Origin of the sequence: Microvirga splendida (assembly GCF_016427565.1) — a bacterium.
Lineage (GTDB): Bacteria > Pseudomonadota > Alphaproteobacteria > Rhizobiales > Beijerinckiaceae > Microvirga > Microvirga splendida.
In genome coordinates this window covers 1-54,697 of sequence record NZ_JAELXT010000028.1, presented here as the reverse complement: position 1 = coordinate 54,697, position 54,697 = coordinate 1, and the positions used below count along the sequence as shown (strand labels likewise).

Sequence of the window (54,697 nt, the reverse complement as noted above, 5' to 3'; positions counted from 1 at the left end):
CGAACATCCCTTCGACCTCGACGCAGGCATCGAGGGGCAGCTCCGCGACGCCGACGGTGGAGCGGGCATGGCGGCCGGCATCGCCCAGCACCTGGACCATCAGGTCCGAGGCGCCGTTCATGACGGGGGCGAGCGCCGCGAAGGTCGGCACCGCATTGATGAAGCCGCCGAGGCGAACGCAGCGGGTGACCTTGTCGAGGTCGCCGACCGCCGCCTTCAGCTGGGCGAGAAGATTGATGGCGCAGAGCCGCGCGGCCTCCTGGCCGACCTCGGGCGAGACCTCGGCGCCGACCTTGCCCTTGTGGGCATCGGCCATCTTGCCGTCGAGCCCGAGGCAGAGCTGCCCGGAGATGATGATGAGGTTGCCGGTTCTGACGAACGGCACGTAATTCGCCACCGGTGCCGCCGGGGTCGGCAGGGTGATCCCAAGTTCCTGAAGTTTCTTGTCGACTGTGCTCATTTCAAGCCTCGATGGGTGTGACATCATCCGGACGGAGTAGTGGCGGATGAGCCGGAAGGACGCAAGCGGGAACATTGCCCTGTGGGCAGGAGCGGCCTATCTTGGCTGCCGTTGCGTCGGGAGAAGATATGCGTTTGTTCGTTGCGGCCTCGGGCCTGTCCATCGCCTTGATGATGCCGGCTCTTGCGGAGACGGTGAAGGCTCCGGTTCAACTCGCGCCCCATCGGGCCGTCTACGACCTCTCGCTCCTGCGGGCCGGCGGCTCCAACGGGGTCGAGAGTGCCCGCGGGCGCATCGCCATGGAGTTCGGCGGCGATGCCTGTGACGGATACACCCTCAAGTACCGGCAGGTGACAATCCTCAACAGCAGCGAGTCCGGCCCCAACACCATGGACGTCCAGACCGCCACCTATGAGACCGGCGACGGTCGCTCCATGCATTTCAAGTCCACGTCGTTCCGCCAGGGCATGATCAAGGACAGCGAGGTCGACGGCGACGCCAAGATCTCCCCGGAGGGCCGGCTCAACGTGGACCTGAAGCAGCCGAAGAAGGCGGCATTCGAGTCCACCGGCGAGACCGTGTTTCCGACCGAGCACCTCAAGCGCCTCATCGAGGCTGGGCGCCGGGGCGACACGACCCTGTCGGTCAGGGTCTATGACGGCTCCAACAAGGGCGACAAGGTTTACGATACCCTCGGGCTGATCGGCCGCAAGATCGAGCCGGGCGCCGCCCTCGCGTCGCTGGAGGAGGCCGTCCGCAAGGACGATCTCGCTTCCCTCGCGCGCTGGCCGGTCACCATCAGCTACTTCGAGGAGGGCAAGGGCGACCGGACGCCGGTCTACACCATTTCCTTCGAGCTGTTCGAGAACGGCATCAGCCGCGACCTCAAGCTTGATTACGGCGACTTCGCCCTCAAGGGCGAGCTGAAGAGCCTCGGCATCCAGAAGCCGAGCGACTGCGGGCGCTAGCCTGCTTTTAAGGCTTTCGCAGCACGATCCCCTTCTGCAGGGCGCCCGCGCCGAACTTGTCGCGGATCTTGTCGATCGCGGCCTCCATATGGGCCTGCCGCACCACGGACTGGTCCGCCAGGTCGCCCTTGTCCGCATCGGCCGCATCGCACAGGTCGGCGGCGCCGATGCCGATGAGGCGGAAAGCCGTGCCGTCGCAGGAGGCCTTGAGAAGCTGCCGCGCCGGGTCGAACAGCCGGGCGGCGAGCTGGGTCGGGGCCAGCCCGGACCGGGTGCGGGTGAGGAGCCGGAAGTCCTTGTCCTTGAGCTTCAGGGTCACGCTGCGCCCGGCCAGGCCCGCCTTCTTGAGGCGGCGCGAGACCTTCTCGGAAAGCCGCCAGAGGATCGGCTCGAGATCGTCGAAGGAGCGCAGATCCGTCTCGAAGGTGGTTTCCGCCGAGATGCTCTTGGTCTCCCGCTCCGGCGTCACGGCCCTGTTGTCCTCGCCCCAGGCGAGCCGGGACAGGCGCTGCGAGTCGCGGCCGAGCGCCTCGAACAGGGTCTTCAGCTCCACGGTCCGCAGGTGCGCGATCTGCGTCACGCCCACTTTCGCGAGCCGGGCTTGGGCCGAGCCGCCGATGCCGGGAATGATTCCCACCGGCTTGTCGGCCAGGAAGTCGGCAGCCTCCTCGCGGCCGATGATCGAGAAGCCCCGCGGCTTGCGCAGGTCGGAGGCGATCTTGGCCAAGAACTTGTTGTAGGACAGCCCGACCGAGATCGAGATCCCGATCTCGTTCTCGACCTTGCGGGCGAAGCGCGCGAGCGTCAGGGCAGGGCTGCCGTGGTGCAGCCGCTCCGTGCCGGTGAGGTCGAGGAAGGCCTCATCGATGGAGACCGGCTCCACCAGCGGCGTCAGCTCCAGCATGAGCTGGCGCACCTCCCGGCCCGCCTTGCTGTACTTCTCGCCGTTCGGCTTGATGACCGTCGCATGCGGGCAGAGCTTCAGGGCCTGGAACATGGGCATGGCGGAGCGCACGCCAAAGGTGCGCGCCACGTAGCAGGCGGTGGAGACGACCCCGCGCTTGCCGCCGCCGATGATCACTGGCTTGTCGGCGAGGCTCGGGTCGTCCCGCTTTTCCACCGCGGCGAAGAAGGCGTCGCAATCCACATGGGCGATGGACAGGGTGTCCCGCTCCTCGTGCCGCAACAGGCGAGGGGACCCGCAGGCCGTGCAGCGTTGCGCCAGGGGAGTGGCGGAAAGCGTCAGGCAGTCACGACAGAAGGGCACCTGGCTCATGGAAGGACAGGGCTACTCGAACTCGGAGGGCGAGAGGGTCCAGTGGGCCCCCATGATGCGCTCAGGCTTGGTGTTCATCTCCTTGGCGAGCGCGATCAGCAGCGGCTCGTCGGAGACCACGTAGTCCAGAATCCCGGCAAAGAAGCCGGGCGACGAGGCGGCGGAGCGGATCGTGTCCGGTCCCAAGCCCGAGACGGCCAGGAAGCGCCCCAGGCGCTCCTCATCGCTCGTGATGAAGCCAAATGCCCCCACTGCGACATTTTCGGCTTCCTCGCGGGTAACTCTTTTTAAGGGAGTGTTCATGTTGTCGGTTTGCATTTCATCAACAGGTTTAGACCTAACTATATCATCAGACGAAAATTTTGGGCCGGTGAAGTGCGTTTTGGGCCCGGGGATAGCGCCAATGAAGAAGACCGTGCTCATCGTTGAGGACAACGAACTCAACATGAAGCTCTTCAACGATCTCCTCGAGGCCCACGGCTATGCGACCCTCAAGACCAGCCACGGCATCGAGGCCATGGAGCTGGCCCGGGCTCACAAGCCGGACCTGATCCTCATGGACATCCAGCTTCCCGAGGTCTCCGGCCTCGAGGTGACCCGCTGGCTCAAGGCCGATGAAGAGCTCAAGTCGATTCCCGTCATCGCCATCACGGCTTTCGCCATGAAAGGCGACGAGGAGAGGATCAGGGAGGGCGGCTGCGAAGCCTATATGTCGAAGCCCATCTCGGTCGCCAAGTTCATCGCCACCGTGAAGACTTACCTTGAGGCAGATGGCAAGCCCGCATGACTTGGGCAATCCCGGGGTTGATCCTTAGCCAGGGTCAATCCGAAGCTTCAGCAAGCCGATTCATCTCCTTGAGAGAACTTGGCTTTAAATATTTTTGGAAAATGCCGCTTTTTGGCCACATGGGCGCTTGCAACGCCCCATGTTTCCTATACGTTCAGCCATAGTTTCCGCCATGAGCGGAAGAAATGCCCTACGGATGAACAGGTCCGCCGCATCTCCTGGGACTTCGTAGGCTCGGCCAGCCTGGGAGCAGATCGTTGCCTCCTCAACGCTGCTCCCAGCTGGCCACCAACTTCTCCATCAAGGCGCCGCAAGGCGCCTTTTGTTTTGGCCAGCGTTCCGTGCAGACGTTTCGGTCGAACCCTCTGTTTCTCCAGACGAATCAGCTGCTTTCCTGTTTAAGCCAAGCTTGGCCGTAAGGAAATATGCCCTTAGGGCAATACTTGGCCGGACAATCCGAGATGCGGTCCCGGTTCAGCCCTGCTACGCTGGGCGGGACACGTTCAAACGGGATGAGGGATCATGGACCATCGCACACCTTCGCTGCCGCCCAAGACCGCGTTGACCCGCTTTTCCGTCGCCCCCCTGTCCACCATGACCCGGCGCCTGGCCGACGTTGCCTCGGGCCGTACCCCGGCCGATCTCGTGATCACCGGCGCCCGGGTGCTGTCGACCTACAGCGAGCGCATCGCCCCGGAGCGGGAGGTCTGGATCGCCGGCGGGCGGATCGCGGCCGTCAAACCGGCGGGGGCGCACCGTCAGGCCCATGGAGCGCCGGGCCGGGTCTACGACGCCAGGGGCGGCATCATCGCGCCTGGGCTGGTGGACCCGCACATCCATATCGAGAGCAGCATGATCACGGCCTGCGCCTATGCGGAGGCGGCTTTGCTCAACGGGACTACGACGATCTTCTGCGACAGCCACGAGATCGGCAATGTGATGGATGCCGCCGGCATCGAGATGATGCTGGAGGATGCGCGCCATGCGCCGCTGTCCATCTTCCTCACCGTCCCGAGCACGGTGCCGGCCACGTCGCCGGATCTCGAAACGGCAGGCGGCGACCTGACGCCCCAGAAGATCGCGGCTCTCTTCGACCGCTGGCCGGAAGCGGCGGCGCTGGGCGAGAAGATGGATTTCGTGCCCGTGACCATGGGCGACGAGCGCAGCCACGCGATCCTCGCGGCCGCCCTGGAGCGCGGTAAGCCGGTCTCGGGCCACATCTACGGCCGCGACTTCGTGGCGGCATACGCGGCAAGCGGCGTCACCGATACGCACGAGGCCATCGACCGGGATATCGCCGACGACCTGCTCGATGCCGGCATCTGGATCTTCCTGCGCGGCGGACCGCCGACAACGCCGTGGCACTCGCTGCCGGAAGCCATCAAGACCATCACGGAGCTCGGCTCCTCGCACAAGCGCATCTGCGTCTGCACCGACGACCGCGACGCGGACGACCTCATGCTGTTCGGCATGGACTGGGTCACACGCGAGGCGCGCCGCGCCGGCATGAGCCGCGAGCAGGCCTGGAGCATGGGTTCGCTCCATCCTGCAACGCGCTTCGCCATGGAGGGCGAGATCGGCGGCCTCGGCGGCGGACGCCGCGCCGATCTCGTGCTGCTCAACGACGACCTCGAGGTGCAGAACACCTGGTATGGCGGCGAACTCGTGGTCGAGGGGAAGAAGATCACGCCCGTGCTCGACCGGGCGCTCTCGAACCGCTACCGCTATCCGGACGAGGCCTACCGCACGGTTCACATCCCGAACGTGCCGAAGCTGATCCCGGACCTGCCGAATGAGGCCTGCACGGCCAACGTGATCCGCGTGGCGCTGCCGGGCATCGTGCTGTTCCACGACAAGGTGCAACTGCAGAAGGAAGAGAGCTGGGACGCTCTGCTCTCCAAGAACGACCTCACCTTCGTCACCGTCATCGAGCGGCACGGCCGCACGGGCGGCAGCGGCGTGGCGCACGGCCTGCTCAAGGATTTCGGCCTGAAGAGCGGCGCGGTCGCAAGCAGTGTCGGGCATGACTCCCACAACGTGATCGTGGCCGGCACCAACGAGGCCGACATGCGCGTGGCGCTCGAGACACTCATCGAGAGCCAAGGCGGCGTCTGCGTGGTCGATCAGGGCAAGGTCGTCGCCATGGTGCCGCTGCCCATCGCAGGCCTTCTCTCCGACAAGCGCGTGACGGAAGTGGCCGAGGAAACGCGTGCGCTGAAAGCTGCCTGGGAGAAGGCCGGCTGCAAAATCGCCTATATGGGATTCAACCTGATCCCGCTCTCGGTGATCCCGGAAATCCGGATCACCGACAAGGGGCTGGTGCTGGTGCCGGAAATGGAGTTGGTGCCGCTCTACGAGGGGTGAGTTCTCAGCGCGAGGCAGTGGCTTCGAAGGCAGCCACTGCCTCGCGCATCGCGACCGCGAAAGCGGGACGTTGATAGAGATCGTTGTGCCCCGCATCCGTGATGGTGCGATCCAGAACGAGATTGGGAACGGCGCTCCGCAAGGGCTCGCTTCGCCGCGCCGGCACGATAGAGTCGCGCCCGGCCGCGATCAGCGCCGTGGGCGTCGGCCGGTCCTTCACCAGATCGATGGTCGGCATATGGTGGCGCAGGAGAAGGCTCGTCGGCGCCCAGGAGAAGTGCTCGCGCGCCAGGGCTTTCAGCGAGTCGAACGGCGTGACCAGGATCAGGCCTGCGACCTCTCGCTGGTGGGCCAGATAGGCCGCGACACCGCTGCCGATGCTGAAGCCGACGGCAACGACGGGGCGTGAGCGATCCTGCTGCAAGTGATCGACGATCGTCAGCGCATCCGCGAACAGCGCTTTCGCGCTGGGCTCTCCGCTGCTCGGCGGATAGCCGCGATAATGGAAGGCGATTACCTCATGATCGGGAAAGAGGCCGTGCAGGGTGAGCGCGACCGCATCCGCATTCCAGGCATTGCCGCCGAAGCCCAGCAGGAGAGGCTTTGTGCCGGACGCGTTCCCAAGCCGCGTTCCGACGAGACGCTCGCCATCGGGCGTCGTCAGCTCAAGCCGCTCGGCGGATAACGGCAGCAGAGGGCGATTGGAGGCTGCCATCCGGGCCGGGAACAGCATTCTGGTCTGAAACAGAGCCGTGACGAGCACCAGGGCCGCATAGAGCAGCGCGGCGCCTAGGACGAGGGTGAGAAACCACATCGGTGCGGACCTGGATTTTCGCGCCACAGGCAAATCAACTCCCCGCAAGCTCTTTGGTGCGATCCAAGTCCTCTTTTCGGTGCGGGCAAGCCGTGACTGGAAAGTCTATTCGCGCGGCAGGACCACGAGGTCCGATCCGCAATCGTCACAGGTGCCCAGGCTGGGGGATGCGATCATCTGTGAGGTGCCGCATTCCGGGCAGCCCTTCAGGGCCATCCTGAGGGATCCCACCATCCGGTGGGCGCTTTCGCGATGGGCCTCACTCGCCTGGACGATGCTCTCGAACATGGCCGCCTCCCTTGTGGCACCGTGATGCTGCGCCTCAAGGGTTGGCCCGTCAACGAAGCTTTCTGGGTATTCAGGCCGGTTCCCGGCGGCCTGTCGCCAGCATCGGTTCGCGATGTGTGACAAGGCACGCGGCAACGGAGAACAGGCCGAAGAGAACGTGCGGCCAGAGCACCCGGTCGGCAAAGCCGAACAGGAACGGGGAGGCCGCCAGCACGATCCCGCCGAGCCCGTCGAGGATCAGGTGCATCGGCATCGGCAGGATCTTCAGGAGGCCGAGCTCATAGGCTGTCACGGCGGAATACAGCATCGCCCCCGCGCCGAACACGATGGCCACCCATGTGGCGGCCGGCACGTCCCCAAAGCCGAAGAGCCACGGGCTCGCTATCAACGCAACGCCCCAGAGGTAGTCGATCACGCCATGGATGCGGGTGGAGAGGAAACGCATCGCGACGCGCTCAAGCCCCGGTCGTACCCTGTGGACCGCCGAGGTTGGTGTCGAGCCACTGGATGATGTCCCGGCTTTCCAGGATCGGTTCTCCGTCGACCACGAGGCATGGCACCTGGGTCTTTCCGGTCAGCTGCGCGAGCCTGTCCTTCGCGCCCTCCGTCTCGTTGATCTCCAGGAATGCGATCCGGTCCTGCAATCCGCGCTCGTCGATGAAGTCGCGGACGCGGGCCGAGTAGGGGCAGGCCCATTTGTGAATGAGTTCGAGCTTCAAGATCGCGTCCTTTCGGGGGCTATCGTTTGAAGGAGCGGCGCCGGCGACGGAGCAGCGTGGCGACACCGACAATAACGGCGGACAGCACGATGATCGTGCCGATCGTGATCAGCCAAATGGCGCCGCCTTCCATCGGATCTCTCCCTCGAGGTCTTCTCGCCAACGTCATTGGCGCGTCCCTGTTCCGCGAGGGGCAGCCTTGTGCGGGGCCCTGCGCGCTCTAGTTCGCCGAGCATCGACGAGAGGAATCGGCGGCCCATGAGCAGGATCGAATGGCGGCAGGATCGGGTGGCCGGCGTGCCGCTCAACCGCCATGTGGGCTTCGTCGGGTCCGTCGAGGTGGGCAGCGTGGCCTATGACGGCAGCAACCGGTTCTGGATCTGGTCGACGCCCCTGCAGGAGGATGCCTGGGGCTACGGGCCGACGGAGCAGGCCGCCAAGACGGCCCTCGAGCTGTGGCTGGCATCCTGGCTGGAGAACTTTCGGCAGTTCCTTCAGGCTGACGGCAAGCCGCCAGCCTGACCCGAGGCCGGCCCGTTCTGCGTCAGACTCGCGTGTTGCGGCCGCGCCCGAGGAAATAGAACAGCAGGGCCGCGACGACGACCACAGCGACGATAATCCAGAGCCAGTCCAAGCCTTCGCCGGCGGGCTCGACGGGAGCGGCGCCTGGCGGAGCGGGCGCGACCCCGCCGGGCGTTACCTGGGCCATGGCGATGGTGCTCCAGGCCGTGAGCGTCATCGTCAGCAAGGATATCCTGAGTGTCTCGATCATCGGATCTCTCCTTGGCCCCGTGACCGGGCCAAGAATCAACGTCCGCCTCGGAGGCGGCGTTCCGCGTGACCGCAGGGGAACAAGCACCGCTTTGCCCCAGTTGTTGCGGCACGGCTTCGATGCCGCCGACAACGAGGGATGTGCCGATGCCTTCGCAGGACCAAGAGCCGGTCATCGTTCTGGTGGATGAGGAGCCGACCATCCGGCAGGCCGCCGCCCGCCATCTGCGGGAGGCCTCCTTCAGGGTCGTGGAAGCGGCGGATGCGGACGAGGCCCTGAAGCATCTCGAAGCCTCGCCTGTCGTACATGGACTCGTGGCTGACGCCCACCTTCCCGGCAGGATCGACGGGCACGAGCTGGCCGGTCTGGCGCGCAGGCGCTGGCCGGACCTCGCGGTGGTGATGATGTCGGGCCACTCCGACGCCACCTCGGGCCCCGTGCCGACGGGGGCTGAGTTCGTCGCCAAGCCGTATCTGACCACCCATCTCGTCCCAACCCTGAACCGGCTCCTCGGGAGAGACCGATGACCCACGTGGTTCTGCTCGGCGACAGCATCTTCGACAACGGCGCCTATGTGCGGCGCGGCGAGCCCGATGTGGTGAAGCAGGTCCAGGCCAAGCTCCCGCAGGGCTGGACGGCCACTCTCCGGGCGGTCGACGGCGCCGTCGCGACCGGGGTCCTGAGCCAGCTCTCCCGGCTGCCTTCGGAGGCGAGCCATCTCGTCGTGAGCGCCGGCGGCAACGACGCCCTGCGCAGCAGCGGCATCCTGCGCGAGGAGGCCCGCTCCGTCGCCGCGGTGATCGGCCGGTTCGCCGCCGTGCAGGACGAGTTCGCCCGCAGCTACCGCGCCATGCTGGACGCGGTGCTCGAGCGCCGCCTGCCGACCGCTGTCTGCACGATCTACGATGCCCGCTTCCCCGATCCCCAGGAGCAGCGCCTCGTGGTGACGGCCTTGTCGATCTTCAACGACGTCATCACCCGCGAAGCCTTTGCCCGCAGGCTCCCGCTGATCGACCTGCGCCTCATCTGCGACGAGCCGGACGACTACGCCAACCCCATCGAGCCCTCGGCGAAGGGCGGGGACAAGATCGCCAGCGTGATCGCCCAGGTGGTGGCCGGAAACACCATCTTCCCGCGCTCGCAGGTCTATGCGCGGTGAGCGGCTCAAACTCGTGGGTGCGCCAGCTGCTGTTGCATTTTCGCGGGAGCAATTCTGAACAAATCTTCAGAAACCCTTGTTTTTACAAGAAAAGATGAGCGTGCGGCAGCCAAGCTGCGAACCATTCTTCAGGTGCTGAATTGATCTTCCATCGAAGAGTATTTGCCACTTCTCACGAGGTTGACCATGAAGAAGTTAGCATTGCTGGCGAGTGTTGCCATCATCGCTGCCGGAAGCGTCGGAACGGCGGAAGCCCGGCATCGTCATAATCGGGGCGGCGCCATTGCCGCCGGCCTGATCGGCGGCGCTCTTCTCGGCGGCCTGCTTACCGCGGCGGCCACTCCGTCCTATGCCTATCCTGCCTACGGCTACGGCTATTCTCCGTACGCCGCTCCGGCCTACGGCTACCGCACCACCTACAGCTACGGCTACGGTTACCCTGCGGCCTATCCGGCCTACAGCTACCCGGCGGCTTATCCGGCCTACGGCTATGGCTATTATTCGGCTCCCGTGACGCGGGTGGTGTACCGGCCGGCGCCGGTCTACCGGACCCGTGTCGTCTACCGCCAGCCGCGCGTGGTTTATCGTCAGCCTCGCGTGGCGACCCGTGTCGTCTACCGCGAGCCGCGCTATCGCACCCGCGTCGTGTACCGGAATCGTGATCGTCCGGCTTACTATCGGACCACTCGCGGGGATGTGGTCGTTACCGGCTCGCTCCGCCGTCATAACCGCGAGATGGATCGGATCCGCCGCTGGGAAGACACCCGCTCGAGCCGCTGATCATAGCGGAGCAGCCCAATTGGTCTGTTTTCGTTTAGAGCACAAAAGAAAAAACCGCCCGAAAGGGCGGTTTTTATCTGAGCAGATCTGCTGAAAGTCATTACTTAATCTTGGCTTCCTTGAACTCGACGTGCTTCTTCGCGACCGGGTCGTACTTCTTGAACGACATCTTCTCGGTCATCGTGCGCGAGTTCTTCTTCGTCACGTAGAAATAGCCCGTGTCGGCGGTGGAGACGAGCTTCACTTTGATCGTTGCGGCTTTGGCCATGGTTCAGGACCTCTTGTTCGGTTCGACGGTTCGGGTGGCCCCAGGGCATCGCCGAAACGCAAAGGCCGGGCGAACCCGGCCGGAAAATCGTGCGGTTCCCATGCCCGATTATCGCCGGCCAGTCAAGGGCGCAGGGCAGGGTGGAGGTGTAATTCCTGCCCCTGAAAGCCCTACAGCAGTTCCCTCACGAAACGGCCGCGCTGCTGGTGGAAGAAGGGGACCGGAAGCTGATGGGCGAACCCGGCGGCGATCCGGGCTTCCAACTCGCCGAGGATCACGGTGGTGATGGGCGGCAGGTCCAGGGTCTTGGCCTGAGCGATGGTGACCCAGGCCAGCTCCACGAGCTCGGCCTCGGGGCTGATGATTCCCTCGACCTCGTCCGCGATGGCTGTGCGGTCCACGGCGAAGAATCGGGTGTCGAAGCGCCTCACGCGCTTCGGCGGCGTGATGGCCCGGCCGATGAAGTGCAGGGATTCGAGGTCGGGATGGACGCCCCGCTCCTGAAACGCCGCCCAGGCGGTGCCGGCGGGGGCACGCTCCGGGCTGCCGTACTCCTTTGTGCCGAGCATCAGGCCCGTCTCCTCGAAGGTCTCGCGGATGGCGGCGAGTGCCAGGGCTCGGCTGCGCTGGGTCGACGGGCGGGTGACGCGGGCCATGAGGGCCTGCTCGGCGCGGGGGTGGAGCGCGCCCGTCACGGTCATGGAGCGGTCGCCCGCCTCGATGCGCCCGCCGGGAAACACGAACTTGCCCGGCATGAACTTGAGGCCCGCATGGCGCTTGCCCATGAGGACCTTCGGGGTTTTCGCCTTGCGGTCGATGATGATGAGGGTCGCGGCGTCGACGGGGCGGAGAGCAGGGGCCTTCGGGTTGGTCTCAGCGGAAACGAGGCGATCCATCTTCGCCAGGGTTTCGATATCCGTCACGTGCAATGTCCTCGTCGGCGTGTGTCTCGGCCCGGGCGGCCCCGAAGCCATGCATACCTAGCGCGTATTGCAGCCCCACGACAGCGCCTTTCACCGGCTGGAGCAACGCGAGGCACAGGACCAGGGTCAGCGCAGGCCAGATTGCCAGATGCACCCACATCGGCACCTCGAGCCTGGTCTCGGCCATGAGGATCCCGTAGCCGATCAGGTGGCCGACGATGAAGATCACCAGATAAGGCGGCAGGTCGTCGGCGCGGTGGTGGTGGAACTCCGTCCCGCAGGATTCGCAATGGTCGGCGACCTTGAGAAAGCGACCGAACAGCCGGCCCCTGTTGCAGGCCGGGCAGCGGTTCAGGAAGCCGCGCCGCATGGCGGGAACGACCTTCACCTCGTCCGCGTCCGCTGCGGTCTTGATCGACAAAGACATGCCTTATCCTTCTTGTCAGGCGCGCCCGCGCCGCTTGACCTTCACCCGGGTCGGGGAACGGGCGGCTTCCGCCGCCTTGGCCCGGCGGGCCGGCCGCTTGCCGCCCTTCCGGCCGCCGCCGGTCCTGGCGGTGACCCGCCCTTTGGTGAGCAACTCGAAGCGAAGCGCCCCCGCCACGGGCGCCGCCTCCACCAGCTTCACCTCCACCTTGTCGCCGAGGCGGTAGGTCTCGCCGGTATCCTCGCCGCGCATCGAGTGGGTCGTCTCGTCGTAGCGGTAGTAGTCGTTGCCGATAGTGGCAGCCGGAACGAATCCGTCCGCGCCTGTCTCGTGCAGCTTGATGAAGAGACCCGCCTTCGACACCCCCGAGATCTGCCCGTCGAATGTGGCCCCGATCCGGTCCGCGAGGAAGTGCGCGATCAGGCGGTCGATTGTCTCACGCTCCGCCGCCATGGCCCGCCTCTCGGCGGCCGAGATCTTGGCGCTGATCTCGATAAGCTCCGCCCGGGTGGTGCCCTCGGGCAGGCCGTCCTTGCCGAGCTTCAGGGCCGAGACGAGCGCCCGGTGGACGATGAGGTCCGCATAGCGCCGGATGGGGGAGGTGAAGTGAGCGTAGCGTCGGAGATTCAGACCGAAATGGCCGTAATTCTCCGCCGAATACTCGGCCTGGGACTGGGAGCGCAGCACCACCTCGTTGATGAAGAGCTGGTGCTCCGAGCCGTCGACGCTGCGCAGGATGCGGTTGAACAGCTCCGGCTTGATCGGCCCCTGTCCGGGGATCTTGAGGCCGATGGAGGCCAGCACTTCGCTCAACGAGCGCATCTTTTCGAGCGACGGTTCGTCATGGACCCGGTAGATCAGCTCGGACTGCGCCTGCTCCAGGGCTTCCGCCGCCGCCACGTTGGCGAGGATCATGAATTCCTCGATCAGCTTGTGGGCCTCCAGCCGCTCGGGCACGAAGACCCGGTCCACGGTGCCGTCGGGTTTCAGCACGATCTTGCGCTCGGGAAGGTCGAGGAAGAGCGGCTCGCGGATGTCGCGGGCCTTCTTGACCAACTCGTAGGCAGCCCAGAGAGGCTTCAGGATCGTGCCGAGGATCGGCGTCGTGACCTCGTCCGGGCGGCCGTCGATGGCAGCCTGCGCTTGGCTGTAGGAGAGCTTCTCGGCCGAGCGCATCATCACCCGGTGGAAGCTGTGGCGGATCTTTCGCCCGTCGGGGCCGATCACCATGCGGACCGCAAGGGCGGGGCGGTCCTCCCGCGGCCTTAAGGAGCAGAGGTCGTTGGAGATCCGCTCCGGCAGCATGGGCACGACCCGGTCGGGGAAGTAGACGGAGTTGCCGCGCTCCTGCGCTTGCCCATCCATGGCGGAGCCGGGGCGCACATAGGCCGACACGTCGGCAATCGCCACGGTAACGATGAAGCCGCCGGCATTGTTCGGGTCCTCGTCCGGCACCGCGTGGACGGCATCGTCGTGGTCCTTGGCGTCCGGCGGGTCGATGGTCACGAGGGGCAGGGCGCGCCAATCCTCGCGGCCGTCCAGGGTGGCGGGCTTCGCGGCCGCGGCCTCGTCCAGCACCGCCTTCGGGAACTCGTTGGGGATGTTGTGGGCGAAGATCGCGATGAGGCTCACGGCCTTCTCGGATTTCACGGAGCCGAGGCGCTCCTTCACCTTCGCGGTCGGCAGGCCGAAGCGGCCGTGCTTGATCACCGAGACCGCAATCAGGTCGCCGTCCTGCGCCTCGCCCTCGTCGCCGGGGCGGATCTGCAGTTCCTGATCGCGCGCCTTCTTGTCGACCGGGATCAGCCGTCCGCCGCCTTCCGGCAGGCTGCGGAAGATGCCGAGCACCTGGGCCTGCTTCTTGGCGATGATCTTGGTGACGCGTCCCGAATAGCGGTGGATATCTCCGGGCTTCAGCGGATCGACCCGAAGCAGCGCCCGGTCGCCGACGCCTGCCACCGGCATGCCGGGGCGCGGCTTGCGCGGCGACACGAGGATGATCGTCGGGATCGCGCCGTGCTCCTCGTCCCACTCGGTCGGCACCGCAATGAGCTCGCCGTCCCGGTCCCGCCTGGTGATGTCGGCGAGCACCACCGGCGGCAGCTGGCCGGCTTTGTGGACGGTCTTGCCCCTGCGGTCGAAGACGCCCTCGATCTCCAGGTCCTTGAGGATCTGCTTGAGCCAGATCCGGTCGCTGCCCTTGATGTTGAAGTGATGGGCGATCTCCCGCTTGCCCACCTTGCCCTGGGCATGGGTGACGAAGGAGACGACCTCCTCGCGGGAGGGGAGATGGGACCTGGGTTCGGCTTTGGAGGGTTTGACCAAGGGAGGAACTCGTTCTGGTGACGGGGTCTTGTCGCACGCGAGCTTGGCCGCGGCTAGTCAGGGCGGCCCGCGTCTAGGATGACGCTCGGGCCGGGCCAAGAGATCCATCGGCCCGAAACCCGTTCAGGCAAAAAATAAGGCTCCGCGAGGGAGCCTTTGAGGGACCGGCCCGTGGGGGCAGAATGAGCCGGTGAGCTTGTTCAACGTGCCTGAGGCGGGATGGTTCCAGCTGGTGCGAAGATTTTTTGAAAAAGTTTTTGGAGTCGCCGAACCCGCTGTCACGGCCGGGCTTGTCCCGGCCATCCCGACCAGGAAAGCCACGCGCTTTGCCGAAGCGGCATCACCGACACGAGGCAGAGTAGGGACAGGTCGCGTGCCCTCCGACTAGATATCCAGGTCCGCCTCGTCGGCGAAGGCGGCGCGTTCCTGGATGAAGGCGAAGCGGGCTTCGGGCTTGTTGCCCATCAGGCGCTCCACCACGTCGCTGGCCTCGGGCCGCTCCTCGTCGGCCACCACCACCTTCAGAAGCAGGCGCTTCTTCGGGTCCATGGTGGTCTCCTTGAGCTGGCCCGGCAGCATTTCGCCGAGGCCCTTGAAGCGGCTGATCTCGACCTTGCCGCTGCCCTTGAACACGGTCTTCATGAGGCGCTCGCGGTCGGCCTCGTCGCGGGCATAGGCCGATTTCGCCCCTTGCGTCAGCCGGTAGAGCGGCGGGACGGCGAGATACAGGTGCCCGTTGTCGATGAGCTTCGGCATCTGCCGGTAGAAGAACGTGATCAGCAGGGTGGCGATGTGGGCGCCGTCCACGTCCGCGTCGGTCATGATGACGACCTTTTCGTAGCGGAGGTCCGCCTCGCGGAACTGGGAGCCCTGGCCGCAGCCGAGCGCCTGGACGAGATCGGAGATCTGCTGGTTCTGGTGCAGCTTGTCCTTTCCGGCCGAGGCCACGTTCAGGATTTTTCCGCGCAGGGGCAGCACGGCCTGAGAGGCGCGGTCGCGGGCCTGCTTGGCGGAGCCGCCGGCCGAGTCGCCCTCGACCAGGAAGAGCTCGGAGCCCTTGGCGCCGGCATTGGAGCAGTCCGCCAGCTTGCCGGGCAGGCGCAGCTTGCGGGTTGCGGTCTTGCGGGCGACCTCCTTCTCCTGGCGGCGGCGCAGGCGCTCCTCGGCCCGGTCGATCACCCAGTCGAGCAGCTTGTTGGCCTGCTGCGGCGAGGCGGCGAGCCAGTGGTCGAAGGTGTCGCGGATCGAGTTCTCGACAATGCGGCCGGCCTCGACGGTGGCGAGCTTGTCCTTGGTCTGGCCCTGGAATTCCGGCTCGCGGATGAACACCGACAGCATGGACGCGCAGGTGGCCATCACGTCGTCGGTGGTCACCGCCGCCATCCGCTTCGACTGGTTCACGCGCTCGGCGTGCTCGCGCAGGCCGCGGAGCAGGGCGATGCGCAGGCCGTTCTCGTGGGTGCCGCCTTCAGGTGTGGGCACCGTGTTGCAGTACGAGGTCGAGAACCCGTCCTCGTTCGTCATCCAGGCGACCGCCCATTCCAGCGAGCCGTGGCTGCCGGGCTTGGTGATCTTGCCGGAGAAGATCTGGTCCGTGACCAGCTCCTTGCCCTCGATGTCGTGGAGCAGGTAGTCCTTCAGCCCGTTCGGGAACTTGAAGGTCGCCTCTGCCGGAACGTTGGTGACGCCCTCGACCAGCGACGGCGCGCATTTCCAGCGGATCTCGACGCCGCCGAACAGGTAGGCCTTGGAGCGGGCCATCTTGAACAGGCGGCGGGGCTGGAAATGGGCCTCCTTGCCGAAGATCTGCCAGTCGGGCTTGAAGCGCACCCTGGTGCCGCGCCGGTTGAGCACGCGGCCCACGGTCTCGATCTTGCCCTGCGGGATGCCGCGGGAGAAGACCTGCCGGTAGAGGGTCTGGCCGCGGGCGACCTCGACCTCGAGGATCTCGGACAGGGCATTCACCACCGAGACGCCGACGCCGTGCAGGCCGCCTGAGGTCTCGTAGACTTTGGAGTCGAACTTGCCGCCCGCGTGCAGGGTGGTCATGATGACCTCGAGCGCCGACTTCTTCGGGAACTTGGGGTGCGGATCGACCGGGATGCCGCGCCCGTTGTCGGTCACGGAGAGCCAGCCGCCTTCCTCCAGCTCCACCTCGATGAAGGTCGCGTGGCCCGCGACCGCCTCGTCCATGGAGTTGTCGATCACCTCGGCGAAGAGGTGGTGCAGGGCCTTCTCGTCCGTGCCGCCGATATACATGCCCGGCCGGCGGCGGACGGGCTCCAGCCCCTCCAGCACCTCGATGGCCGACGCGTCATAGCCGTCCTCGCCTGGCGTGCCCTGGGCAGGCGCCTGGCGGGAGACCTTGACGGCCGCGTTTCGGGCCGTGGCAGGCGCGGCGCGCTTGGCCGCAGCGCCCCCGAAGAGATCGTCGTTGTCTGTCATTGGGACCTTGGTCCGGGATGATGATTCGCGCTTCTTTACACTATTTCTCATCCCGTTTTTATACGAGAACAAAACGGAAACGTGAAGATGATTTTCAGTGACGGACGGTAAAAGTGTGCGGCACGTTACCCTGTAAAGGTTACCAACGAACTCCCCCTAAAGACTGTCTTACGCCTGTCACCCGGAACTGTTTAAATTCTATTCACGTTGAATGGTTAAGCATGAGCTTAACGGGAGATATGGACGTGGCGACGCGGACGACTTTGGCACCGGCAAAGAAGCTTCACCTCGACCGCGCCGCGCGCAATGCGGGCGAGGCCTTCGCGTTCGACGAGCCCGATACGACCCCGGTTGCGCCGCGCTCTTACGGATCGAGCCTGATCTGGCTCGGCATGGCCGCCGTCGCCGTGCTGGGGCTCAGCCTACTCTTCTAACTTATCCTCAGCCTCCGGATTCCCTCCGAAGAAGCGGACAAGCCGATCCTCGAGGCTCTTGCCGTAGGTCAGCAGGAACAGCGTAGCCAGCGTGCCCGCCACGGTAATGAACCAGGCACCCAGCCCCGCCGTCACACCGAGACTGGCGGCGATCCAGACGGTGGCGGCCGTCGTCAGGCCGTGGACCTGCATATGGTTGCGATCCCGCAGGATCACGCCGGCCCCGAGGAACCCTAGGCCCGTCAGGATGCCCTGCACGACGCGGCTGACCGCATCCTGCCCGAAATGCAGACCCTCATAGATCGAGCCGGACAGGATCACGATGGCCGAGCCGAGGGACACGAGGGCCAGGGTCCGCATCCCGATCGGCTTGTTGTGGATGTCCCGGTTGATCCCCACCGCCATGCCGGCAAGGGCCGCTCCCAGGAGCCGCAGCGAGATCTCGATCTGGTCGCTGTACTCCTCCCAGAGCCAGAACGCCCACTGCTCCATGGCGGTCAGCCTGCCTTGGCGGTTTTCTTGGCGGCAGCCTTCTTCGCAGCCGGCTTCTTGGCGGTGCTCTTCTTCGCTGCCGCTTTCTTCGCCGCAGGCGCCTTGGCGGCAGCCTTCTTGGCAGGGGCTTTCTTGGCAGGGGCTTTCTTGGCCGGAGCCTTGCGGCCGCGGGCAGGCTTCTTCGACGGGCCGGCAGCCCGGCGCGCCTTCAGAAGCTCGACCGCGTCGTCCAGCGTGACGGCCTCAGCCGCCATGGCCCGGGGCAGAGTGGCGTTGGTCTCGCCGTCCGTCACGTAGGGGCCGAAGCGGCCGGCCTTCACCACGATGGACATGCCCGATTCCGGATCCTCGCCCAGAGGGCGGCCCGGATCAGCTGCGCCGCGGCGGGCGCCGCCTCCGCCGCTTTCCTTGGTGACGATCAGGTCGATGGCCCGGTTCGCGCCGATCTCCAGCACGTCGTCGCCCGCGCCCAGATTGGCATAGGTCTTGCCGTGCTGCACGTAAGGCCCGTAGCGGCCGATGCTCGCCAGGATCGGCTCACCCGATTCCGGGTGGACCGCCACCTGGCGCGGCAGCGCCAGCAGCTTGAGGGCCTTCTCCAGATCGACCTGGGCCGGGGACAGGCCCTTGGGCAGGGACGACCGCTTGGGCTTCTCGCCCTCGCCGAGCTGCACGAAGGGGCCGAAACGGCCGTCGCGCAGGGTCACCTGGAGCCCGGTCTCCGGGTCCTCCCCCAGCACCTTCACGCCGGGCTGGCCGCCGTTCTCGGACGAGCCGTCGCCATCGCCGTCGATGCCGGTGGCCGCAAGCTGGCGGGTAAACTTGCACTCGGGGTAGTTCGAGCAGCCGATGAAGGAGCCGAACTTGCCGAGCTTGAGCGAGAGCTGGCCGGTGCCGCAGGTCGGGCAGGTGCGCGGGTTGGAGCCGTCGCCCCTGTCCGGGAAGATGTGCGGGCCCAGCAGTTCGTTGAGCGCGTCGAGCACCTCCGTGGTGCGCAGCTCCTTGGTCTCGCCGATGGCGGCCGAGAAGTGTTGCCAGAACTCGCGCATCACCTGCTTCCAGTCGATCTCGTTGTTCGAGACCCGGTCGAGCTGCTCCTCCAGGTCCGCGGTGAAATCGTATTCCACGTAGCGGCGGAAGAAGCTCTCCAGGAAGGCGGTGACGATGCGGCCCTTGTCCTCGGGGACGAGCCGCTTCTTCTCGATCTTGACGTATTCGCGGTCGCGCAGGGTCTGGAGCACGGCGGCATAAGTGGAGGGCCGGCCGATGCCGAGCTCTTCCATGCGCTTGACCAGCGAGGCTTCCGAATAGCGCGGCGGCGGCTCGGTGAAGTGCTGGCTCGCGGCGATGCGGCGGCGCTCCAGGGAATCGCCCGTCTTCATCGGGGGCAGGCGGCCCTCGTCCTCGTCCGCCTCGTCGTCCTTGCTCTCGTTGTAGAGCGTGAGGAAGCCGTCGAACTTGATCACCTGGCCGGTGGCGCGCATGTCGAGCTTGCGCGGACCCACCTGGGCCGTGATGTCGGCTGTGGTGCGCTCCAGCTCGGCTGATTCCATCTGGCTCGCGATGGTGCGGGTCCAGATCAGGTCGTAGAGGCGGGCCTGCTCGGGCTCCAGGTACTTGGCCACATATTTCGGCAGGCGGCTCATGTCCGTCGGGCGCACCGCCTCGTGGGCCTCCTGGGCGTTCTTGGCCTTGGTCGTATACTTGCGCGGCGCGCCCGGCACGTAGCGGTCGCCGTATTCCTTGCCGATCACCCTGCGGGCGTCCTGCACGGCCTCCGGCGCCATGTCGACGCCGTCGGTTCGCATATAGGTGATGATGCCCACCGTCTCGCCGCCGATGTCCACGCCCTCGTAAAGGCGCTGCGCGATGCGCATGGTCTGGGCGGGAGCCAGCCCCAGCTTGCGCGAGGCCTCCTGCTGCAGGGTCGAGGTGGTGAAGGGCGGGTAGGGGTGGCGCTTGGCCGGCTTGGCCTCGATGTTCGCCACCGAGAAGGTCGCGAGCTCCAGGTCCTTCTTGAAGGCTTCCGCATCCTTGCCGTTGCCGATGTCGAGGCGTGTGATCTTCTTGCCGTCGGCGCCCACGAGGCGGGCGTCGAACACGCCGCCGTCCTTGGTGGCGAGCGTGGCGATCAGGGACCAGTATTCCCTGGGCTTGAAGGTCTCGATCTCGAGTTCCCGGTCGCAGACGAGGCGCAACGCCACCGACTGCACGCGACCGGCCGAACGGGCGCCGGGGAGCTTTCTCCACAGCACGGGCGAGAGGGTGAAGCCCACGAGATAGTCCAGCGCCCGGCGGGCGAGGTACGCATCGACCAGCGCCTGATCGATCTGGCGCGGCTGGCGCAGGGCCGCCTGGACGGCATCCTTGGTGATGGCGTTGAAGGTCACGCGCTCGACCGGCAGGTCCTTCAGCACCCTCTTTTCGCGCAGGGCCTCCAGAACGTGCCAGGAGATCGCCTCGCCCTCGCGGTCCGGGTCGGTGGCCAGGATGAGCTTCTCGGCCCCCTTGATCGCCTTGGCGATGTCGGTGACCCGCTTCGAGCCCCGGTCCTCGAGCGTCCAGATCATGCGGAAATCGGCATCCGGGTCGACCGAACCGTCCTTGGCGGGCAGATCGCGGATATGCCCGAAGGAGGCCAGGACCTCGTAATCCTTGCCGAGATACTTGTTGATCGTCTTGGCCTTCGCAGGCGACTCGACGACGAGGACTTTCATGGACGACTTCCTAAAAGCGGGAGCAGGCGAACGCCCTGCTGCCAGGGCGATACACACCGGTCAGCCCCTGACCGGCGCAGGGCGGGAATAAGTGGTTGATGATGGCCGACAAGTCAAATCGGACTTGTCCGTGCCTTCCTCATATGGCCACGAATGCTCTCTCCAGCAAGGGATTCACGGCTGGTCCAAGGTCGTTGGCGCCGATCATCCGGGCCGGGTTGGCGAGGCGGGTGAGGGCATAGGCTTCGGTTATGGCAGGCGGCGCAGAGCGGACCAGGGCCGCTGTCGCCGCGACCAGGAACAGCCTTTCGGCGATGAACCGGGCTCGGGCCTCGGCGTCGGGCGAGTGGAGCGCCATGACGAGATCCCGTGCCGCTTCCGAGGCACCCGGAAGATCCCGGATATCGGCCATCAGGCTCTCCAGCACGGCGGTGGCGACCTCCGGCTCCCGGGTCTCCGCGCGCAGGATGTCGAGGGCGATCACATTGCCCGAGCCCTCCCAGATCGCATTGACCGGCGCCTCCCGGTAAAGGCGGGGCAGGGCGCTCTCCTCCACATAGCCGTTGCCGCCGAGGCACTCCATGGCCTCATAGAGCAGGCGCGGAGCCGCCTTGCAGATGCCGAACTTGGCCGCAGGCGTGACGAGCCGGGCATAGGCCGCCTGCCGGTCGTCCTTCGGCTGCCGGTCGAAGCTGCGGGCGGCCCGCAGGGCTAAAGCCGTCATGGCTTCGGTCTCCAGCGCCAGATCGGCCAGCACCATGCGCATGGCAGGCTGGTCGATCAGCTTCCTCTGGAATACGCTGCGATGCCGGGCATGATGCATGGCAAGCGTCAGACCCATCCGCGCGAGGCCGGCGGACGCCACGGCGCAGTCGAGGCGGGTCAGCTGTACCATCTCGATGATGGTGCGCACCCCGCGGCCCTCCTCGCCGATTCTCCAGGCAAAAGCCTCGTGGAATTCCACCTCCGACGAGGCGTTCGAGCGGTTGCCGAGCTTGTCCTTGAGCCGCTGCAGGCGAAGGGCATTGAGGGTGCCGTCAGGCCGGAAGCGTGGGGCTAGGAAACACGTGAGCCCGCCCGGCGCCTGGGCCAGCACCAGGAATGCGTCGCACATGGGGGCTGAGAGGAACCATTTGTGGCCGGTGAGCACATATTCATCTCCGGCCTTCGACACAGCCTGGGTGGTGTTGGCGCGGACATCCGTACCGCCCTGCTTCTCGGTCATGCCCATGCCCAGGGTCACGGCCGTCTTTTCCCAGAACGGGATGAAGCGGGAATCGTAATCCCGCGAGCGGATCTTCGGCAGCCACTCGGCGAGCCGGTTCGGCGAGGCCGCGAGCGCCGCTACCGACGCATGCGTCATGGTGACCGGGCAGACATGTCCGCTCTCGACGCCGGCCGCGGTGTAGATCTGTGCGGCACGGGTCGCATGGGAGTGGCCCGAACTCGGCTCGTCCCACGTCGAGGCGTGGAGGCCGTCCTCCATGCTGGCGCGCATGAGCACGTGGTAGGCCGGGTGGAACTCGACCACGTCGATTCGGTAGCCCCGAGCATCATGGGTGCGCAGAAGCGGCGGGTTCTCGTTGGCGAGCCGTCCGATGTCGAGCCGCTCCGCCGAACCCCAGGCTGTCCCGAAGGCGATCAGCCCCTCCGCCTGCGGGTCGACGCCGCAGGCCTCGAGGGCATCGAGCAAGGACCGGTTGGTTGCGACGAGGTTCACGTCGCCGAAAGGTGGGGTCTGGTTGAGAACGTCATGGGTCTCGAACGAGGGCATGGCCGGCGATCCCGCAACACAATCCCTTGTATATACTAGCGCGGAGCGGCCGATCGCGTAGGGAGCCTGCTTGCCGCCGTTTCCCGGAGCGCCTATAGCCATCGCTTTAAGATGACAGACGCCCCCCGATCCGTTTTTCCCCACCGGCACCTCCTCGGCATCGAGGGGCTGTCTCCCTTGGACATTCAGGCGCTGCTGGACCTTGCCGACGAACAGGTCGAGGTGAGCCGGCAGATCGAGAAGCGGAAGTCGACCCTCCGGGGCCGGACCCAGATCAACCTCTTCTTCGAGGCCTCGACCCGCACGCAATCGTCGTTCGAGATCGCCGGCAAGCGGCTCGGCGCCGACGTGATGAACATGTCCGTGGCCTCGTCCTCGGTGAAGAAGGGCGAGACCCTGATCGACACGGCCGTGACCCTCAACGCCATGCGGCCGGACATCATTGTCGTGCGCCACCACGCGGCGGGCGCCGTGCATCTGCTGGCCCAGAAGGTGGACTGCTCGGTGGTGAATGCCGGCGACGGCGCGCACGAGCATCCGACCCAGGCGCTCCTCGACGCGCTCACCATCCGCCGCAACAAAGGCCGCATCGAAGGCCTGACCGTCGCGATCTGCGGCGACATCCTGCATTCGCGGGTGGCGCGCTCCAACATGATCCTGCTCGCCGCCATGGGCGCCCGGGTGCGGCTCGTGGCGCCCACGACCCTGCTGCCGCCCGGCATCGCCCGGCTCGGCTTCGAGACCTTCACCAGCATGGAGCAGGGACTGAAGGATGCTGACATCGTCATGATGCTGCGCCTCCAGCGCGAGCGCATGAACGGCTCCTTCGTACCGTCCGTGAAAGAATATTTCCGCTTCTACGGCCTCGACCAGGAGAAGCTCGGCTTCGCCAAGCCCGACGCCCTCGTGATGCATCCCGGCCCCATGAACCGGGGCGTGGAGATTTCCTCCGACGTGGCGGACGGCGCGCAGTCGCTCATCCGCGAACAGGTCGAAATGGGCGTCGCCGTGCGCATGGCGGTGCTGGAGGCTCTGGCGAGCCATCTGCCGAACCGGTGAGAGGCGTCATGAGCAACCAACCCATCCTCTTCAAGAACGCCCGCCTCATCGATCCCGCCAGCGGGCGCGAGGAGCGCGGCGGCGTGCTGGTGCGCGACGGCGTGATCCAGGATCTCGGGCCGCAGCTGAAACAGGCCGCCGACGCGCAGGTGGTCGATTGCGGCGGTCAGGTGCTGGCCCCCGGCCTCATCGACATGCGCGCCTTCATCGGCGAGCCCGGCGGTCCTTATCGCGAGACCCTGAAGAGCGCCGGCGAGGCGGCTGCCGCTGGCGGCGTCACCACCGTCGTGTCCATGCCGGACACGAGCCCGGTTCTCGACGACCCGGCGGTGATCGACTTCATCGTGCGCCGCGCCCGCGACACCTCCATGGTCAACATCCGCCCGGCGGCGGCGCTGACCAAGGGATTGCAGGGCGCCGAGATGGCGGAGATCGGCCGCCTGAAGGAGGCCGGCGCCATCGCGTTCACGGACGGGGCGCGCCCGGTCACCAACGCCCAGGTGATGCGCCGGGCGCTCACCTATGCCCGCGACTTCGACGCGCTCATCATCCACCACGTGGAGGATCCCGATCTCGTCGGCCAGGGTGTGATGAACGAGGGCGAGTTCGCCTCCCGTCTGGGGCTTCCCGGCATTCCGCGCGAGGCCGAGACCGTGATGCTGGAGCGCGACATCCGCCTCGTGCGCCTCACCGGCGGGCGATACCACGCGGCGATGATCTCCTGCGCCGATTCGGCCGAGATCGTGCGGGCTGCCAAGGCGAGGGGGCTGCCCGTCACCTGCGGCGTGTCCATCAACCACCTGGCGCTCAACGAGAACGACATCGGCGACTACCGCACCTTCCTGAAGCTCTCGCCGCCGCTGCGGCACGAGGACGACCGGCAGGCGATGATCGAGGCGCTGGCGGACGGCACCGTCGACGTGATCGTGTCGGACCACAATCCACAGGATGTGGAGACCAAGCGACTGCCGTTTGCCGAGGCTGCCGACGGGGCCGTGGGGCTCGAGACCCTGCTTTCGGCCGCCTTGCGCCTCGTCCATTCGGACCGCATTTCCCTGCCGAAGCTTCTGCGGGCCCTGTCGACGAAGCCTGCGGAAATCTTGGGCTTGCCGGGAGGCCGGCTGGCCGTCGGGGCTCCGGCCGACCTGATCGTGTTTGATCCGGACGCGCCCTACGTGCTCGACAAGCGCCAGCTCAAGTCCCTGTCCAAGAACACGCCCTTCGACGAAGCGCGTCTCGAAGGCCAGGTGACCGTCACGATGGTTGCGGGCCGGGTGGTTTTTCAACGCGAAACGATGTAACGAGAAGTGAATGTCTGACGAGGCCAATCTCCTGTACCTGCTGGCAGCCCTGCTTTTCGGCTATCTCCTGGGCTCGATCCCATTCGGGTTGATCTTCACCCGCATGGCGGGCCTTGGCGACGTGCGGAAGATCGGGTCCGGCAATATCGGCGCCACCAACGTGCTGCGGACCGGACACAAGGGTCTTGCGGCCGCAACGCTCGTTGCCGATGCCCTGAAGGGCACCGCGGCGGTGCTGATCGCTGCGCAATGGGGGCCGCAATTCGCAACCATGGCCGCTCTCGGCGCCTTCCTCGGGCACCTCTTTCCGGTCTGGCTCGGGTTCAAGGGCGGCAAGGGCGTGGCCACCTTCATCGGCGTGCTGATCGGCCTCAAGCCCCTGGCGGCGCTGATCTTCTGCGCGATCTGGCTCGGGGTCGCCTTCGCGTCCAAGTACTCCTCGCTCTCGGCCCTCATCGCCAGCGCCGCGACTCCGATTGTGCTCTGGCTCCTGGGCGAGCCCGGCATGGCCGGCATGGCGGTGATCCTCGTGGCGCTCCTGTGGTGGAAGCACGGCCAGAACATCAGCCGTCTCCTCGACGGGACCGAGGGCAAGATCGGGCAGAAGGGATGATCCCATGATCCTGACGGATGAGCAGCGTCTCGACTGGCTTCGCCTCATCCGCTCGGAAAACGTGGGCCCGCGCACCTTCCGCGCCCTGATCAACCAGTATGGCGGCGCGGCGGCCGCGCTCGACGCCCTGCCGGATCTCGCCCGTCGCGGCGGGCGCCTGCTGCTTAAAGTTTGCAGCCGGGCCGAGGCCGAGAAGGAGATGGCCGCGGCTGCGCGCCTCGGCGTGCGCTTCATCGCCATGGGCGAGCCCGACTACCCCAAGACCCTTCAGGCCATCGACACGGCTCCGCCGCTCATTGCGCTTCGCGGCAATGCTGCGGTGCTGGCCAAGCCCTCCGTCGCCATCGTGGGCTCGCGCAACGCGTCTGCGTCCGGCCTGACCTTCACCGAGCGCCTCTCCCGTCAACTGGGCGATGCGGGCTACGTCATCATATCGGGGCTGGCGCGGGGCATCGACACGAGGGCTCACAAGGCGACGCTCGCGACCGGCACGGTGGCCGTGCTCGCCGGCGGGCACGACCGGATCTACCCGGCCCAGAACGAGCCGCTGCTCCAAGCGATCCTCGACCAGGGCGGGGCTGTGATCTCCGAGATGCCCATGGGCTGGGAGCCGCGCGGGCGCGACTTCCCGCGCCGCAACCGTATCGTCTCCGGCCTGTCCTACGGTGTCGTGGTGGTGGAAGCGGCGCGCCGCTCCGGCTCGCTCATCACCGCGCGGTTCGCCCTGGAGCAGGGGCGCGAGGTCTTTGCCGTTCCCGGCTCGCCTCTCGATCCGCGCGCCGAGGGCACCAACGACCTCATCCGCGATGGGGCGAATCTCTGCGCCGGCGTCGAGCATGTCACCGGCGTGCTGGAGCCTCTCATCGCCTCCGGCCCGCGCCTCGACCGGAGCGCCGAGGAGCCGCATCACGCCCTTGGGTCGGAGGAGCTCTGGGACGAATTGGACCTGCCCGACATCGCCCGCGCCCCGGTGCGGCCCGTCATGCCCGATGCCGGGATCGAGGACGAGGCGGAGGAGGGCCGGGCCGACCTGATCACGTTCCTCGGCCCGTCGCCGGTGGCCATCGACGATCTCGTCCGGCAATCCGGCCTGTCGATCCGCTCGGTCCAGACGGCGCTGCTCGAACTCGAGATCGCCGGGCGGCTCGAGCGTCACGGCGGCAACGTGGTGTCGTTGATCGGGCCCTAGAGCTTCGGACCCAAAAGTGGATCTGCACTTTTGGGTTCCATCCGACGCTCAATCCAAAGCTGCGCATGGTTCGGCCCTTTGGGTCCGAACGATGCGCTAGTCGTCCTTGCTACCGGACTGCACCGTCCGGATGGCTTCCAGCCGGGCCATGTCGAGAAGGTAGGCCAAGAGATCGAGGTTGGCCTTGCGGGCGAGATAGGCCAGCTCCGCCGAGAACTCGGCCACGTACTGGGCCGTTTCCGCCGGGTTCATCCCGCTGGCGGGGCGAGGGCGGTCCTCAGCGCCCGAAACGTCTTTCGCGGCCGGGGCTTCTCCGGAGGGGCGCAGGGCTTTGGTCATGAGGGATGACGCTGTCTCACTGTTGCAATTGTCCTAGTTAGCAGCACAACCGCCAATAAGACAAGCCGGTGCATTATACTTGTGATTGCGGGATTGCTGCCGGGCCTCAACCGAGGAGGGAGATGAGCACCGGCATGGAGAGCAGGGCGAGCAGGGTCTGCAGCGTCAGGATCTCCGCCATGAGCCCGGCATTGCCTCCCATCTGGCGCGCCAGCACGTAGGCCGCGCTGGCGGAGGGCACGGAGGCGGCGATGATGGTCACCGTCATGTCGCTGCCGGTGACGCCCATGAACCCCGCGAGGGTTCCGGCCATCACAGGCAGGAGGACGAGCTTGAGGCCCGCAGACAATGCGTGGGGCAGGCCGGGACGGGCGAGGCGCCGGATATCGAGGCCCGCGCCGACGATCAGGAGGCCGGCTGCCAGCGCCGCCCGGCCCATGACCTCGATATAGGCCGCCATCGGCTTCGGCAGCGGCGGGGCCAGGAGATTGAGGGCAAGCCCCACCGCGCAGGACCAGATGAACGGGTTGGTCACGAAGGAGCGCAGGATGTCGACAGGGCTGCGCCGGGGCTGGCCGGCAAAGCGGATGAACACATAGAAGGCGAGCAGGTTGAGCAGCGGCACCATGGCGGCGATGGCCACCGCGATCAGCGCGATGCCGCGCTGGCCGAACAGGATGCCGGCGACGGCCAGCCCCACGAAGGTGTTCCAGCGCGTCGCGCCCTGGAAGATCGACGTGAAGCTCGGGCCGTCGATGGCGAAATGGCGCTCCAGCAGGGGGCGCAGGGCGAGCACCAGCACCGCCATGGCGAGGATCGCGCCCACGAGAGCGCCCCCGACGCCGAGGACCGGCACGGAGGAGAGGTCGGCCCGCGACAGGGTGTCGATGATCAGCGCCGGAAAGAAGATCACATAGGTGACGCGCTCCATCCCGGCCCATTGCTGCTCGCCGACGAACCCCGTGGCCCGGCACAGCCAGCCGGTCGCAATGATCAGGAAGGTCGGGATCAGGCTGGCGAGGACGGCGGACATGGGAATCCGGAGCGGGAGGAGCGGACAGTCCGGCAAAAGCGGCGTGCATGAAGCGCTTAAGCGGGAACGCCGCCATCGACAAGCGCCGGATAAGCTTGCATTGGATTTCGGTCGCGATACTCCACTTGTCTTTGTTCGCGTTCCGCCAGAGGCCCCATGATCCAGGTCACGAACTCCATTGCGCTCGATGAAGGCGAACTGCAGGAAAGCTTCATCCGCGCCTCAGGCCCTGGCGGGCAGAACGTCAACAAGGTGGAGACGGCCGTCCAGCTGCGCTTCGACGTGCGCAACTCGCCCTCGCTGCCGGACTACGTGAAGGAAAAGCTGGAGCGGCTCGCCGGCAGCCGCCTGACCAATGACGGCGTGCTGATCATCACGGCCCAGCGCTTCCGCTCGCAGGAGCGCAACCGCGAGGATGCGGTGGAGCGCCTCGTGGAATTGGTCCGCCAGGCCACCGAACGGCCCAAGCCCCGCCGGCCGACGCGGCCGACGCTGGCGTCCAAGAAGCGCAGGCTGGAGGCGAAAGGCCGCCGGTCGGACATCAAGAAGGGGCGCAGCGGCAAGCCGGGCTTCGACTAGCCTTCACCCCCTGGCGGGTAGACGTGCTCGCCGCCCCTGAAATCCGACACCGTATGGCAGCCGCCGTTCTCCCGGATGGCGTCCGGGCCGATCACCGCCTTCCCGTGCCCGCCAGGAATGTCGAGGATGTAGGTGGGCTGGCACAGGCCGGAGATCCGCCCGCGTAAGGAGGCCACCAGGGCGCGGCCTTCCTCGATGGAGAGGCGGAAATGGCTCGTGCCCGGCGCAAGATCGGGATGGTGCAGGTAATAGGGCTTGATCCGCGTTTCCACGAAGGCGCGCATGAGGGCGGCGAGCGTGTCGGCATCGTCATTGACGCCCTTGAGCAGCACCGACTGGCTGATCATCACGATGCCTGAATCCACAAGGCGCGCGCAGGCGGCTCGCGCCTCCGGCGTCAGCTCGCGCGGGTGGTTGGCGTGAAGCGCCACATAGGCTGTCTTGCCGCTGCATTTGAGGGCCGCGATCAGCGCCTCGTCCACCCGCTCCGGCTCCACCACGGGCACGCGGGTGTGGAAGCGGACGATCTTCACATGGTCGATGGCAGAGAGCCGCTGCATGATCTCGGCGAGGCGGCGCGGGGACAGCACCAGCGGGTCGCCCCCGGTGAGGATCACTTCCCAGATCTCCGGATGACCGGCGATATAGGCGAAGGCCTTGTCCATGGCCTCGGGCGACAGCGTGCCGAGCCCCTGCGGGCCCACCATCTCGCGGCGGAAGCAGAAGCGGCAATAGACCGGGCAGACATGCACGGCCTTGAGCAGGACCCGGTCGGGATAGCGGTGGACGATGCCCTCGACCGGGCTATGCGCCAGGTCGCCGATGGGGTCGTCCCGCTCCTCGGGGGTGGTTGTCAGTTCGGCTGCATCGGGCACGAACTGGCGGGCGATGGGATCGTTCGGGTCGTTCGGGTCGATGAGTGCGGCCATGGCGGGGCTGATCGCGACGGCGTAGCGTTGCGCCACCGCCTCGATCCGGGCCAGTTCATCGGGTGCCACGAGACCGGCTTCCGCCAGCTCGGCCGGGGTGCGCAGGGGGCGAATTGCGTTCATCGGCCGGTCTCCGGCACGGGCGCCCAGAGCACCTGTTCGATGCGGGAGGCGCCGGTGGCGAGCATCACCAGCCGGTCGAAGCCCAGCGCAATGCCGCTGGCCTCGGGCATATGGCTTAGCGCCGCCAGGAAATCCTCGTCCACAGGGTAGCTTTCTCCATAGACCCGCATCTTCTCGGCCATCTCTCCTTCGAAGCGGCGGCGCTGCTCGGCCGCGTCCGTCAGTTCGCCGAAGGCGTTGGCGAGTTCCACCCCGCAGGCATAGAGCTCGAACCGTTCGGCCACACGCGGGTCGCGGGCGGTCGGGCGGGCGAGGGCCGCTTCCGCGACCGGGTACTCGTCCAGGATCGTGGCGCGGCCGAGGCCGAGATTCGGCTCCACCCGCTCCACGATGACCCGGCTGAAGAGATCGGCCCAGGTGTCGTCTCCGGCCACCCGCAGGCCCGCCGCCTTCAGGCTGGCGGCCAACTGCTCCCGGTCGGTTTCGCCGCTGCGGTCGATGGAGGCGAGGAGGTCGATGGCGGCAAAGCGCTCGAAGGCCTCGGCTACGCTCAGGCGCTCCGGTTCCTTGAAGGGATCAGTCTCGCGGCCACGCCAGGCGAGGGTGCGGGTGCCGGCCGTCTCGGCGGCGAGTCCCAGAATCTCCCCGCAATCCTTCATCAGCGTCTCATAGCTCTCGCCTGCCCGGTACCATTCGAGCATAGTGAATTCCGGGTGGTGCAGGGGGCCGCGCTCCCGGTTGCGGTAGACATGGGCGAAGCACGCAATCCGGGTCTCGCCGGCCGCCAGCAGCTTCTTGCAGGCGAATTCCGGCGAGGTGTGAAGGTAGAGGGGCGCTCTTGTGCCGTCAGGGCCGATGGCCTCCGTGGCGAACGCATGGAGATGAGCCTCGTTGCCCGGCGAGGTCTGGAGCGTGGCCGTGTCGACCTCCACGAAATCCCTGGCCGCGAAGAAGCCGCGCAGGGCCGCCTGGATCCGGTTGCGGCCCACCAGGAAGGGGCGACGATCGGCGTGGACATGGGGCGTCCACCAGGGGGAGGGAGCGGGCACGGGCTGATCCATTCCAAAGGGCTCGGTGAGGTCGGACTGGCGATTTGCGCCAAGATAGGCTACTTGCGGCTCGGAAAACCGTTTCTCGGTGCCACTGGGGGCTGGACGACCCGACCCTCACGACGCGCCCTTATCTGTCACAAGGAAAGCTTCTCGTGAAGGTCATCGCCTCTACGCTCCGCAAAGGCAACGTCGTCGATATGGACGGCAAGCTGTATGTGGTCCTCACCGCTCAGAACATCCACCCCGGCAAGGGCACCCCGGTCACCCAGCTCGACATGCGCCGCATCTCCGACGGCGTGAAGGTCTCCGAGCGCTACCGCACCACCGAGCAGGTCGAGCGCGCCTTCGTCGAGGACCGTGAGCACACCTTCCTCTATCAGGATGGCGAGGGCTACCACTTCATGAACCCGGAGAACTACGATCAGGTCGTGGTCCCGGAGGACATCATCGGCGATCAGAAGGCCTATCTCCAGGAAGGCATGGCCGTGATGCTCTCGATCCATAACGGCATCGCCATCGCCATCGAGCTGCCCGCCCGCGTGACCCTTGAGATCACCGAGACCGAGCCGGTTGTGAAGGGCCAGACGGCCTCCTCGTCCTACAAGCCCGCCATGCTGTCCAACGGCGTGCGCACCCTGGTGCCGCCCCACATCCAGGCCGGCACCCGCGTGGTGATCATGACGGAAGACGGCTCCTACGTGGAGCGCGCGAAGGATTAAGATCCTCTCCCGTCATGCCCGGCCTTGTGCCGGGTATTTACGTCTTTAATCCGCTGTGGTTCCTAAGACGTGGATGGCCGCAACAAGTGCGGCCATGACGGCAGGCGTTATCAGCACCTTGAAGGGCAGGGACTTTCGGTGAAGGCTCACCGGGTTTCCTGCCTTTTCCATATCAAGAGCAGAATCGTTTCATGAGCCGCGGCCTTTTAAATCCCATCAACCCCCTGGTCGCCGATGTGGGCAGCCCGCCGATCCCGGAGGCGCAGGCCTGGGTCGGGCGCTATGACGGGTCGCATGGGCCGCTGATCAACCTCTCCCAGGCCGTGCCGGGCAACGCCCCTCATGCCGAGTTGCTGGAGCGGATGGCTGCCATCGCGGGCTCTCCGGCGGGCTCGCAATATGGCCCGATCAACGGCGATGCGCCCCTGAGGCAGGCCTACGCGGCCGAGCTGTCGCGCCTCTACGAGGGCCGGATCGAGCCGGAAGACACGGCCGTGACGGCCGGCTGCAACATGGCTTTCTTCGCCGCCATGATGCTGCTTGCCCACCGGGGCGAAGCGGTGCTGCTGCCCACCCCCTGGTACTTCAATCACCAGATGAGCCTCGATATGCTCGGCATCGAGCCGCGCCCGCTGCCGTGCCGGGCGGAGAACGGATTCGTGCCGCGCATCGAGGATGCGGAGGCGCTGATCGACGAAAAGGTCAGGGCCATCGTTCTGGTCACGCCCAACAACCCGACAGGCGCCGTCTACCCGGCCCATGTCATCGAGGGCTTCGCGCAGCTCTGCCGCCGGCGCGGCATTTATCTCGTGATCGACGAGACTTACCGGGATTTCCTGCCGGCCGGCATGAATCGCGCCCATGGGCTGTTCACGGATGAGAACTGGCGCGACACGGTGATCCAGCTCTACTCGTTCTCGAAATCCTACGCGATCCCCGGCCACCGCACCGGCGCGATCACGGCGGATGCCGGGCTCATCGAGCAGGCGGCCAAGATTCTCGACTGCATCCAGATCTGCGCCCCGCGCACGTCTCAGGGCGCGCTTCCATGGGCCATCGATTCCCTTCGCGACTGGCGCGAGGACAACCGGGCCGAAATCAACCGGCGTGCACAGGTTTTTCAGGACGCGCTCGCGCCGCTGCCGGAGTGGACAATCGAGTCGGTCGGCGCCTATTTCGCCTATGTCCGCCAGCCGTTTGCCGGGGCCAGGGCGCAGCAGGTCGCGGAAGCGCTGGCGACGCAAAGGGGCGTTCTGTGCCTGCCGGGAAGCTATTTCGGCCCCGGCCAGGAAGGGCACCTGCGGGTGGCCATCGCCAACGTGGGAGCCAATGTCCTGAGCGGTCTCACGGAGCGCTTCCGGGGCTTGTCCTTATAGTACCTCCTTGGAGGCAAAACCATATTCTGCGGGACCTGCCCTTGGCAGGACGGTAGGGCGATGGTTACTCTCTTGATCAAACAGGCACGCGTTGAGAGTGCCGCGGGGAATTGGTTTTGACCGTCAAGATCGACGTGACAGCAGATGCAGGAGACCGGCTTGCCGCCCCGCTCAACGGGTCGGCGAACGGCGCTTCCCTGACTGTCGAGCGTCCTGCGCAGACGGAAAGGCGACGTTTCTCCAGAAGCTATGCGGCGCTCGACCTCGGCACGAACAATTGCCGCCTTCTCATTGCGGAGCCTGCGCATTTCGGCTTCCGGGTCGTGGATGCCTTCTCGCGCATCGTGCGTCTGGGCGAGGGGCTCGGCCTCGGCAACCGGTTGAGCGACGGCGCCATCGAGCGCACCCTTGATGCCCTGCGCGTCTGCCGCGAGAAGATGGCCGCGAAGGACGTGAAGCGGGCACGTCTCGTAGCGACCGAAGCGTGCCGACTCGCCGAGAACGGCCCCGCCTTCATCGAGCGCGTGCGGGATGAACTCGACCTCGACCTCGAGATCGTCGACCGCAAGACGGAGGCCTACCTTGCCGTCACAGGCTGCGCGTCCCTGGTCGATCCCAAGGCGCAGTCGGTCATCGTGTTCGACATCGGCGGCGGCTCCACGGAGATCGCCTGGCTCGACGGTCGGGCACCCCATGCCTTCGCCGATCCGTGCAAGCGCATCCGCGCCTGGGATTCGCTGCCCGTCGGCGTGGTGACCCTGGCCGAGCGCCACGGCGGCATCGACGTCACGCCCGAGATTTTCGAGGGCATGGTCGAGGAGGTGTCCGAGCTTCTCATGGATTTCGCCCTCGTGGCGGCTCAGGCCGGACGCGCACACAACTTCCATCTGCTCGGGACCTCGGGAACCGTCACCACGGTCGGAGGCATTCACCTGGGGCTCGCGCGCTACGACCGGCGCCGGGTCGACGGGATGTGGATGCGCAACGGCGAGATCTCGACAGTGATGGATCGTCTGCTGCATTCGGACTTCAGGCAGCGGGCCGAGAACCCCTGCATCGGCAAGGAACGGGCCGATTTGGTTCTCGCCGGCTGCGCCATTTTGGAAGCGATCCGCCGGGCTTTCCCGTCGGAGCGCCTGCGCATCGCGGATCGCGGACTGCGCGAAGGAATTCTGATGAACATGATGCGAGAGGATTCTGTGTGGCGAGGGGGCAGTCCGCGGTGAGTGCCAAGTCCAGCGCGGGGTCCGGTTCGGGTGTCCGCAATCTCAAGCAGCGCGTGAAGACCGCCAACAAGCGGTCCCTCTCTTCGCAGAAATGGCTGGAGCGCCAGCTCAACGATCCTTACGTCGCCCGTGCCAAGCGCGAGGGCTACCGCTCGCGTGCGGCCTACAAGCTGCTTGAGATCGACGAGAAGTACCGCATCCTGAAGCCGGGCCAGCGGGTGGTCGATCTCGGCGCCGCGCCGGGCGGCTGGTCGCAGATCGCCGCCAAGGTGGTGGGGGCGAAGGGCAAGGTGGTGGGCATCGACCTCCTGCCCATCGATCCCATGCCCGGCGTCGAGTTCATCGAGCTCGACTTCCTGGACGAGAGCGCTCCCGGCCGGCTGATCGAGATGCTGGGCGGCCCCGCCGACGTGGTCATGTCCGACATGGCGGCCAACACCACCGGCCACAAGAAGACCGATCACCTGCGCATCATCGGCCTCGCGGAGGCGGCGATCTACTTCGCCCGCGAGATCCTGGCGCCCGGCGGCGCGTTCATCGCCAAGGTGTTCCAGGGCGGCACGGAAAACCAGCTTCTGGCCGACCTCAAGCGCGACTTCGCCGTGGTGCGCCACGTGAAGCCGGCGGCGAGCCGGGCCGATTCGGCGGAACTCTATGTGATGGCGACCGGTTTCCGGGGACGGGCGGACGAAACGCCTTAAAGCCTCACGGCTTCCACTCAAGCCTCGGATAACAGGGAGCCACGACCATGGCAGTGCACCGCATCGGGATCATCGGCCTGGGCAAGATCGCGCAGGATCAGCATCTGCCCGTGATCAGGGCTAACCCGGATTTCGAGCTTCTCGCCGTGTCGAGCACGCGCGGGCTCTCGCACGAGGACGCGAAATACACGTTCCAGGACTACCGCGAGCTGCTGAAGCTGCCGGACCTGGATGCTGTCTCCATCTGCACGCCGCCGCAGGTCCGGCATCAGATCGCCCGCGAGGCGTTGCTCGCCGGCAAGAGCGTGCTGCTGGAAAAGCCCCCGGCCGCGACCTTGAGCGAGCTTGAGGATCTTCGGGCGCTTGCGGCAAAGATCGGCAAGGTGGTCTTCACCACCTGGCACGCCCAGTACAACAAGGCCGTCGAGGAGGCCAAGAAGGCGCTCGCCGGCTGGTCGATCAAGCGCCTTCAGGTGACCTGGAAGGAGGATGTGCGGCACTGGCATCCGGGCCAGCAATGGATCTGGGAGGCGGGCGGCTTCGGGGTGTTCGATCCCGGCATCAACGCGCTCTCCATCGTGACCCGCATCATGCCGGAGCCGGTCTTCATCAGGTCGTCGAGCCTGGAATTCCCGGCCAACCGGGATGCGCCGATCGCCGCGAACCTCACCTTCTCCATGAGCCACGGGCAGGGCGACCTCCAGGCCGTGTTCGACTGGCGCCAGACCGGCCCGCAGACCTGGGACATCGAGGTCGAGACCGAGGCCGGCCTGACCCTGAAGCTCACCCATGGCGGCAGCTGCCTTGAGCTCAACGGGCGGCTGATGGTGCAGGAGGAGCCGGCGGAATATCAGGGCATCTACCGCCGCTTCGACGCGCTCTTGACCATCGGCCATTCCGAGGTCGACGACGCCCCGTTCCGCCTCGTGGCCGATGCGTTCATGATCGGCAAGCGCGTGCAGGTGGACGCGTTCGAGGATTGATAGACGCCTCCACTGTCGTTCCGGGGCCGCGCAGCGGAGCCCGGAACGACAGTGTTTCACCGGTTTAAGTCAAATTCTTCTTCAAGAACGCCACCGTGCGCTGCCACGCGAGGTCCGCCGCGTCCTTGTCGTAACGGGCTGCGTTGGTGTCGTTGTTGAAGGCGTGGTTGGCGCCTTCGTACATGTGGATCTCGTAGGTCTTGCCCGCCTGCTTCAGGGCCGCCTCGTAGGCCGGGATGCCCGCATTGATGCGCTCGTCGAGCCCGCCGTAATGCATCATCATGGCTGCTTCGATCTTCGGCACGTCCTCAGGTCTAGGCTGGCCGCCGTAATAGGCCACGCCGGCATCGAGCTTCGGTTCGTTGACCGCGAGATTGTTGACCGCGCCGCCGCCCCAGCAGAAGCCGATGGCCCCGACATTGCCGTTGCTGTCCGGCAGGCCCTCCAGATAGGCCAGGGCCGCCTTGCCGTTGGCGATCACGTCGGGCTGCTTCAACTGGCCGATCATCTCGCGGCCCTTGTCCTCGTCGGCGGGCGTGCCGCCCATGGGCGAGAGGTAGTCGACGCCGAGCGCAATGAAGCCTTCCGTGGCCATGCGGCGGGTCACGTCCTTGATGTGCGGGTTGAGGCCCCGGTTCTCGTGAATGACGATCACGGTCGGGAGCTTGGCCGAAGCATCCTTCGGCTTCGCCAGATAACCCTTGAGGCCGGGCTGCCCGCCGGGAATGTCCACAATCTCCGTCGTGATCCGCGGATCGGTTTCCGGCACGGTCTGAGCGTGGGCGTAGTTGTTCTGCAGGATTGGCAGGATGGCCGCCGCGCCGGCCGCGCTGCCGGCGAGCGCCGCGAGCTTGTCGAGGAAGGAGCGGCGGCTCATGCCGCCATGGGTGAAGTCGTCGTAGAGGTCGATGATGCGCTGATCCATGTTGGCCTCCTCAAGCATCGGACCCAAAAGTGGAATCCACTTTTGGGACCAATCCGATGCTTCTCCCTGTGCTAGCGCATCGTTCTTAGCGGAAAACCGGGACCACTTTTCCGCACGATGCGCGGTCTTAAGGCCATGGTAGAGCAACCCTATCGCCGTTCTACCTCCTCACCGAGATTTGTAGTGCCGTCGCCGAGGCCCGTAGCCGGGGGCTTCTTCTCGACAGCTCGGTGCCCCGACATCTCGGCGCCGGCGTTGGGCGAGAGGCGGACGAAGACGAAGCCGGACAGGGCCGAGATGGCCGCGACAGCCCAGAAGGCCGGCCCGAAGTCGACCGCCGTGATCCCAGGCGTTCCGTCGTAGGTGGAGGCCGTCTCCAGCACCAGGGCGCCGAAGGCCACGCCGATGCTGAGCGAGACCTGCTGCAGGGCGCTGCCCAGGCTCGTGGCATAGCTCATCTCGCGGTTGGAAATTTCCGCATAGCCGATGGCGTTCAGGCTGGTGAACTGGAGCGAGCGGAAGCAGCCGCCGACCAGCAGGACGATCATGATGAGCCAGTGCGGGGTCTCCGGCGTGAAGAACCCGTTGGCGGCGACGAAGGCCGCGCCGATGAAGGCGTTGATGGTCAGCAGCCGGCGAAAGCCCGTCGCCTCGAGGATGCGCTTCGCCATGGTCTTCATGAACAGCGCACCCACGGCCGCAATGAAGGTGAGGGAGCCGGAGGCCAGGGGACCCAGGCCGAAGCCCACCTGCAGCATCAGCGGCAGCAGGAACGGAATCGCCCCGATGCCGATGCGAAAGAGCGAGCCGCCGACGACGCTGACACGAAAGGTCGGCACCTTGAGCAGGCTGAGATGCAGGACCGGATAGGGCGTGCGCTTGGCGTGAAAAATGTAGAGAACCAGGCTGACGGCGCCGACCACCATGCATCCGAGCGAGATCTGTGTCGGGACGAGATGCTGCCCGGTGGTGGAGAAACCGAGCATCAGCAGGGAGAAACCCACCCCGGTCAGCAGGAAGCCGATGAGATCCAGAGGCGGCGTGTCGTCTTCCCTGATGTTCGGGACGAACCTCAAAGCACACACGATGCCGATGATCCCGATGGGGATGTTGATGAAGAAGATCCAGCGCCAGTGGAAGTACTCGGTGATGAAGCCCCCGAGCGGCGGCCCGACGATGGGGCCGATCAGCGCCGGGATCGTCAGGGTCGCCAGCGCCTGCACCACCTCGCTGCGGGCCACGCTGCGCAGGAGCACGAGGCGCCCGACCGGCACCATCATGGCCCCGCCGGCGCCCTGGACGAAGCGGGAGAACACGAACCATTCGAGGGAATTGGCCCAGGCACAGGCGAGCGAGCCCGCCATGAACACGCCGATGGCGGCCGTGAAGATCGTCCGCGCCCCGTATTTGTCCGCCATCCATCCGGAGATCGGGATGAAGATGGCAAGGCTCACGAGATAGGAGGTCAGCGCCAGCTTGAGGGCGATCGCCTCCGTTCCCAGGTCCTGCGCGATCATCGGCAGGGAGGTGGAGATCACGGTCGAATCCATGTTCTCCATGAACAGGGCCGTCGCGATGATCAGCGGGAGAAGGCGGGATTGACGCATGCCCGCCGGACATAGCGCTGTGTAACCCCGATGCAAAGGCTCAAACGGCGCAATGCAGATCTTCTGGGGATGCGGCTCTGAACCCTTTGCGAAAACGAAACCCCGTGCTACGGACCCGTGCCAACTCGCCAAAGCGTTATTTTCTCATTCGCGCACCCCCAAAGGAGTTGGTCATGGCCTCAGTTTTCGCCGATAAGATCATCGAGGGACTGACCTTCGATGACGTGCTGCTCCGGCCCGGCCGCTCCGAAGTCCTGCCCGGCGACGTGGACGTCGCCACCAAGCTGACCAAGACCATCCGCCTCAATATGCCGATCATCGCCTCCGCCATGGACACGGTGACGGAAGCCCGCATGGCCATCGCCATGGCCCAGAACGGCGGCTTGGGCGTGATCCACCGCAATCTCGAGCCCGAGGCCCAGGCCGAGCAGGTGCGCCTGGTGAAGCGCTACGAGTCCGGCATGGTGATGAACCCCATCACGATCCACCCGGACGAGACCCTGGCCGATGCCCTGGCCATGATGAAGCATCACGGCATCTCAGGGATTCCGGTGGTCGAGCGCGGCCCCGGCGGGGCCAAGGGCAAGCTCGTGGGCATCCTCACCAACCGCGACGTGCGCTTTGCCAGCAATCCAGGCCAGAAGGTCTCGGAGCTGATGACCAAGGACCGGCTCATCACGGTGCGCGAGGGCGTGAGCCAGGACGAGGCCCGGCATCTCCTGCACCAGTTCCGCATCGAGAAGCTCCTGGTCGTGGACGATCACTTCCGCTGCATCGGCCTGATCACCGTGAAGGACATTGAGAAGCAGGTCGCCTATCCGAACGCCGCCAAGGATTCGCAAGGCCGCCTGCTGGTCGCCGCCGCCACGACCACGGGCGAGCAGGGCTTCGAGCGCGCCGAGCGCCTCATCGATGCGGGCTGCGACGTGGTGGTGGTCGACACCGCCCACGGCCATTCCGTGAAGGTGCTGGAGAGCGTCACCCGGGTGAAGAAGCTCTCCAACGCCGTTCAGGTCATCGCCGGCAACGTGGCGACCAGGGAAGGTGCCCAGGCGCTGATCGATGCGGGCGCGGACGCCATCAAGGTCGGCATCGGTCCCGGCTCCATCTGCACCACCCGCATCGTGGCAGGCGTCGGCGTGCCCCAGCTCACCGCCATCATGGAAGCCGTCGAGGCGGCCGGTCAGGCCGACATTCCGGTGATCGCCGACGGCGGCATCAAGTTCTCGGGCGATCTCGCCAAGGCGCTCGCTGCCGGCGCCTCCTGCGCCATGGTGGGCTCGCTGCTCGCCGGCACGGACGAGACCCCCGGCGAGGTGTTCCTCTACCAGGGTCGCTCCTACAAGTCCTATCGTGGCATGGGCTCGGTGGGCGCCATGGCCCGCGGCTCGGCCGACCGCTACTTCCAGGCGGAGGTGCGCGACACCCTGAAGCTCGTGCCGGAGGGCATAGAGGGTCAGGTCGCCTACAAGGGTCCGGTCTCGGCCGTCCTGCACCAGCTCACCGGCGGCCTTCGCGCCTCCATGGGCTATGTGGGCGCCGCGACCCTGCCGGAATTCCGCGAGAAGGCGCAGTTCATCCGCATCACGTCTGCCGGCCTGCGCGAGAGCCACGTCCACGACGTGACGATCACGCGGGAAAGCCCTAATTATCCGACCCGCAGTTAAGCTTCAGTCGAGTTCCCGCCCATGAGCATCTCCGCCGTCATCCTGCCCGTCCTCGTCCAGGTTGGGCTCACCTTCATCCTGCTGTTCTGGATGGGCCGGACGCGGGTGGGGCACCTGCGATCCGGTGAGGTGAGGGTGAAGGACGTCGCGCTGGGCGAGCGCAACTGGCCTGCCCGGGTGACGCAGATCCAGAACGCGTATCATAACCAGTTCGAGCTGCCGGTGCTGTTCTATGCCCTGGTGGCCCTGGCGCTGATCACCCGGCAGGCCGACATGCTCTTCGTGGCGATGGCGTGGCTGTTCGTGGCAAGCCGCCTCGTCCATGCGGCCATCCACACCACCTCCAACAAGATCTCCCGGCGCTTCATGGCTTTCCTGGTCGGGGTGCTGATCCTGGCGGCCATGTGGGTGATCTTCGGCATCCGCATCTTTGCGGCGGAGGCCGGCGTTTAAGGGCAGGGGAGTTGTAAAAGGCTCTTCAGTCAGCCCTCATCCTGAGGGCCGCCAGCGGCGGCGTCTCGAAGGACGAGGGCGTTTCCAGTGTCTGCTGGATCATCCTTCGAGACGCGGACTTGGTCCGCTCCTCAGGATGAGGCAGGGAGGGGCTCAGAACTTCCGGCCGCTCTCGAGCTGGGTCTTGGCGTCGAGCTGCTTCATGGGAGGCGGGGTCAGGTCGGCGGCCGGGGCCGTGGCGCAGGCGGCGATCGTGAGGGTCAGGCCGACGGCGACGAGGCCGCGGGTCAGTCGGGTCAACATGGAAAGTGGCTCCAGAGAGGAATCGTGCGGAATGCACGCACCTCACCATCCACTTTCGATGGGGGCGGAAAATAGGAAACAATGTGTCGCTTCTGCGGCCAAGCTTCGAGTGTGCTTTTCTCATGACACCTGCCGCCCGCATCTCCGCCGCCATCGAGGTCCTCGCCGATATCGAGGCGCGCCGCCGCCCGGCCACCGACGCCCTCAAGGATTGGGGCCTGTCGCATCGCTTCGCCGGCTCCAAGGACCGGGCCGCCATCGCGAGCCTCGTCTACGACGCCCTGCGGCGGAAGGCATCCGCCGCCTGGATCATGCTCGACAACGCCCCGCGGGCCATTGTGCTCGGCATGCTCAGGCTGCAGCGCGGCCTCGATGTGGGCGCCATTGAGGCGCTCTGCTCGGGCGACCGCTTCGCGCCGGAGCCGCTCTCAGATATCGAGCGTGAGCGGTTGGACAAGGCAGATCTTTCAGGCGCTCCCGCCCATGTGGCCGGCGATTTCCCGGACTGGATCGAGCCGTCGCTCCAGCGCCTCCTCGGCGACGACCTCGTGCCCGAGATGCAGGCGCTTGCCACCCGCGCGCCCCTGGACCTGCGGGTGAACACCCTGAAGGTCTCCACCCGCGACGAGGCCCACGATGCCCTGCCGCATCTTGGCGCCGTCGAGACGCCGCTTTCGCCTTATGGATTGCGCGTCATGCCGGGCGAAGACGGCCGCGGGCCCGCCGTGCAGTCCGAGCCGGAATTCCTCAAGGGCTGGATCGAGATCCAGGACGAGGGCTCGCAACTCGTGGCGCTGCTGTCGGGCATCAAGCCCGGCGAGCAGGTGGTCGATCTCTGCGCGGGCGGCGGCGGCAAGACCCTGGCGCTGGCGGCCCTGATGGAGAACCACGGCCAGATCTACGCCACCGACAACGATGCCCGCCGTCTCGCGCCGATCCATGAGCGCCTGACCCGGGCGGGCGTCCGCAACGTCCAGGTCCGCACGCCGAGGGCCAAGGCCGATGCGGTGACCGATCTCGACGGGCGGATCGACTGCGTGCTCGTGGACGCGCCCTGCACCGGGATCGGCACCTGGCGGCGCAACCCGGATGCGAAATGGCGCCTGCGCCCCGGCAGCCTGGAGGTTCGGCGCAAGGAGCAGGCGACGGTGCTCGACCGGGCGGCGGAGCTGGTGAAGCCGGGCGGCCGCATCGTCTACATCACCTGCTCGATCCTCCCTGAGGAGAACGACGACGCGCTCGCGGGCTTCCTGGAGCGTCACGAAGGCTTCAAGCCGGTCTCCCATGAAGAACTGCTCGGCAAGTCCGAACTCGGCTTCCTCATGAACGCCACCCGCCGGACCGCCTATGGGCTCCAGCTGACTCCGCTGACGACCGGCACGGACGGCTTCTATGTCGCCGTGCTGGTGCGAAAGCCATGAACAAGCGTCATATTCCCATTGTTGACCCGACCCCGAGGCCGTAAAGACCCTGCCATGACCCAGACCCACGACAAGATCCTGATCATCGATTTCGGCTCCCAGGTGACCCAGCTCATCGCCCGGCGCGTGCGCGAGGACGGGGTCTATTCGGAGGTGGTGCCGTTCCAGAAAGCCGCGGAAGCGATCCGCACCATGAAGCCCAAGGGCGTGATCCTCTCCGGCGGGCCGGAATCGGTCACCACGGACGCGTCCCCCAGGGCCCCGAAGGAGGTCTTCGAGGCAGGGCTTCCGGTGTTCGGCATCTGCTACGGCCAGCAGACCATGGCGGCCCAGCTCGGCGGCGATGTCGAGGGCGGGCATCATTCCGAGTTCGGCCGCGCCGAGATCGAGGTTCTGACCGAGAGCCCGATCTTCCAGGGCGTCTGGCAGGTGGGCAAGAAATATCCCGTGTGGATGAGCCACGGCGACCGGGTGACCAAGCTGCCCGAGGGCTTCGAGGTTCTGGCGGCGTCCGAGAACGCCCCCTTCGCGGTGGTGGCTGACGAGGCGCACAAGTTCTACGGCGTCCAGTTCCACCCGGAGGTGGTGCACACCCCGCAGGGCGCGCAGCTGATCCGCAACTTCGTGCGCGACATCGCCGGCTGCCGGGGCGACTGGACCATGAAGGCCTTCCGCGAGGAGGCCATCGAGCGCATCCGCGCCCAGGTGGGCACAGGCCGGGTGATCTGCGGCCTCTCCGGCGGGGTCGATTCTGCTGTCGCCGCGGTCCTCATCCACGAGGCCATCGGCGACCAGCTCACCTGCGTGTTCGTCGACCACGGCCTGCTGCGCGCCTCGGAAGCCGAGCAGGTGGTGACGCTGTTCCGCGACCACTACAACATCCCGCTCGTCCACGTGCAGGCGCAGGACCTGTTCATCGGCGCGTTGGAGGGCGTGTCCGACCCTGAAGTGAAGCGCAAGACCATCGGCCGTCTCTTCATCGACGTGTTCGACGAGGAAGCCAAGAAGATCGGCGGCGCGGATTTCCTGGCGCAGGGCACGCTTTATCCCGACGTGATCGAGAGCGTCTCCTTCACGGGCGGGCCCTCCGTCACCATCAAGAGCCACCACAATGTGGGCGGACTCCCTGAGCGCATGAAGATGAAGCTCGTGGAGCCCCTGCGCGAGCTGTTCAAGGACGAGGTGCGCGTGCTCGGCCGCGAACTCGGCCTGCCCGACGCCTTCGTGGGCCGCCACCCGTTCCCCGGACCCGGCCTCGCCATCCGCGTGCCCGGCGAGATCACCCGCGAAAAGCTCGACATCCTGCGCAAGGCCGATGCGATCTACCTGGAGGAGATCCGCAATGCCGGCCTCTACGACGAGATCTGGCAGGCCTTCGCCGTGCTGCTCCCCGTCAAGACCGTGGGCGTCATGGGCGATGCGCGCACCTACGACCACGTCTGTGCGCTGCGCGCCGTCACCTCCATCGACGGCATGACGGCGGATTTCTACCCCTTCGACATGACCTTCCTCGGCCGCGTCGCCACGCGCATCATCAACGAGGTCAAGGGCATCAACCGCGTCACCTACGACATCACCTCGAAGCCGCCCGGCACCATCGAGTGGGAATAGCCAATGCCGGCGACGCTCTACGGCATCAGGAACTGCGACACGATGAAGAAGGCGCGCGCCTGGCTCGACGCCAGGGGCGTTACTTACGCGTTCCACGACTACAAGGCCGAAGGCATCGACCGGGCGCGGCTGGAGTCATGGGCGCAAAGCGTCGGCTGGGAGACGCTGCTCAACCGGGCCGGCACCACCTTCCGCAAGCTGCCGGAGGCCGACCGTGCGAACCTCGATGAGGGCAGGGCACTGGCGCTCATGCTCGACCAGCCCTCCATGATCAAGCGCCCGGTGCTCGACCTGGGTGGGCGCATTCTTGTCGGATTTAAGCCGGATCAGTATGAGGCAGAGGTTCGCTAGGAACCCTCCTGCTCGTCACAGCTGTTTTCTCCCCGTCATGCCCGGACTTGGTCCGGGCATCTACGTCTTTTCCCTGCAAGTTCCCCTCGGACCTCATCCTGAGGAGGTCGCCTGAGCGACCGTCTCGAAGGATCGTCCAGTGCTCTCTGGAGCCTCCTTCGAGACGCAGACTGCGTCTGCTCCTCAGGATGAGGTCGAATAATTCAAGAGACGTGGGTGGCCGGCACAAGGCCGGCCATGACGACCGGGTGTCATCCCCGGCGGCCGCAGGCCGGGAAGGGGATCCAGCCACACCCTCGGCGCCATGGATTCCCTTCCCCTCCGATGGCTCCGCCATCTCCGGCCGGGAATGACACTTCCCTTGGCGCCATAACGCTGTCGCCCCAAGGCCGCGTGAGCGGAGCCCGCAATCACGGCGGCTCGTGCCGGCAGCGGCAGTAACAATCGCACCTGAAACAAAAAGGCGGGCCGCAAAGCCCGCCTTTTCCGTGTCTTAAACCCGCCGCCCTACTGGATCTTCGGCGGCGCGTCGAAGTTCAGGGCGGGGAGGCCGCCCGGGTCGCCGGGGGCGCCGAGACCCGGGACGATGAGCTGGTCGAGCTTCTGCTGCACGGCTGCCGGATCGACCACGGGGCCGGCCGACTTGTAGTGCGTGACGATGCCCGGGAAGAGAACCACGATGGCCACCATGATGAGCTGGATGATCACGAAGGGAATCGAGCCCCAGTAGATCTGGCCCGTGGTCACCGGCTCCATGCGCTTGCCCGTCACCTTGTCGATATAGGGCACCTTGGGCGCCACCGAGCGCAGGAAGAACAGGGCGAAGCCGAAGGGCGGGTGCATGAACGAGGTCTGCATGTTCACGCCCATCATGACGCCGAACCAGATCAGGTCGATGCCCAGCTTCTCGGCCGCGGGCCCGAGCAGCGGGATCACGATGAAGGCCAGCTCGAAGAAGTCGAGGAAGAAGGCCAGCAGGAACACCATGATGTTGACCACGACCAGGAAGCCCACCTGGCCGCCCGGGAGCGAGGTCAGCAGGTGCTCGACCCAGATGTGCCCGTTCACGCCGTAGAAGGTGAGCGAGAACACGCGGGCGCCGATCAGGATGAAGAGCACGAAGGCCGACAGCTTCGCGGTCGCTTCCGTGGCCTGCTTGACGATCGTGAAGTTGAAGCGGTTCGGGTTGTTGTCGAGCCGGCGCTTGACGGCAGCCAGGATCACCGCGCCGAGGGCGCCCATCGCGCCGCCTTCCGTGGGAGTGGCGAGGCCGATGAAGATGGTGCCGAGCACGAGGAAGATGAGCAGCAGCGGCGGCACCATGACGAAGGTGGTCTGCTGCGCGATGTTGGACATGAGGCGAAGGCCGGTGAAGCGCTCGACGGCGCCGACGACGAGCGCATAGACCGCGCCGGCGATCACCATCTCCAGCGTGAGCGCCAGATCTTCATATCCCTGGTTGTTCAGAACCACGTAGGCGCCCACGAGCAGCACGGTGAGCACGGCGGAGATCGCGATCCGCTTGGCGCCGAGCACCCTGTTCATGAGGGCGCAGATGAGCGCCACCACGGTGGCGACGCAGATCGTCAGGATGACGAAGTCCGCGCCCGCGCGGGTGTCGGTCTGCGACAGGATGTAGTAGCCCACGAGGCCGGAGAAGAGCACGAGCACGCCGAGCTGCCACACGCCGCGCGAGCCGTTGGGCTCGCGGAAGCCGACCGCCTCCAGCGGCAGGCCGGGCGCGGCCTGCGGGCTGATCATCGAAGCCAGGAAGATGTAGCTCGCATAGAGGCCCGACAGGATCAGGCCCGGCAGGAACGCGCCCTCGTACATGTCGCCGACCGAGCGGCCGAGCTGGTCGGCCATGACGATCAGCACGAGCGAGGGCGGGATGATCTGCGCCAGCGTGCCCGAGGCCGCGATGATGCCGGTCGCAAGGCGCCGGTCATAGCCGTAGCGCAGCATGATCGGCAGGGAGATGAGACCCATGGAGATCACGGAGGCCGCGACCACGCCCGTGGTGGCGGCGAGCAGCGCACCCACGAACACCACCGCATAGGCAAGGCCGCCGCGCAGCGGACCGAAGAGCTGGCCGATGGTGTCGAGCAGGTCTTCCGCCATGCCGGAGCGCTCGAGGATCAGCCCCATGAAGGTGAAGAACGGGATTGCCAGCAGCACCTCGTTCGACATGGTGCCGTAGACGCGGTCCGGCAGCGCCTGCAGGAGCGGCCAGGACAGGTTGATGGTCTCGGGCGCGAGCGGAGCGAGCTCCACGGCGATGAAGAAGAACAGCAGGCCGTTGGCCGCGAGCGAGAAGGCGACCGGGTAGCCGAGGAGAAGGAAGATCACCAGCGCGCCGAACATGATCGGCGCGAGGTTCTGGGCGATGAAGACAGCCATGGACGAGAGACTCCGGAATTCAGATCGGGGCGAGGGGCGTCAGCGGATGCCGTCGCCCGGAGGCTCGCCGCCCTTGGTTGTGCTGGTGTCGCCCAGCTCGTCGACCAGCCGGTCGGCTTCGATCGGGGGCGCGTGATGGCCGGCGTGATCGTGCTCGTCGACGAGCTGGCCCCGCATGATCGCCACGCGCTTGATGAGCTCGCTCAGCCATTGGAAGGCGAGCGTGATGAAGCCTAAGAGGATGAGGCCCTTGGCCGGCCAGATCAGCAGGCCGCCCGCATTGGAGGAGACCTCGCCGGAACGGTAGGAATTGAAGAAATAGGGGAAGCACAGGTAGAGCATCAGCGCCAGGAACGGCAGCAGGAAGAACAGGTGACCGATCAGGTCGATCGTGTTGCGTCCCCGCTTGGAGAGCTTGTTCGACAGGATGTCGATGCGGATGTGCTCGTTGACCTTCAGGGTCCAGGCGGCGCAGAGCATGAACACGGCGCCGAACAGGTACCATTGCAGCTCGAGCCAGGCATTGGACGAGACGCCGAAGAGGCGCCGGATGATGGCGTTGATGGCCGAGACCAGGATGGCCACCACAATGGCCCAGGCGGCCACCTTGCCGATGCGTTCATTGATCGAGTCGATGACACGGGATAGCCCGAGAAGTGCCGTCACCTGTCTCCCCCCTTAGAACCTATTGGTTGAAATCTTGCGGCCTAGCTATCGGACTTGAGCCGGCCCCGCTAGAGCCGCTTTCGTCCAATGCAAGGTTTTGACGGGTCCTAGCGGGGAAACTTTGGTGCCGCAAGAGGCCCTTCTGTTAAAAGTTTAGGCAGCATAAGGCTTTGCGGGAGGTTGGAAACTTGCGCGTGGCGGCCTTGAGGAATTTTTGGTTTTCCCGCCGCTCTCCAATAGTCAAGATTGGTTTCCCTGAGGGATCTGGCTATAAGTTCCTAACCTCTGGAGGCACCCCGTGACGCTGCTCGTTCTTGGCCTTGTGCTCTTTCTCGGCACCCACTCCTTCAGCATGGCGCGGGGGAGCCGGGCGGCCCTCATCGGCCGGATCGGGGAGGGGCCTTACAAGGGGCTCTATTCCCTCCTGTCGCTCGCCGGCATCGTCCTGGTCTCCATCGGTTATGGACAGTACCGGGCCGATGGCTACATCCCGGTCTGGGACCCGCCGGTCTGGACGCGCCACCTCGCGCTGCTCCTCGTCCTGATCGCCTTCATCTGCTTCGTGGCGGCCTATCTGCCGGGCCACATCAAGGCGCGGCTCAAGCATCCCATGCTGGCTGGCGTGAAGATATGGGCCTTGGCGCACCTCATCGCCAACGGGGATCTCGGCTCGATCCTGCTCTTCGGCTCGTTCCTCGTATGGGCGGTGCTGGCTCGCATCAGCGCCAAGCGCCGGGACGTGGCGGCCCAGCACGGCGGCACGGCGGCGCCGGCGGGTTGGCGCAACGACATCCTGGCGGTGGCGATCGGCGTCGCCGCGTATCTCGCCTTCGTGTTCTGGCTCCATCCCTGGCTCATCGGCGTGCCGGTTCTCCCCATGAGGGCATGAAGCCTCTCGCCTTGTGTGGTTGTCTATGCGAGCGCATCGAGCGAAAAAGTGGGCCCGGTTTTTCGCCCCAATCGATGCGCTCATTCATAGGAAGCATCGGATGATCCCAAAAGTGGGTTCCACTTTTGGGTCCGATGCTTTACGACCCCCCTTCGTGTTTTTGGAGGCGGCCGCCGTGCCGCGTGAGTGGGACGATGGCTCAGAACGACGAGTTCATTCGCGAAGTCGATGAGGAATACCGCCGCGACCGGATCGCCCAGATCTGGCAGCGCTACAACGGAATCATCATCGGCGTGGTGGTGCTGATCGTGGTGGGCGTCGGCGGCTGGCGCTATTGGCAGCACCGGCAGCAGAATCTCGCCCAGGAAGCGGCCGTTCGCTACGAGGAGGCCCTGCGCCTGTCCTCCGACGACAAGGGACAGGAAGCGCAGGCGGCCTTCGAGAACGTCCTGAAGGAGGATGCCGGCACCGGCTATGCCATGCTGGCCCGCTTCCGCCTCGCCGCCGAACTCGGCCAGCAGAACGCCGAGAACGGCGCCACGGCCTTCGACGCACTCGCCAGCGACGCCTCCGTGCCCCCGCTCTGGCAGGACCTCGCCCGCCTGCGCGCCGCGTGGCTGCGCCTCGACACCGCGGAACCCGCCGCCCTGCGCCAGACCGTCGAGCCGCTGGCGGCACCCGCCAATGCCTGGCGTCATTCCGCAAGGGAACTCTTAGGTTTGTCCGGTCTTAAGGCCGGTGACATGGATTATGCCGGCCGCTGGTTCGACCAGATTGCCGCCGACCGCGAGACGCCTGCCGCCCTGCGCCAGCGCCTTGCCGTCTACACGGCTCTCGTGGCGGGCGGCCCGGTTCAGGTGACGCAGTAGGATAGGACAAGACATGACGCCCACCGTCGCCATTGTCGGGCGGCCGAATGTCGGCAAATCGACTCTGTTCAACCGTCTCGTCGGCAAGAAGCTGGCGCTCGTGGACGACCGCCCCGGCGTGACCCGCGACCGCCGCGAGGGCGAGGCGCGCCTCGGCGATCTCGAGTTCCGCATCATCGACACGGCCGGCCTGGAGGAGGCGACGGAGGAGTCGCTGCTGGGCCGCATGCGCGCCCAGACCGAGGCCGCCATCGTGGACGCCGACGTGATCCTCTTCGTGATCGATGCCCGCGTGGGCATCCTTCCCGCCGACCGGCCCTTCGCCGAGATGGTGCGCCGCTCCGGCAAGCCCGTGATCCTCATCGCCAACAAGGCGGAAGGCTCCAGCGGCATGGCGGGCGCCTACGAGGCCTTCGGGCTGGGTCTGGGCGATCCGGTGCCGCTCTCCGCCGAGCACGGCGAGGGCATGGCCGACCTGTTCGAGGCCCTGATGCCTCACTTCCCCCATCCGGACGAGATGGAGGGCGATGAGGACGACCCGAACAAGCCCCTGCAGGTGGCTATCGTCGGCCGCCCCAATGCGGGCAAGTCCACCCTCATCAACCGCATGGTGGGCGAGGACCGCATGCTCGTTGGTCCCGAGGCCGGCATCACCCGCGATTCCATCTCCCTCGATTGGGAATGGCGCGGACGCGCCATCAAGCTGTTCGACACCGCGGGCATCCGAAAGCGCGCCCGGGTCGAGGACAAGCTCGAAAAGCTCTCCGTGGCCGATGCCCTGCGCGCCGTGCGCTTTGCCGAGGTGGTGGTGATCCTGCTCGACGCCACGATCCCGTTCGAGAAGCAGGACCTGACCATCGTCGATCTGGTGGAGCAGGAGGGCCGCGCCCTCGTGATCGGCCTCAACAAATGGGATCTCGTGGCCGACCAGAAGGGCCTGCTGACCGACCTGAAGGAGAAGGCCACCCGCCTGCTGCCGCAGGTGCGCGGCGCGCCGGTCGTGCCCCTGTCGGGCCTTGCCGGCAGCGGCATCGATCCGCTCATGAAGGCGGTGCTGCATACTTACGAGAAGTGGAACACCCGCATCTCGACCGCGCGGCTCAACCAATGGCTCTCCGAGGCCATCGACGCCAACCCGCCTCCGGCCGTCTCCGGCCGCCGCATCAAGATCCGCTACATGACCCAGGTGAAGTCGCGCCCGCCGCACTTCGCCGTGTTCGGCAACCAGCTCGATGCCCTGCCGAAGAGCTACACCCGCTACCTCGTCAACGGCATCCGCGAAGCCTTCGACCTTCCCGGCACACCCATCCGGGTGTCCCTGCGCATGGGCGCGAACCCGTTCGACAAGGACAAGCGGGGGTAAGAGCGTTCCTCACGCCTTGACTGCGTCATGCCCGGGCTCGTCCCGGGCATTTCCGTTTTCAGGGGCGGCCGCCGGCTTCGCGAAGTGCTTGGCGCCCGCCACGCAGGCGATGACCGCGACGTTGACGGCGACCATGCCCCAGCCGACGGTTTCGTGCAGGAGCGCTGCTGCCAGCATCAGCCCGAAGAACGGCTGGAGCAGCTGCAGCTGCGACACGCCCGCGATGCCGCCGAGCGCCAGGCCGCGATACCAGAACACGAAGCCGATCAGCATGGAGAACAGGGACACGTAGGCGAGCGAAAGCCAGGCGGGCAGGCCGATCCCGCTCCACGAGGCCGGGAGGCTGACCAGCATCAGGCCCCCCGTGAGCGGCAGCGAGAGAACGAGCGCCCAGGAGATCACCTGCCATCCGCCTAAGCGGCGCGAGAGCTTGGCGCCCTCCGCATAGCCGAGGCTGCACGCCACGATGGCGGCGATCATGAGAAGGCTGCCGGTGGAGGAGGCGGAGCCTCCCTGCAGCAGGGCGAAGCCCGCCACCAGGGCGCCGCCGAGCCCGGAGAAGATCCAGAACCCGGCCCTCGGACGCTCGCCGCCGCGCAGGATGCCGAAGAGAGCCGTGGCGAGCGGCAGCAGGCCGACGAAGCAGATGGATTGCGCCGAGGTGATGTGCTGAAGCGCCAACGCCGTCAGCAGCGGAAAGCCCACCACCACGCCGAGCGACACGATGGCGAGCGGCAGGAGGTCGCCGCGCGCGGGCCGCTTCTGGCGTAAGCCGATGAGCAGCGCCGCGCCTAAGAGCCCCGCGATGGTGGCCCGCGCCAGGGTCAGGAACAGCGGGTCGATGTCGAGCACGGCGATGCGGGTCGCCGGCAGCGAGCCGCTGAAGATCAGCACCCCGAGAAAACCGCTGACCCATCCCTCGGTCGTCCTGTCCATGCGCGTCCCTCCATCCTGCCCTGTGTGGCCCGGACCGCATGGCTTTTCCAGGGACGGTGCATTACAGTTGAGCCAAACTGTCATGGAACGATGGCCGGTACAGTGGACGATCTCACCCTTCCCACCCGCGACGGCACCCTCGTGGAGCATGTGATGGCGGCCATCCGCCGCCGGATCGCCAGCCGCGCCCTGGCGCCGGGCGGCAAGCTGCCGTCCATCCGGGCGCTGGCCCAGACCATGCGGGTGTCGAAATCCACCGTGGTGGAGGCCTATGACCGGCTGGCGGCGGAGGGCGTCATCCGCTCCCGGCCCGGCTCCGGCTTCTACAGCGCGGCAAGCCTCGCGCCCCTGTCGCTCGCCGAGCTCGCCCCGCGCCTCGACCGGGCGGTCGATCCGTTCTGGGTCTCGCGGCAATCCCTGGAGGCGCGCCGGGAGGTTCTGAAGCCCGGCTGCGGCTGGCTGCCCGACGCCTGGATGCCCGAGGACGAGATCCGTCGCGCCCTGCGCGGCCTGGCCCGCACGAAGGATGCAACGGGCCTCACCGATTACGGCACGCCTCTCGGCCTTGCTCCCTTGCGCGCCTTCCTCTCGCGCCGTCTCGCGGAGCAGGGCGTCGAGGCAGCATTCGACCGGATCCTGCTGACGGATTCCGGCACCCAGGCCATCGACCTCGTGTGCCGGCTGCTGGTCCAGCCCGGCGACACGGTGCTGGTGGACGACCCCTGCTACTTCAACTTCCTGGCCCTGCTGCGCGCCCATCAGGTCACGGTGATCGGCGTGCCGATGACCCCGGCGGGCCCCGATCTCGGCGCCTTCGAGCAGGCGCTGGGCCACCACAAGCCGCGCCTCTACATCACCAATTCCGGGCTGCACAACCCGACGGGCGCCGCCCTCTCCACGGTCACGGCGCACCGCCTCCTGAAGCTCGCCGAGCGGCACGGCCTCACCGTCGTCGAGGACGACATCTTCGCCGATTTCGAGCACGAGCCCGCGCCGCGTCTCGCGGCTCTCGACGGCCTGGACCGGGTGGTGCGCATCGGCAGCTTCTCGAAGACCCTCTCGGCCTCCTTCCGCTGCGGCTACATCGCCGCGAGACCGGACTGGATCGACAAGCTCACGGACCTCAGGATCGCCACGGGCTTCTCCAGCCACCGCCTCGCCGAAGAACTGGTCCTCGGCGTCCTCGGCTCAAGCGGCTACCGCAGGCACCTGGAATCCTTGCGCACCCGGCTTGGCCGAAGCATGGCGGCCGTCGTCCCGCGCCTGCAGGCGCTCGGCATCACACCCTGGATCGTCCCGAAAGCCGGCATGCTCCTGTGGTGCCGCCTGCCGGACGATCTCGACGCCGCCGTCGTGGCGCGCCACGCGCTGAACGAGGACGTGGTGCTCGCCCCCGGCAACGTCTTCAGCCCGGCGCAATCGGCCAGGAGCTTCATGCGCTTCAACGTGGCCCAATGCACGGATGAGCGGGTGTTCAAGGGGCTGGAGAGGGCGATGACGGCGGCGGGGTGAGGTAAGCGCCTGTTTCATCCTCCATCGTCATGGCCGGACTTGTTCCGGCCATCCACGTCTTTACACCGGCGCAGAATAAAACGTGGATACCCGGGGCAAGCCCGGGCATGACGGTTGCGGGTGAAAGGCAACTCAGTACCATCGCCTGATGCAGAAGGGCGGCTGGGTCTACATCATGACCAACCGGCGCGACGGCACGCTCTATTGCGGCGTGACGAGCGACCTGTCCCGCCGCGCGTGGCAGCACCGCGAAGGGCTGATCGAAGGCTTCACGAAGCAATACGGCCTCAAGCGTCTCGTCTGGTACGAGCATTGTCCCGACATCCGCGACGCGATCCAGCGCGAGAAAACCATGAAGCACTGGCCCCGCGCTTGGAAGGTCCGCCTCATCCACCGCATGAACCCGGAATGGGACGACCTCTACGAGACGCTGAACCGGTAGCGCACTCACGCCCGGTTGCCGCTGCATTCATGGCCTCTCCGCGCGGATCCGGCGATCGGTCCCGGCCATCGTCGGCACGGCCAGGAAGGACACCCTCTCGTCATGGCCGTGCTCGTCACGGTCATCCACGTCTTCAAGAACCACAACGGTCGCAAGACGTGGATGCCCGGAACAAGTCCGGGCATGACTGCTCGATCCGCTGCTTGTCACTGCCCGTCCAGGAGCGCGCGGAGTGAAATGCCGGGAACGCCGAGGCTCCACTCGCAGATCATTCCGTCATTGTACGCATCGAGATTCAGCCAGCATCCTGGCTAATGTTATCTGGCTTTGCCGCCAGACATGGCATTTGTCGAAGAGCAACTTCTAGTTTTACTTCAAAAATATCTATGTTATGTAATTCTATGTCTATATCAGAATAAGAATTGTCTAATGGGCGAGCGCTTCGAACTTTTCAGATTATCCTTGGTGCCAAGGGATCAGAAGCGCTTTTTTGAGGAAGAAATATCGCGTGAAGAGTATCTTCGCAGAGCGTTTAGTCGTGACTGGATTTTCCAGCACTATGGGACTGAATTTCACTATAGATCTGACGCCCAACTGAGCCACAGCGAAGCGCTCCTTGGTCGTCTCGGCAGGCAAGTTACGTTCGACGAGAATCTACCTCCAGAGAAAGGCTTTGCAGAAAACAGCCGAGACGGCTGGAAAGCATGTGTTTTGGCTCTTGATCCACGAGATCATGCTGATGGTCAGAAAGCTGCATTGCAGATTGATCGGCAAGTAGGCACCCCATACTCGCTCATGATTTCATTGGCCGAAGCCATAAACCAGTTTTACAGAGATGCCCCGTTCCAACTCGAGATCCAGCCAATCTTTGACTCGTCTACTTTCTGGCGCTTTGCCGAAGAAAACAGAGGGCAGGTCACGTCACTCACATTTGAGTTTGTTGTTCCAAATGGACTCTGGAGTGCGAACGAGAGTGTACGAGAAGGGCTAGCTAGATATCGTGAGAAAATATCTGCTCAGAAGGTGACGACGACCTTCAAGAGTAACGAAGGTTTGGAAACCGATGCTGAGCCCATACGTGAAGCCGTTTCATACGCAGAGAAGGGAAGTGGTTCGATCAAGGCACGCGCTTTAGGTAACAAGCGCTTTAGCTCGAAAAGGCAGGCAACGGTCGTTACCCTTGATGATAGCGACTCAGAAGAGATGTCCTTAGTGGCTAAAGCGGCCCGCAAAATCACCCAGGTGCTTGGTCGTGAATAGAACAATAGCAATATGTACAGTCCTTGTATGGACAGGCGCCTGGATTACCATATCCTTAACACAGCCCTGGGTATTTGATGACACAAACACATTTCTTAAAGGGTTTGTTAATCACGAGTTCCTTGGCTTCATGGGAGTTATCGTCACAATCACGCTCGCATCTGCGGCAAATCTATTCATTGAGTTGAACAAGCTTGAAGAGAAGATTGAAATGGCTGTGTTCAGTGCATCAAAAAAGCACGTCAAAGACTCTGCTTTTTCTTTGATTGGTCTCCTTATCGCATCGCTTACTATCGTCGTTGTCAAGCCGCTGTTTGAAAGTTTCGGACCAACTGCACAAGCATTGTCTAACGGTATGGCTCTGACGACTATTCTCGTTAGCGTATTGATCTTGATCGACCTGACGCAGGCGGCGTTCAGCCTTGATCCCAATGGTGAATAGCTGAGCGAAACAATTAGAATCCATGCTATGTGGATCGAGTTCCTATTTTGTTCTTGACAAAAGCTGCAAGCTCGGCTATACCTTGCCTTAGAGTCCGTCCCGTAAATCATGAGCATCGACCCAAGCGGCGGATGAGGAGCATGACAGACGCGGCATAAAGGAACGC

General features: G+C 65.8%; 56 protein-coding genes (1 of these 56 cut by a window edge). 30 read left to right on the top strand and 26 right to left on the bottom strand.

Annotated features, from left to right (window positions below):
- Nucleotides 1–460, bottom strand: partial view of a RidA family protein gene (locus JAO75_RS19800; RefSeq protein ID WP_199050869.1) — the 5' portion only. 11 nt of this gene lie to the left of the window's left edge; only the first 460 of its 471 coding nucleotides appear in the window; it begins with the start codon at nt 458–460; its stop codon lies off the left edge, out of view.
- 128 nt (nt 461–588) lie between these two features.
- Here JAO75_RS19800 and JAO75_RS19795 point away from each other — a divergent pair, with 128 nt between their 5' ends.
- Nucleotides 589–1,428, top strand: coding sequence for a cell envelope integrity EipB family protein (locus JAO75_RS19795; RefSeq protein WP_199050868.1), 840 nt, complete (start codon nt 589–591; stop codon nt 1,426–1,428).
- Nucleotides 1,429–1,435: 7 nt separating this feature from the next.
- Here the strand turns inward: JAO75_RS19795 and JAO75_RS19790 are convergent, their stop codons facing one another.
- Together JAO75_RS19790 and JAO75_RS19785 are read right to left on the bottom strand one after the other, a co-directional pair.
- Entirely contained in the window at nt 1,436–2,704 is a 1,269-nt protein-coding gene (locus JAO75_RS19790; protein ID WP_199050867.1) for a DNA polymerase IV, read from the bottom strand.
- Nucleotides 2,705–2,716: 12 nt separating this feature from the next.
- Nucleotides 2,717–3,007, bottom strand: a complete 291-nt coding sequence (locus JAO75_RS19785; RefSeq protein ID WP_199050866.1) for a DUF3572 domain-containing protein — start codon at nt 3,005–3,007, stop codon at nt 2,717–2,719.
- 100 nt (nt 3,008–3,107) lie between these two features.
- Here JAO75_RS19785 and JAO75_RS19780 point away from each other — a divergent pair, with 100 nt between their 5' ends.
- Together JAO75_RS19780 and JAO75_RS19775 are read left to right on the top strand one after the other, a co-directional pair.
- On the top strand, nt 3,108–3,491 hold the full coding sequence (locus JAO75_RS19780) for a response regulator (RefSeq protein WP_027317281.1): 384 nt from the start codon (nt 3,108–3,110) through the stop codon (nt 3,489–3,491).
- Nucleotides 3,492–4,013: 522 nt separating this feature from the next.
- The gene (locus JAO75_RS19775; protein ID WP_199050865.1) at nt 4,014–5,855 is read left to right on the top strand and encodes an adenine deaminase; all 1,842 of its coding nucleotides are present in this window, start codon (nt 4,014–4,016) and stop codon (nt 5,853–5,855) included.
- A gap of 4 nt (nt 5,856–5,859) precedes the next feature.
- On the opposite strand, the gene JAO75_RS19770 is transcribed toward JAO75_RS19775, so the two are convergent.
- The 4 genes from JAO75_RS19770 to JAO75_RS19755 form a co-directional block, all read right to left on the bottom strand.
- Nucleotides 5,860–6,669, bottom strand: a complete 810-nt coding sequence (locus JAO75_RS19770; RefSeq protein ID WP_199050864.1) for an alpha/beta hydrolase — start codon at nt 6,667–6,669, stop codon at nt 5,860–5,862.
- A 105-nt stretch (nt 6,670–6,774) separates the two neighbouring features.
- Nucleotides 6,775–6,957, bottom strand: coding sequence for a hypothetical protein (locus JAO75_RS19765; RefSeq protein ID WP_199050863.1), 183 nt, complete (start codon nt 6,955–6,957; stop codon nt 6,775–6,777).
- A gap of 70 nt (nt 6,958–7,027) precedes the next feature.
- Nucleotides 7,028–7,402, bottom strand: coding sequence for an SPW repeat domain-containing protein (locus JAO75_RS19760; protein ID WP_199050862.1), 375 nt, complete (start codon nt 7,400–7,402; stop codon nt 7,028–7,030).
- Nucleotides 7,403–7,412: 10 nt separating this feature from the next.
- Nucleotides 7,413–7,676 (bottom strand): glutaredoxin family protein, encoded by a 264-nt coding sequence (locus JAO75_RS19755; protein ID WP_199050861.1) that lies wholly within the window; start codon nt 7,674–7,676, stop codon nt 7,413–7,415.
- Nucleotides 7,677–7,934: 258 nt separating this feature from the next.
- Here JAO75_RS19755 and JAO75_RS19750 point away from each other — a divergent pair, with 258 nt between their 5' ends.
- Entirely contained in the window at nt 7,935–8,198 is a 264-nt protein-coding gene (locus JAO75_RS19750; protein WP_199050860.1) for a hypothetical protein, read from the top strand.
- Nucleotides 8,199–8,220: 22 nt separating this feature from the next.
- On the opposite strand, the gene JAO75_RS19745 is transcribed toward JAO75_RS19750, so the two are convergent.
- Entirely contained in the window at nt 8,221–8,448 is a 228-nt protein-coding gene (locus JAO75_RS19745) for a hypothetical protein (RefSeq protein WP_199050859.1), read from the bottom strand.
- Nucleotides 8,449–8,594: 146 nt separating this feature from the next.
- Here JAO75_RS19745 and JAO75_RS19740 point away from each other — a divergent pair, with 146 nt between their 5' ends.
- From JAO75_RS19740 to JAO75_RS19730, 3 genes are all read left to right on the top strand, one after another.
- The gene (locus tag JAO75_RS19740; RefSeq protein ID WP_199050858.1) at nt 8,595–8,975 is read left to right on the top strand and encodes a response regulator; all 381 of its coding nucleotides are present in this window, start codon (nt 8,595–8,597) and stop codon (nt 8,973–8,975) included.
- Nucleotides 8,972–9,607: an SGNH/GDSL hydrolase family protein gene (locus JAO75_RS19735; protein ID WP_199050857.1), complete on the top strand. Its 636-nt coding sequence runs from the start codon at nt 8,972–8,974 to the stop codon at nt 9,605–9,607. The genes JAO75_RS19740 and JAO75_RS19735 overlap by 4 nt, the downstream gene beginning before the upstream one ends.
- A gap of 186 nt (nt 9,608–9,793) precedes the next feature.
- Nucleotides 9,794–10,387 (top strand): hypothetical protein, encoded by a 594-nt coding sequence (locus tag JAO75_RS19730; RefSeq protein ID WP_199050856.1) that lies wholly within the window; start codon nt 9,794–9,796, stop codon nt 10,385–10,387.
- A gap of 100 nt (nt 10,388–10,487) precedes the next feature.
- Here the strand turns inward: JAO75_RS19730 and rpmG are convergent, their stop codons facing one another.
- The 5 genes from rpmG to parE all read right to left on the bottom strand — a co-directional run bounded on the left by rpmG (nt 10,488) and on the right by parE (nt 16,775).
- Nucleotides 10,488–10,655 carry a 50S ribosomal protein L33 gene (rpmG, locus tag JAO75_RS19725; protein ID WP_173950390.1) on the bottom strand — a complete coding sequence of 56 codons (168 nt, stop codon included), beginning with the start codon at nt 10,653–10,655 and terminating at the stop codon, nt 10,488–10,490.
- A 170-nt stretch (nt 10,656–10,825) separates the two neighbouring features.
- A complete protein-coding gene (locus JAO75_RS19720; protein WP_199050873.1) occupies nt 10,826–11,551 on the bottom strand; it encodes an NUDIX hydrolase in 726 nt (241 codons plus the stop codon).
- Entirely contained in the window at nt 11,529–12,005 is a 477-nt protein-coding gene (locus tag JAO75_RS19715) for a DUF983 domain-containing protein (RefSeq protein WP_199050855.1), read from the bottom strand. The genes JAO75_RS19720 and JAO75_RS19715 overlap by 23 nt, the downstream gene beginning before the upstream one ends.
- Before the next feature lie 15 nt (nt 12,006–12,020).
- Nucleotides 12,021–14,330 carry a ribonuclease R gene (gene rnr, locus JAO75_RS19710; protein WP_199050854.1) on the bottom strand — a complete coding sequence of 770 codons (2,310 nt, stop codon included), beginning with the start codon at nt 14,328–14,330 and terminating at the stop codon, nt 12,021–12,023.
- 384 nt (nt 14,331–14,714) lie between these two features.
- Entirely contained in the window at nt 14,715–16,775 is a 2,061-nt protein-coding gene (parE, locus tag JAO75_RS19705) for a DNA topoisomerase IV subunit B (protein WP_199050853.1), read from the bottom strand.
- Between the two features lie 245 nt (nt 16,776–17,020).
- Here parE and JAO75_RS19700 point away from each other — a divergent pair, with 245 nt between their 5' ends.
- A complete protein-coding gene (locus JAO75_RS19700; RefSeq protein WP_199050852.1) occupies nt 17,021–17,209 on the top strand; it encodes a hypothetical protein in 189 nt (62 codons plus the stop codon).
- On the opposite strand, the gene JAO75_RS19695 is transcribed toward JAO75_RS19700, so the two are convergent.
- The 3 genes from JAO75_RS19695 to JAO75_RS19685 all read right to left on the bottom strand — a co-directional run bounded on the left by JAO75_RS19695 (nt 17,198) and on the right by JAO75_RS19685 (nt 22,192).
- Nucleotides 17,198–17,701: an MgtC/SapB family protein gene (locus JAO75_RS19695; protein ID WP_199050851.1), complete on the bottom strand. Its 504-nt coding sequence runs from the start codon at nt 17,699–17,701 to the stop codon at nt 17,198–17,200. The genes JAO75_RS19700 and JAO75_RS19695 overlap by 12 nt on opposite strands.
- A gap of 5 nt (nt 17,702–17,706) precedes the next feature.
- Nucleotides 17,707–20,418 (bottom strand): type I DNA topoisomerase, encoded by a 2,712-nt coding sequence (topA, locus tag JAO75_RS19690; RefSeq protein WP_199050850.1) that lies wholly within the window; start codon nt 20,416–20,418, stop codon nt 17,707–17,709.
- A 139-nt stretch (nt 20,419–20,557) separates the two neighbouring features.
- On the bottom strand, nt 20,558–22,192 hold the full coding sequence (locus tag JAO75_RS19685) for an isovaleryl-CoA dehydrogenase (protein WP_199050849.1): 1,635 nt from the start codon (nt 22,190–22,192) through the stop codon (nt 20,558–20,560).
- 111 nt (nt 22,193–22,303) lie between these two features.
- On the opposite strand from JAO75_RS19685, the gene JAO75_RS19680 reads away from it, so the two are divergent.
- The 4 genes from JAO75_RS19680 to dprA are packed head-to-tail and all read left to right on the top strand — an operon-like array spanning nt 22,304 to nt 26,354.
- Nucleotides 22,304–23,251, top strand: coding sequence for an aspartate carbamoyltransferase catalytic subunit (locus tag JAO75_RS19680; RefSeq protein WP_199050848.1), 948 nt, complete (start codon nt 22,304–22,306; stop codon nt 23,249–23,251).
- An 8-nt stretch (nt 23,252–23,259) separates the two neighbouring features.
- Nucleotides 23,260–24,552: a dihydroorotase gene (locus tag JAO75_RS19675; protein WP_199050847.1), complete on the top strand. Its 1,293-nt coding sequence runs from the start codon at nt 23,260–23,262 to the stop codon at nt 24,550–24,552.
- A 10-nt stretch (nt 24,553–24,562) separates the two neighbouring features.
- Complete coding sequence (gene plsY, locus JAO75_RS19670) at nt 24,563–25,165, top strand: glycerol-3-phosphate 1-O-acyltransferase PlsY (protein ID WP_199050846.1); 603 nt, start codon at nt 24,563–24,565, stop codon at nt 25,163–25,165.
- Nucleotides 25,166–25,169: 4 nt separating this feature from the next.
- On the top strand, nt 25,170–26,354 hold the full coding sequence (gene dprA / locus JAO75_RS19665) for a DNA-processing protein DprA (RefSeq protein WP_199050845.1): 1,185 nt from the start codon (nt 25,170–25,172) through the stop codon (nt 26,352–26,354).
- A 96-nt stretch (nt 26,355–26,450) separates the two neighbouring features.
- On the opposite strand, the gene JAO75_RS19660 is transcribed toward dprA, so the two are convergent.
- The gene (locus JAO75_RS19660; protein WP_199050875.1) at nt 26,451–26,693 is read right to left on the bottom strand and encodes a hypothetical protein; all 243 of its coding nucleotides are present in this window, start codon (nt 26,691–26,693) and stop codon (nt 26,451–26,453) included.
- Nucleotides 26,694–26,799: 106 nt separating this feature from the next.
- A complete protein-coding gene (locus JAO75_RS19655) occupies nt 26,800–27,726 on the bottom strand; it encodes an AEC family transporter (RefSeq protein ID WP_199050844.1) in 927 nt (308 codons plus the stop codon).
- Between the two features lie 156 nt (nt 27,727–27,882).
- Here JAO75_RS19655 and arfB point away from each other — a divergent pair, with 156 nt between their 5' ends.
- The gene (arfB, locus tag JAO75_RS19650; RefSeq protein ID WP_199050843.1) at nt 27,883–28,305 is read left to right on the top strand and encodes an alternative ribosome rescue aminoacyl-tRNA hydrolase ArfB; all 423 of its coding nucleotides are present in this window, start codon (nt 27,883–27,885) and stop codon (nt 28,303–28,305) included.
- Here the strand turns inward: arfB and JAO75_RS19645 are convergent.
- Together JAO75_RS19645 and epmA are read right to left on the bottom strand one after the other, a co-directional pair.
- Entirely contained in the window at nt 28,302–29,357 is a 1,056-nt protein-coding gene (locus JAO75_RS19645) for a lysine-2,3-aminomutase-like protein (RefSeq protein ID WP_199050842.1), read from the bottom strand. The genes arfB and JAO75_RS19645 overlap by 4 nt on opposite strands.
- The gene (gene epmA / locus JAO75_RS19640) at nt 29,354–30,406 is read right to left on the bottom strand and encodes an EF-P lysine aminoacylase EpmA (RefSeq protein ID WP_199050841.1); all 1,053 of its coding nucleotides are present in this window, start codon (nt 30,404–30,406) and stop codon (nt 29,354–29,356) included. Before epmA ends, JAO75_RS19645 begins: the two co-directional genes overlap by 4 nt.
- Nucleotides 30,407–30,606: 200 nt before the next feature.
- On the opposite strand from epmA, the gene efp reads away from it, so the two are divergent.
- From efp to JAO75_RS19615, 5 genes are all read left to right on the top strand, one after another.
- A complete protein-coding gene (gene efp / locus JAO75_RS19635) occupies nt 30,607–31,128 on the top strand; it encodes an elongation factor P (RefSeq protein WP_246742615.1) in 522 nt (173 codons plus the stop codon).
- A 191-nt stretch (nt 31,129–31,319) separates the two neighbouring features.
- Complete coding sequence (locus tag JAO75_RS19630) at nt 31,320–32,504, top strand: aminotransferase (protein ID WP_199050839.1); 1,185 nt, start codon at nt 31,320–31,322, stop codon at nt 32,502–32,504.
- A gap of 116 nt (nt 32,505–32,620) precedes the next feature.
- Complete coding sequence (locus JAO75_RS19625; protein ID WP_199050838.1) at nt 32,621–33,730, top strand: Ppx/GppA phosphatase family protein; 1,110 nt, start codon at nt 32,621–32,623, stop codon at nt 33,728–33,730.
- Nucleotides 33,727–34,431, top strand: a complete 705-nt coding sequence (locus tag JAO75_RS19620) for an SAM-dependent methyltransferase (protein WP_199050837.1) — start codon at nt 33,727–33,729, stop codon at nt 34,429–34,431. The genes JAO75_RS19625 and JAO75_RS19620 overlap by 4 nt, the downstream gene beginning before the upstream one ends.
- A gap of 47 nt (nt 34,432–34,478) precedes the next feature.
- Nucleotides 34,479–35,414, top strand: a complete 936-nt coding sequence (locus JAO75_RS19615; RefSeq protein WP_199050836.1) for a Gfo/Idh/MocA family protein — start codon at nt 34,479–34,481, stop codon at nt 35,412–35,414.
- Between the two features lie 64 nt (nt 35,415–35,478).
- On the opposite strand, the gene JAO75_RS19610 is transcribed toward JAO75_RS19615, so the two are convergent.
- Both JAO75_RS19610 and JAO75_RS19605 read right to left on the bottom strand, forming a co-directional pair.
- A complete protein-coding gene (locus JAO75_RS19610; protein ID WP_199050835.1) occupies nt 35,479–36,339 on the bottom strand; it encodes a dienelactone hydrolase family protein in 861 nt (286 codons plus the stop codon).
- 149 nt (nt 36,340–36,488) lie between these two features.
- On the bottom strand, nt 36,489–37,946 hold the full coding sequence (locus JAO75_RS19605; RefSeq protein ID WP_199050834.1) for a DHA2 family efflux MFS transporter permease subunit: 1,458 nt from the start codon (nt 37,944–37,946) through the stop codon (nt 36,489–36,491).
- Nucleotides 37,947–38,119: 173 nt separating this feature from the next.
- On the opposite strand from JAO75_RS19605, the gene guaB reads away from it, so the two are divergent.
- Nucleotides 38,120–39,613 (top strand): IMP dehydrogenase, encoded by a 1,494-nt coding sequence (gene guaB, locus JAO75_RS19600; RefSeq protein WP_199050833.1) that lies wholly within the window; start codon nt 38,120–38,122, stop codon nt 39,611–39,613.
- A 21-nt stretch (nt 39,614–39,634) separates the two neighbouring features.
- On the top strand, nt 39,635–40,066 hold the full coding sequence (locus JAO75_RS19595) for an MAPEG family protein (RefSeq protein ID WP_199050832.1): 432 nt from the start codon (nt 39,635–39,637) through the stop codon (nt 40,064–40,066).
- 153 nt (nt 40,067–40,219) lie between these two features.
- On the opposite strand, the gene JAO75_RS19590 is transcribed toward JAO75_RS19595, so the two are convergent.
- Complete coding sequence (locus tag JAO75_RS19590) at nt 40,220–40,369, bottom strand: hypothetical protein (RefSeq protein WP_199050831.1); 150 nt, start codon at nt 40,367–40,369, stop codon at nt 40,220–40,222.
- Nucleotides 40,370–40,491: 122 nt separating this feature from the next.
- Here JAO75_RS19590 and JAO75_RS19585 point away from each other — a divergent pair, with 122 nt between their 5' ends.
- From JAO75_RS19585 to JAO75_RS19575, 3 genes are read left to right on the top strand one after another with little or no spacing between them, the layout of a single operon-like run.
- Complete coding sequence (locus JAO75_RS19585) at nt 40,492–41,790, top strand: RsmB/NOP family class I SAM-dependent RNA methyltransferase (protein WP_199050830.1); 1,299 nt, start codon at nt 40,492–40,494, stop codon at nt 41,788–41,790.
- Between the two features lie 54 nt (nt 41,791–41,844).
- Complete coding sequence (gene guaA, locus JAO75_RS19580; protein WP_199050829.1) at nt 41,845–43,401, top strand: glutamine-hydrolyzing GMP synthase; 1,557 nt, start codon at nt 41,845–41,847, stop codon at nt 43,399–43,401.
- Between the two features lie 3 nt (nt 43,402–43,404).
- Nucleotides 43,405–43,752 carry an ArsC family reductase gene (locus tag JAO75_RS19575; RefSeq protein ID WP_199050828.1) on the top strand — a complete coding sequence of 116 codons (348 nt, stop codon included), beginning with the start codon at nt 43,405–43,407 and terminating at the stop codon, nt 43,750–43,752.
- 507 nt (nt 43,753–44,259) lie between these two features.
- Here the strand turns inward: JAO75_RS19575 and JAO75_RS19570 are convergent.
- Both JAO75_RS19570 and JAO75_RS19565 read right to left on the bottom strand, forming a co-directional pair.
- Nucleotides 44,260–46,152, bottom strand: coding sequence for a TRAP transporter large permease (locus tag JAO75_RS19570; RefSeq protein WP_199050827.1), 1,893 nt, complete (start codon nt 46,150–46,152; stop codon nt 44,260–44,262).
- A 39-nt stretch (nt 46,153–46,191) separates the two neighbouring features.
- Nucleotides 46,192–46,818, bottom strand: a complete 627-nt coding sequence (locus tag JAO75_RS19565; RefSeq protein WP_199050826.1) for a TRAP transporter small permease subunit — start codon at nt 46,816–46,818, stop codon at nt 46,192–46,194.
- 298 nt (nt 46,819–47,116) lie between these two features.
- On the opposite strand from JAO75_RS19565, the gene JAO75_RS19560 reads away from it, so the two are divergent.
- The 3 genes from JAO75_RS19560 to der all read left to right on the top strand — a co-directional run bounded on the left by JAO75_RS19560 (nt 47,117) and on the right by der (nt 49,939).
- On the top strand, nt 47,117–47,707 hold the full coding sequence (locus JAO75_RS19560) for an NnrU family protein (RefSeq protein WP_199050825.1): 591 nt from the start codon (nt 47,117–47,119) through the stop codon (nt 47,705–47,707).
- Nucleotides 47,708–47,901: 194 nt separating this feature from the next.
- Nucleotides 47,902–48,576, top strand: a complete 675-nt coding sequence (locus JAO75_RS19555) for a tetratricopeptide repeat protein (protein ID WP_199050824.1) — start codon at nt 47,902–47,904, stop codon at nt 48,574–48,576.
- Between the two features lie 13 nt (nt 48,577–48,589).
- Nucleotides 48,590–49,939 (top strand): ribosome biogenesis GTPase Der, encoded by a 1,350-nt coding sequence (gene der, locus JAO75_RS19550; protein ID WP_199050823.1) that lies wholly within the window; start codon nt 48,590–48,592, stop codon nt 49,937–49,939.
- 9 nt (nt 49,940–49,948) lie between these two features.
- Here der and JAO75_RS19545 read toward each other — a convergent pair whose 3' ends face one another.
- A complete protein-coding gene (locus JAO75_RS19545) occupies nt 49,949–50,875 on the bottom strand; it encodes a DMT family transporter (RefSeq protein ID WP_199050822.1) in 927 nt (308 codons plus the stop codon).
- Nucleotides 50,876–50,965: 90 nt separating this feature from the next.
- Here JAO75_RS19545 and JAO75_RS19540 point away from each other — a divergent pair, with 90 nt between their 5' ends.
- The 4 genes from JAO75_RS19540 to JAO75_RS19525 all read left to right on the top strand — a co-directional run bounded on the left by JAO75_RS19540 (nt 50,966) and on the right by JAO75_RS19525 (nt 54,531).
- Nucleotides 50,966–52,387, top strand: coding sequence for an aminotransferase-like domain-containing protein (locus JAO75_RS19540; RefSeq protein ID WP_199050821.1), 1,422 nt, complete (start codon nt 50,966–50,968; stop codon nt 52,385–52,387).
- Nucleotides 52,388–52,535: 148 nt separating this feature from the next.
- Nucleotides 52,536–52,829: a GIY-YIG nuclease family protein gene (locus tag JAO75_RS19535; protein ID WP_246742613.1), complete on the top strand. Its 294-nt coding sequence runs from the start codon at nt 52,536–52,538 to the stop codon at nt 52,827–52,829.
- 429 nt (nt 52,830–53,258) lie between these two features.
- The gene (locus JAO75_RS19530) at nt 53,259–54,089 is read left to right on the top strand and encodes a hypothetical protein (protein WP_199050820.1); all 831 of its coding nucleotides are present in this window, start codon (nt 53,259–53,261) and stop codon (nt 54,087–54,089) included.
- A 130-nt stretch (nt 54,090–54,219) separates the two neighbouring features.
- Nucleotides 54,220–54,531 carry a hypothetical protein gene (locus tag JAO75_RS19525; protein WP_199050819.1) on the top strand — a complete coding sequence of 104 codons (312 nt, stop codon included), beginning with the start codon at nt 54,220–54,222 and terminating at the stop codon, nt 54,529–54,531.
- The last annotated feature ends 166 nt before the right edge of the window (nt 54,532–54,697 follow it).

Bases quoted from the DNA above. Each gene is read 5' to 3' on its own strand.
- JAO75_RS19795 (WP_199050868.1), top strand. From the start codon at position 589: ATGCGTTTGTTCGTTGCGGCCTCGGGCCTGTCCATCGCCTTGATGATG.
- JAO75_RS19790 (WP_199050867.1), bottom strand. From the start codon at position 2,704: ATGAGCCAGGTGCCCTTCTGTCGTGACTGCCTGACGCTTTCCGCCACT.
- JAO75_RS19785 (WP_199050866.1), bottom strand. From the start codon at position 3,007: ATGAACACTCCCTTAAAAAGAGTTACCCGCGAGGAAGCCGAAAATGTC.
- JAO75_RS19780 (WP_027317281.1), top strand. From the start codon at position 3,108: ATGAAGAAGACCGTGCTCATCGTTGAGGACAACGAACTCAACATGAAG.
- JAO75_RS19775 (WP_199050865.1), top strand. From the start codon at position 4,014: ATGGACCATCGCACACCTTCGCTGCCGCCCAAGACCGCGTTGACCCGC.
- JAO75_RS19770 (WP_199050864.1), bottom strand. From the start codon at position 6,669: ATGTGGTTTCTCACCCTCGTCCTAGGCGCCGCGCTGCTCTATGCGGCC.
- JAO75_RS19765 (WP_199050863.1), bottom strand. From the start codon at position 6,957: ATGTTCGAGAGCATCGTCCAGGCGAGTGAGGCCCATCGCGAAAGCGCC.
- JAO75_RS19760 (WP_199050862.1), bottom strand. From the start codon at position 7,402: ATGCGTTTCCTCTCCACCCGCATCCATGGCGTGATCGACTACCTCTGG.
- JAO75_RS19750 (WP_199050860.1), top strand. From the start codon at position 7,935: ATGAGCAGGATCGAATGGCGGCAGGATCGGGTGGCCGGCGTGCCGCTC.
- JAO75_RS19745 (WP_199050859.1), bottom strand. From the start codon at position 8,448: ATGATCGAGACACTCAGGATATCCTTGCTGACGATGACGCTCACGGCC.
- JAO75_RS19740 (WP_199050858.1), top strand. From the start codon at position 8,595: ATGCCTTCGCAGGACCAAGAGCCGGTCATCGTTCTGGTGGATGAGGAG.
- JAO75_RS19735 (WP_199050857.1), top strand. From the start codon at position 8,972: ATGACCCACGTGGTTCTGCTCGGCGACAGCATCTTCGACAACGGCGCC.
- JAO75_RS19730 (WP_199050856.1), top strand. From the start codon at position 9,794: ATGAAGAAGTTAGCATTGCTGGCGAGTGTTGCCATCATCGCTGCCGGA.
- rpmG (WP_173950390.1), bottom strand. From the start codon at position 10,655: ATGGCCAAAGCCGCAACGATCAAAGTGAAGCTCGTCTCCACCGCCGAC.
- JAO75_RS19720 (WP_199050873.1), bottom strand. From the start codon at position 11,551: ATGGATCGCCTCGTTTCCGCTGAGACCAACCCGAAGGCCCCTGCTCTC.
- JAO75_RS19715 (WP_199050855.1), bottom strand. From the start codon at position 12,005: ATGTCTTTGTCGATCAAGACCGCAGCGGACGCGGACGAGGTGAAGGTC.
- parE (WP_199050853.1), bottom strand. From the start codon at position 16,775: ATGACAGACAACGACGATCTCTTCGGGGGCGCTGCGGCCAAGCGCGCC.
- JAO75_RS19695 (WP_199050851.1), bottom strand. From the start codon at position 17,701: ATGGAGCAGTGGGCGTTCTGGCTCTGGGAGGAGTACAGCGACCAGATC.
- topA (WP_199050850.1), bottom strand. From the start codon at position 20,418: ATGAAAGTCCTCGTCGTCGAGTCGCCTGCGAAGGCCAAGACGATCAAC.
- JAO75_RS19685 (WP_199050849.1), bottom strand. From the start codon at position 22,192: ATGCCCTCGTTCGAGACCCATGACGTTCTCAACCAGACCCCACCTTTC.
- JAO75_RS19680 (WP_199050848.1), top strand. From the start codon at position 22,304: ATGACAGACGCCCCCCGATCCGTTTTTCCCCACCGGCACCTCCTCGGC.
- JAO75_RS19675 (WP_199050847.1), top strand. From the start codon at position 23,260: ATGAGCAACCAACCCATCCTCTTCAAGAACGCCCGCCTCATCGATCCC.
- plsY (WP_199050846.1), top strand. From the start codon at position 24,563: ATGTCTGACGAGGCCAATCTCCTGTACCTGCTGGCAGCCCTGCTTTTC.
- dprA (WP_199050845.1), top strand. From the start codon at position 25,170: ATGATCCTGACGGATGAGCAGCGTCTCGACTGGCTTCGCCTCATCCGC.
- JAO75_RS19660 (WP_199050875.1), bottom strand. From the start codon at position 26,693: ATGACCAAAGCCCTGCGCCCCTCCGGAGAAGCCCCGGCCGCGAAAGAC.
- JAO75_RS19655 (WP_199050844.1), bottom strand. From the start codon at position 27,726: ATGTCCGCCGTCCTCGCCAGCCTGATCCCGACCTTCCTGATCATTGCG.
- arfB (WP_199050843.1), top strand. From the start codon at position 27,883: ATGATCCAGGTCACGAACTCCATTGCGCTCGATGAAGGCGAACTGCAG.
- JAO75_RS19645 (WP_199050842.1), bottom strand. From the start codon at position 29,357: ATGAACGCAATTCGCCCCCTGCGCACCCCGGCCGAGCTGGCGGAAGCC.
- efp (WP_246742615.1), top strand. From the start codon at position 30,607: ATGGACGGCAAGCTGTATGTGGTCCTCACCGCTCAGAACATCCACCCC.
- JAO75_RS19630 (WP_199050839.1), top strand. From the start codon at position 31,320: ATGAGCCGCGGCCTTTTAAATCCCATCAACCCCCTGGTCGCCGATGTG.
- JAO75_RS19615 (WP_199050836.1), top strand. From the start codon at position 34,479: ATGGCAGTGCACCGCATCGGGATCATCGGCCTGGGCAAGATCGCGCAG.
- JAO75_RS19610 (WP_199050835.1), bottom strand. From the start codon at position 36,339: ATGGATCAGCGCATCATCGACCTCTACGACGACTTCACCCATGGCGGC.
- JAO75_RS19605 (WP_199050834.1), bottom strand. From the start codon at position 37,946: ATGCGTCAATCCCGCCTTCTCCCGCTGATCATCGCGACGGCCCTGTTC.
- guaB (WP_199050833.1), top strand. From the start codon at position 38,120: ATGGCCTCAGTTTTCGCCGATAAGATCATCGAGGGACTGACCTTCGAT.
- JAO75_RS19595 (WP_199050832.1), top strand. From the start codon at position 39,635: ATGAGCATCTCCGCCGTCATCCTGCCCGTCCTCGTCCAGGTTGGGCTC.
- JAO75_RS19590 (WP_199050831.1), bottom strand. From the start codon at position 40,369: ATGTTGACCCGACTGACCCGCGGCCTCGTCGCCGTCGGCCTGACCCTC.
- JAO75_RS19585 (WP_199050830.1), top strand. From the start codon at position 40,492: ATGACACCTGCCGCCCGCATCTCCGCCGCCATCGAGGTCCTCGCCGAT.
- guaA (WP_199050829.1), top strand. From the start codon at position 41,845: ATGACCCAGACCCACGACAAGATCCTGATCATCGATTTCGGCTCCCAG.
- JAO75_RS19575 (WP_199050828.1), top strand. From the start codon at position 43,405: ATGCCGGCGACGCTCTACGGCATCAGGAACTGCGACACGATGAAGAAG.
- JAO75_RS19570 (WP_199050827.1), bottom strand. From the start codon at position 46,152: ATGGCTGTCTTCATCGCCCAGAACCTCGCGCCGATCATGTTCGGCGCG.
- JAO75_RS19555 (WP_199050824.1), top strand. From the start codon at position 47,902: ATGGCTCAGAACGACGAGTTCATTCGCGAAGTCGATGAGGAATACCGC.
- der (WP_199050823.1), top strand. From the start codon at position 48,590: ATGACGCCCACCGTCGCCATTGTCGGGCGGCCGAATGTCGGCAAATCG.
- JAO75_RS19545 (WP_199050822.1), bottom strand. From the start codon at position 50,875: ATGGACAGGACGACCGAGGGATGGGTCAGCGGTTTTCTCGGGGTGCTG.
- JAO75_RS19540 (WP_199050821.1), top strand. From the start codon at position 50,966: ATGGCCGGTACAGTGGACGATCTCACCCTTCCCACCCGCGACGGCACC.
- JAO75_RS19535 (WP_246742613.1), top strand. From the start codon at position 52,536: ATGCAGAAGGGCGGCTGGGTCTACATCATGACCAACCGGCGCGACGGC.
- JAO75_RS19530 (WP_199050820.1), top strand. From the start codon at position 53,259: ATGGGCGAGCGCTTCGAACTTTTCAGATTATCCTTGGTGCCAAGGGAT.
- JAO75_RS19525 (WP_199050819.1), top strand. From the start codon at position 54,220: ATGGGAGTTATCGTCACAATCACGCTCGCATCTGCGGCAAATCTATTC.